The sequence below is a fragment of the Streptomyces sp. BBFR25 genome (assembly GCF_044590125.1).
Lineage (GTDB): Bacteria > Actinomycetota > Actinomycetes > Streptomycetales > Streptomycetaceae > Streptomyces > Streptomyces canus_D.
The window spans coordinates 1089586-1145145 of sequence record NZ_CP172447.1 but is presented as its reverse complement, the minus strand read 5'-3'; the positions used below and the strand labels follow the sequence as shown (position 1 = coordinate 1145145).

General features: G+C 73.5%; 56 protein-coding genes (2 of these 56 cut by a window edge). 27 read left to right on the top strand and 29 right to left on the bottom strand.

From position 1 onward, the window contains the following. Window positions 1-1949, top strand: the 3' portion of a protein-coding gene (locus ACGH52_RS05025) for a tetratricopeptide repeat protein (RefSeq protein WP_399937874.1). Its footprint begins 304 nt before the window's first position; only the last 1949 of its 2253 coding nucleotides appear in the window; its start codon lies beyond the left edge, outside the window; the stop codon is at window positions 1947-1949. A 60-nt stretch (window positions 1950-2009) separates the two neighbouring features. Continuing rightward, on the top strand, window positions 2010-3581 hold the full coding sequence (locus ACGH52_RS05020) for a phytoene desaturase family protein (RefSeq protein ID WP_399937872.1): 1572 nt from the start codon (window positions 2010-2012) through the stop codon (window positions 3579-3581). Between the two features lie 184 nt (window positions 3582-3765). Here ACGH52_RS05020 and ACGH52_RS05015 read toward each other — a convergent pair whose 3' ends face one another. Beyond that, window positions 3766-5541 (bottom strand): serine hydrolase domain-containing protein, encoded by a 1776-nt coding sequence (locus tag ACGH52_RS05015; protein WP_210975473.1) that lies wholly within the window; start codon window positions 5539-5541, stop codon window positions 3766-3768. Window positions 5542-5713: 172 nt separating this feature from the next. On the opposite strand from ACGH52_RS05015, the gene ACGH52_RS05010 reads away from it, so the two are divergent. The 5 genes from ACGH52_RS05010 (at window position 5714) to ACGH52_RS04990 (ending at window position 9805) form a co-directional block, all read left to right on the top strand. After that, window positions 5714-7222 carry an acyl-CoA synthetase gene (locus ACGH52_RS05010; protein ID WP_399937869.1) on the top strand — a complete coding sequence of 503 codons (1509 nt, stop codon included), beginning with the start codon at window positions 5714-5716 and terminating at the stop codon, window positions 7220-7222. Between the two features lie 161 nt (window positions 7223-7383). Next, window positions 7384-7626 (top strand): DUF397 domain-containing protein, encoded by a 243-nt coding sequence (locus ACGH52_RS05005; RefSeq protein ID WP_030182473.1) that lies wholly within the window; start codon window positions 7384-7386, stop codon window positions 7624-7626. 82 nt (window positions 7627-7708) lie between these two features. After that, the gene (locus ACGH52_RS05000; protein ID WP_059297310.1) at window positions 7709-8611 is read left to right on the top strand and encodes a universal stress protein; all 903 of its coding nucleotides are present in this window, start codon (window positions 7709-7711) and stop codon (window positions 8609-8611) included. A gap of 17 nt (window positions 8612-8628) precedes the next feature. Further along, window positions 8629-9249 (top strand): CGNR zinc finger domain-containing protein, encoded by a 621-nt coding sequence (locus tag ACGH52_RS04995; RefSeq protein WP_399937867.1) that lies wholly within the window; start codon window positions 8629-8631, stop codon window positions 9247-9249. 58 nt (window positions 9250-9307) lie between these two features. Further along, entirely contained in the window at window positions 9308-9805 is a 498-nt protein-coding gene (locus ACGH52_RS04990) for a hypothetical protein (protein ID WP_059297308.1), read from the top strand. 22 nt (window positions 9806-9827) lie between these two features. Here ACGH52_RS04990 and ACGH52_RS04985 read toward each other — a convergent pair whose 3' ends face one another. Further along, on the bottom strand, window positions 9828-11765 hold the full coding sequence (locus ACGH52_RS04985) for an N-acetylmuramoyl-L-alanine amidase (protein ID WP_399937865.1): 1938 nt from the start codon (window positions 11763-11765) through the stop codon (window positions 9828-9830). A gap of 305 nt (window positions 11766-12070) precedes the next feature. Continuing rightward, window positions 12071-13213: an aminoglycoside phosphotransferase family protein gene (locus ACGH52_RS04980; protein WP_076973020.1), complete on the bottom strand. Its 1143-nt coding sequence runs from the start codon at window positions 13211-13213 to the stop codon at window positions 12071-12073. Between the two features lie 297 nt (window positions 13214-13510). Between ACGH52_RS04980 and ACGH52_RS04975 the strand changes: the two genes are divergently transcribed. Beyond that, entirely contained in the window at window positions 13511-15019 is a 1509-nt protein-coding gene (locus tag ACGH52_RS04975; protein WP_121702085.1) for a hypothetical protein, read from the top strand. Window positions 15020-15054: 35 nt separating this feature from the next. Here the strand turns inward: ACGH52_RS04975 and ACGH52_RS04970 are convergent, their stop codons facing one another. The 4 genes from ACGH52_RS04970 to ACGH52_RS04955 form a co-directional block, all read right to left on the bottom strand. Then, window positions 15055-16353, bottom strand: coding sequence for a PAS domain-containing protein (locus tag ACGH52_RS04970; RefSeq protein ID WP_399937862.1), 1299 nt, complete (start codon window positions 16351-16353; stop codon window positions 15055-15057). Window positions 16354-16624: 271 nt separating this feature from the next. Continuing rightward, entirely contained in the window at window positions 16625-17644 is a 1020-nt protein-coding gene (locus ACGH52_RS04965) for a Gfo/Idh/MocA family protein (protein ID WP_399937860.1), read from the bottom strand. A 127-nt stretch (window positions 17645-17771) separates the two neighbouring features. Then, window positions 17772-18866, bottom strand: coding sequence for a chemotaxis protein (locus ACGH52_RS04960; RefSeq protein ID WP_399937857.1), 1095 nt, complete (start codon window positions 18864-18866; stop codon window positions 17772-17774). A 52-nt stretch (window positions 18867-18918) separates the two neighbouring features. Continuing rightward, complete coding sequence (locus tag ACGH52_RS04955; protein WP_121702082.1) at window positions 18919-20592, bottom strand: alpha/beta hydrolase; 1674 nt, start codon at window positions 20590-20592, stop codon at window positions 18919-18921. 233 nt (window positions 20593-20825) lie between these two features. Between ACGH52_RS04955 and ACGH52_RS04950 the strand changes: the two genes are divergently transcribed. After that, entirely contained in the window at window positions 20826-21551 is a 726-nt protein-coding gene (locus ACGH52_RS04950) for a chaplin (protein ID WP_399937854.1), read from the top strand. Window positions 21552-21623: 72 nt separating this feature from the next. Here ACGH52_RS04950 and ACGH52_RS04945 read toward each other — a convergent pair whose 3' ends face one another. Next, window positions 21624-22109 carry a nucleoside deaminase gene (locus ACGH52_RS04945; protein ID WP_399937851.1) on the bottom strand — a complete coding sequence of 162 codons (486 nt, stop codon included), beginning with the start codon at window positions 22107-22109 and terminating at the stop codon, window positions 21624-21626. 193 nt (window positions 22110-22302) lie between these two features. Here ACGH52_RS04945 and ACGH52_RS04940 point away from each other — a divergent pair, with 193 nt between their 5' ends. Beyond that, window positions 22303-23262 carry an SDR family oxidoreductase gene (locus tag ACGH52_RS04940; protein WP_210975479.1) on the top strand — a complete coding sequence of 320 codons (960 nt, stop codon included), beginning with the start codon at window positions 22303-22305 and terminating at the stop codon, window positions 23260-23262. Between the two features lie 11 nt (window positions 23263-23273). On the opposite strand, the gene ACGH52_RS04935 is transcribed toward ACGH52_RS04940, so the two are convergent. Together ACGH52_RS04935 and ACGH52_RS04930 are read right to left on the bottom strand one after the other, a co-directional pair. Further along, window positions 23274-23543: a GlsB/YeaQ/YmgE family stress response membrane protein gene (locus tag ACGH52_RS04935; RefSeq protein ID WP_059297755.1), complete on the bottom strand. Its 270-nt coding sequence runs from the start codon at window positions 23541-23543 to the stop codon at window positions 23274-23276. A 187-nt stretch (window positions 23544-23730) separates the two neighbouring features. Then, entirely contained in the window at window positions 23731-24174 is a 444-nt protein-coding gene (locus ACGH52_RS04930) for an SPW repeat protein (protein WP_059297297.1), read from the bottom strand. Between the two features lie 220 nt (window positions 24175-24394). On the opposite strand from ACGH52_RS04930, the gene ACGH52_RS04925 reads away from it, so the two are divergent. The 7 genes from ACGH52_RS04925 (at window position 24395) to ACGH52_RS04895 (ending at window position 30263) form a co-directional block, all read left to right on the top strand. After that, on the top strand, window positions 24395-24478 hold the full coding sequence (locus ACGH52_RS04925; protein WP_356367094.1) for a putative leader peptide: 84 nt from the start codon (window positions 24395-24397) through the stop codon (window positions 24476-24478). A gap of 208 nt (window positions 24479-24686) precedes the next feature. Next, complete coding sequence (gene ssuE, locus ACGH52_RS04920; protein ID WP_210975480.1) at window positions 24687-25265, top strand: NADPH-dependent FMN reductase; 579 nt, start codon at window positions 24687-24689, stop codon at window positions 25263-25265. Between the two features lie 117 nt (window positions 25266-25382). After that, window positions 25383-26531, top strand: a complete 1149-nt coding sequence (locus ACGH52_RS04915; protein ID WP_399937847.1) for an LLM class flavin-dependent oxidoreductase — start codon at window positions 25383-25385, stop codon at window positions 26529-26531. Window positions 26532-26758: 227 nt separating this feature from the next. After that, window positions 26759-27649: a glycoside hydrolase family 19 protein gene (locus ACGH52_RS04910; RefSeq protein ID WP_059297294.1), complete on the top strand. Its 891-nt coding sequence runs from the start codon at window positions 26759-26761 to the stop codon at window positions 27647-27649. Between the two features lie 28 nt (window positions 27650-27677). Then, on the top strand, window positions 27678-28577 hold the full coding sequence (locus ACGH52_RS04905) for an aldo/keto reductase (RefSeq protein WP_399937844.1): 900 nt from the start codon (window positions 27678-27680) through the stop codon (window positions 28575-28577). Between the two features lie 141 nt (window positions 28578-28718). Then, window positions 28719-29114, top strand: coding sequence for a VOC family protein (locus tag ACGH52_RS04900; RefSeq protein ID WP_399937841.1), 396 nt, complete (start codon window positions 28719-28721; stop codon window positions 29112-29114). A 69-nt stretch (window positions 29115-29183) separates the two neighbouring features. Then, window positions 29184-30263: an adenosine deaminase gene (locus ACGH52_RS04895; RefSeq protein WP_210975484.1), complete on the top strand. Its 1080-nt coding sequence runs from the start codon at window positions 29184-29186 to the stop codon at window positions 30261-30263. On the opposite strand, the gene ACGH52_RS04890 is transcribed toward ACGH52_RS04895, so the two are convergent. Further along, window positions 30245-30760, bottom strand: coding sequence for a DinB family protein (locus tag ACGH52_RS04890; RefSeq protein WP_399937838.1), 516 nt, complete (start codon window positions 30758-30760; stop codon window positions 30245-30247). The two genes, ACGH52_RS04895 and ACGH52_RS04890, sit on opposite strands and share 19 nt — an antisense overlap. A 40-nt stretch (window positions 30761-30800) precedes the next feature. Next, a complete protein-coding gene (locus ACGH52_RS04885; RefSeq protein ID WP_399937836.1) occupies window positions 30801-31685 on the bottom strand; it encodes a LysR family transcriptional regulator in 885 nt (294 codons plus the stop codon). Between the two features lie 128 nt (window positions 31686-31813). Here ACGH52_RS04885 and mgrA point away from each other — a divergent pair, with 128 nt between their 5' ends. Then, window positions 31814-32806, top strand: coding sequence for an L-glyceraldehyde 3-phosphate reductase (mgrA, locus tag ACGH52_RS04880; RefSeq protein WP_059297288.1), 993 nt, complete (start codon window positions 31814-31816; stop codon window positions 32804-32806). A gap of 81 nt (window positions 32807-32887) precedes the next feature. Here mgrA and ACGH52_RS04875 read toward each other — a convergent pair whose 3' ends face one another. Then, window positions 32888-33277, bottom strand: a complete 390-nt coding sequence (locus tag ACGH52_RS04875) for a nuclear transport factor 2 family protein (RefSeq protein ID WP_121700666.1) — start codon at window positions 33275-33277, stop codon at window positions 32888-32890. A 330-nt stretch (window positions 33278-33607) separates the two neighbouring features. Between ACGH52_RS04875 and ACGH52_RS04870 the strand changes: the two genes are divergently transcribed. Next, complete coding sequence (locus ACGH52_RS04870) at window positions 33608-34018, top strand: hypothetical protein (RefSeq protein WP_059297286.1); 411 nt, start codon at window positions 33608-33610, stop codon at window positions 34016-34018. 28 nt (window positions 34019-34046) lie between these two features. Here the strand turns inward: ACGH52_RS04870 and ACGH52_RS04865 are convergent, their stop codons facing one another. The 3 genes from ACGH52_RS04865 to ACGH52_RS04855 all read right to left on the bottom strand — a co-directional run bounded on the left by ACGH52_RS04865 (window position 34047) and on the right by ACGH52_RS04855 (window position 36472). Continuing rightward, on the bottom strand, window positions 34047-35330 hold the full coding sequence (locus tag ACGH52_RS04865) for a streptophobe family protein (RefSeq protein WP_399937832.1): 1284 nt from the start codon (window positions 35328-35330) through the stop codon (window positions 34047-34049). Window positions 35331-35462: 132 nt separating this feature from the next. Next, window positions 35463-35891: a hypothetical protein gene (locus ACGH52_RS04860; protein ID WP_399937829.1), complete on the bottom strand. Its 429-nt coding sequence runs from the start codon at window positions 35889-35891 to the stop codon at window positions 35463-35465. Next, window positions 35888-36472: a PRC-barrel domain-containing protein gene (locus tag ACGH52_RS04855; RefSeq protein WP_399937826.1), complete on the bottom strand. Its 585-nt coding sequence runs from the start codon at window positions 36470-36472 to the stop codon at window positions 35888-35890. The genes ACGH52_RS04860 and ACGH52_RS04855 overlap by 4 nt, the downstream gene beginning before the upstream one ends. Window positions 36473-36639: 167 nt before the next feature. Here ACGH52_RS04855 and ACGH52_RS04850 point away from each other — a divergent pair, with 167 nt between their 5' ends. After that, window positions 36640-37095: an ATP-binding protein gene (locus tag ACGH52_RS04850; RefSeq protein WP_121701654.1), complete on the top strand. Its 456-nt coding sequence runs from the start codon at window positions 36640-36642 to the stop codon at window positions 37093-37095. Window positions 37096-37125: 30 nt separating this feature from the next. Here ACGH52_RS04850 and ACGH52_RS04845 read toward each other — a convergent pair whose 3' ends face one another. Next, window positions 37126-37980: an RNA polymerase sigma factor SigF gene (locus ACGH52_RS04845; RefSeq protein WP_059297282.1), complete on the bottom strand. Its 855-nt coding sequence runs from the start codon at window positions 37978-37980 to the stop codon at window positions 37126-37128. Between the two features lie 227 nt (window positions 37981-38207). Here ACGH52_RS04845 and ACGH52_RS04840 point away from each other — a divergent pair, with 227 nt between their 5' ends. Then, window positions 38208-38636: a helix-turn-helix domain-containing protein gene (locus ACGH52_RS04840; protein WP_121701656.1), complete on the top strand. Its 429-nt coding sequence runs from the start codon at window positions 38208-38210 to the stop codon at window positions 38634-38636. A 51-nt stretch (window positions 38637-38687) separates the two neighbouring features. Here the strand turns inward: ACGH52_RS04840 and ACGH52_RS04835 are convergent, their stop codons facing one another. After that, window positions 38688-39290, bottom strand: a complete 603-nt coding sequence (locus tag ACGH52_RS04835; RefSeq protein WP_076972999.1) for a ClpP family protease — start codon at window positions 39288-39290, stop codon at window positions 38688-38690. A 1-nt stretch (window position 39291) separates the two neighbouring features. Then, window positions 39292-39945: an ATP-dependent Clp protease proteolytic subunit gene (locus ACGH52_RS04830; RefSeq protein ID WP_210975491.1), complete on the bottom strand. Its 654-nt coding sequence runs from the start codon at window positions 39943-39945 to the stop codon at window positions 39292-39294. Window positions 39946-40145: 200 nt separating this feature from the next. Between ACGH52_RS04830 and ACGH52_RS04825 the strand changes: the two genes are divergently transcribed. The 5 genes from ACGH52_RS04825 (at window position 40146) to ACGH52_RS04805 (ending at window position 44562) form a co-directional block, all read left to right on the top strand. Beyond that, complete coding sequence (locus tag ACGH52_RS04825; RefSeq protein WP_121701665.1) at window positions 40146-40628, top strand: VOC family protein; 483 nt, start codon at window positions 40146-40148, stop codon at window positions 40626-40628. 33 nt (window positions 40629-40661) lie between these two features. After that, window positions 40662-41459, top strand: a complete 798-nt coding sequence (locus ACGH52_RS04820; RefSeq protein WP_399937820.1) for a VOC family protein — start codon at window positions 40662-40664, stop codon at window positions 41457-41459. Between the two features lie 31 nt (window positions 41460-41490). Next, window positions 41491-42192: a ribonuclease H gene (locus ACGH52_RS04815; protein WP_210975493.1), complete on the top strand. Its 702-nt coding sequence runs from the start codon at window positions 41491-41493 to the stop codon at window positions 42190-42192. A gap of 108 nt (window positions 42193-42300) precedes the next feature. Continuing rightward, window positions 42301-43566 (top strand): FAD-dependent monooxygenase, encoded by a 1266-nt coding sequence (locus ACGH52_RS04810; protein ID WP_399937817.1) that lies wholly within the window; start codon window positions 42301-42303, stop codon window positions 43564-43566. 12 nt (window positions 43567-43578) lie between these two features. Further along, window positions 43579-44562, top strand: a complete 984-nt coding sequence (locus ACGH52_RS04805) for an aldo/keto reductase (RefSeq protein ID WP_076972994.1) — start codon at window positions 43579-43581, stop codon at window positions 44560-44562. A 27-nt stretch (window positions 44563-44589) separates the two neighbouring features. Here ACGH52_RS04805 and ACGH52_RS04800 read toward each other — a convergent pair whose 3' ends face one another. Then, the gene (locus tag ACGH52_RS04800) at window positions 44590-44934 is read right to left on the bottom strand and encodes a hypothetical protein (protein ID WP_121701662.1); all 345 of its coding nucleotides are present in this window, start codon (window positions 44932-44934) and stop codon (window positions 44590-44592) included. A gap of 156 nt (window positions 44935-45090) precedes the next feature. Here ACGH52_RS04800 and ACGH52_RS04795 point away from each other — a divergent pair, with 156 nt between their 5' ends. After that, the gene (locus ACGH52_RS04795) at window positions 45091-45600 is read left to right on the top strand and encodes a DUF6328 family protein (protein ID WP_121701663.1); all 510 of its coding nucleotides are present in this window, start codon (window positions 45091-45093) and stop codon (window positions 45598-45600) included. Between the two features lie 57 nt (window positions 45601-45657). Here the strand turns inward: ACGH52_RS04795 and ACGH52_RS04790 are convergent, their stop codons facing one another. From ACGH52_RS04790 to ACGH52_RS04750, 9 genes are all read right to left on the bottom strand, one after another. After that, window positions 45658-46086, bottom strand: coding sequence for an SsgA family sporulation/cell division regulator (locus ACGH52_RS04790; RefSeq protein ID WP_059297272.1), 429 nt, complete (start codon window positions 46084-46086; stop codon window positions 45658-45660). Window positions 46087-46181: 95 nt separating this feature from the next. Next, window positions 46182-47159, bottom strand: coding sequence for an LLM class F420-dependent oxidoreductase (locus ACGH52_RS04785; RefSeq protein WP_059297271.1), 978 nt, complete (start codon window positions 47157-47159; stop codon window positions 46182-46184). Between the two features lie 57 nt (window positions 47160-47216). Beyond that, window positions 47217-48815, bottom strand: coding sequence for a protein kinase (locus tag ACGH52_RS04780; protein ID WP_399937812.1), 1599 nt, complete (start codon window positions 48813-48815; stop codon window positions 47217-47219). A gap of 140 nt (window positions 48816-48955) precedes the next feature. Beyond that, a complete protein-coding gene (locus ACGH52_RS04775; protein ID WP_399937809.1) occupies window positions 48956-49915 on the bottom strand; it encodes a threonine/serine dehydratase in 960 nt (319 codons plus the stop codon). 109 nt (window positions 49916-50024) lie between these two features. Further along, window positions 50025-50702 carry an AIM24 family protein gene (locus tag ACGH52_RS04770; RefSeq protein WP_059297268.1) on the bottom strand — a complete coding sequence of 226 codons (678 nt, stop codon included), beginning with the start codon at window positions 50700-50702 and terminating at the stop codon, window positions 50025-50027. 11 nt (window positions 50703-50713) lie between these two features. Beyond that, window positions 50714-52018 carry a CAP domain-containing protein gene (locus ACGH52_RS04765; protein ID WP_399937806.1) on the bottom strand — a complete coding sequence of 435 codons (1305 nt, stop codon included), beginning with the start codon at window positions 52016-52018 and terminating at the stop codon, window positions 50714-50716. Between the two features lie 85 nt (window positions 52019-52103). Further along, complete coding sequence (locus tag ACGH52_RS04760; protein ID WP_399937803.1) at window positions 52104-55070, bottom strand: AAA family ATPase; 2967 nt, start codon at window positions 55068-55070, stop codon at window positions 52104-52106. A 66-nt stretch (window positions 55071-55136) separates the two neighbouring features. After that, window positions 55137-55490, bottom strand: a complete 354-nt coding sequence (locus ACGH52_RS04755) for a UBP-type zinc finger domain-containing protein (RefSeq protein WP_121703914.1) — start codon at window positions 55488-55490, stop codon at window positions 55137-55139. After that, on the bottom strand, window positions 55487-55560 hold the final stretch of the coding sequence (locus ACGH52_RS04750; RefSeq protein ID WP_399937800.1) for an ATP-binding protein. Its footprint extends 1420 nt past the window's final position; 74 of the gene's 1494 nt are visible here — the last part of the coding sequence; the start codon falls outside the window, past its right edge; it ends in the stop codon at window positions 55487-55489. Before ACGH52_RS04750 ends, ACGH52_RS04755 begins: the two co-directional genes overlap by 4 nt.

Genomic DNA, 55560 nt, shown 5'->3' with positions numbered 1-55560 from the left:
GCCGTCTCCTGGAGGAGAACAAGGGCCATCCGCTGCCCGTCGCCGACGTCGTCGACATCGCCGAACAGGTCGCCTCCGCGCTCGCCTACACCCACGAGCAGGGCATCGTTCACCGCGACCTCAAGCCCGCGAACATCGTGCGGACCGCCGACGGCACCGTGAAGATCTGCGACTTCGGCATCGCCCGGCTCGGTCACGACGCGGGCTTCACCGCCCGCCTGACCGGCACCGGCATCGCCATGGGCACCCCGCACTACATGTCGCCCGAACAGATCGGCGGCGACGAGGTCGACCGGCGCAGCGACCTGTACTCCCTGGGCTGCGTGCTCTACGAGATCGCCACCGGTGTCCCGCCGTTCGACCTCGACGACGCCTGGGCGATCCTCGTCGGCCACCGCGACACCGAGCCCGCGCCGCCCCGCACCCGCCGCGCCGAACTGCCCGGCTACCTGGACCGGATCATTCTGGACCTGCTGGCCAAGCGGCCCGAGGCGCGCCCGGACGACGCCCGGGAACTGGGCCGCCGGATCACCGCCGGACGCACGGCACCGGCGCCGGTGCCGGTCCTGGTGAGCGCCCGGCCGAGCACGCCCCAGCCGGTCGGGGGCCGCGCCCGGCTGCCGTCGTGGACCCACGGCATGACGACCGGTCACAAGGCGACCGGCACCGGTCCCCGCGCCACGCCCCCGGTCCCCGGGGCGGGCCTGTCCGGCGCGTGGATCCCGCGACCCGCCGGTGACCGGTCCGCCGACGCCGGGACCGCCAGGACCGCCGGGACCGCCGGGACCGCCCCGGCCGAGCGGACGGACCGGGCGTCCGGGACCGTCGCCAGGCTGGCCGCGCGCCACAGAACGGGCCTGGGCCTGGGCCGGCTCGGCCGTTGGGAGGAGGCCGGCGAGGTGCACCGCGCGGTCGCCGCCGAGCGCGAACGCCTGCTCGGTCCCGACCACCCCGACACGCTCGCCAGCCGCTACGAGGCCGCCTTCGCCCTCGGCCGCACCGGTCGTGCCGCCGAGGCGCTGCGCGCGTACAAGGGCGTCGCCGAGGCCAGGATCAGGACGTTGGGAGCCGATCACGCCGACACCCTCGCCGTCCGTCAGGAGATGGCCTACATCCTGGGCCGGCTGGGCCGCCACACCGACGCCCACCAGGTGTACACGTCGGTCCTGACCGCCCGCGAGCGCACCATGGGCGCCGACCATCCCGACACCCTGCGCTGCCGGCACAACCTGGCCTCCAACCTGGGGCGGCTCGGCCGTATCGAGGACGCCCACCGGACGGCCCGCGAGGTGGCGGCGGCCCGGGCCCGCGTGCTCGGCCCCGACCACCCCGACACCCTCGTCACCCGCTACGAGGTGGCCTACGAACTAGGGCGGCTGGACCGCTGGCAGGAGGCCCTGGCGACCTACCGCGACGTCGCCGGTGCCCGTGCCGCAGCCCTCGGCCCCGACCACCCCGACACGCTCGCCGCCCGCTACGAGACGGGCGTCGCCCTGGGCCGTCTCGGCCGCTGCGCCGAAGCGCTGACCGTGTACGAGGAACTGATCGACGACCGCGCCCGCGTCCAGGGGGCCGAGCACCCGGAGACCCTGCGCGCCCGGCACGGCCTGGGCGTCAACCTCGGCAGGCTGGGCCGCTGGGAGGAGGCCCTGGCCGAGGCCCGCGAGGTGTGCGCGGTCCGCGCCCGCGTGCTGGGCCCGGACCACCCGGACACCCTGGTCAGCCACCGCGAGGTCGCCGTCGCCCTGGGCTGGCTCGGCCGCTGGTCCCCCGCCCTCACCGAGTACCGCCTGGTCGCCGCCGCCCGCGAACGGGTCCTGGGCCCCGAGCACCCCGACACCCTCGTCGCCCGCGACGACGAGGCCCACTGCCTGGAACGGCTCGGCCGCGCGGCCGAGGCCGCGGAGCTGTACCGCGGGGTCGCCGCACTGCGCGGGGCGGCACGCTGACCGGGGACGGCGCCCGACGGCGGGCTGGCCGCCCCCGACCGGGCCGTGTTACGAAGAGCCATGACGACCCCGCCCCGCACCTCCCGCACCTTTGACGCCGTCATCGTCGGCGGCGGCCACAACGGCCTGGTCGCCGCCGCCTACCTGGCCCGGGCGGGGCGCTCCGTGCTGGTCCTCGAACGGCTGGACCACACCGGCGGAGCGGCCGTGTCCACCCGGCCGTTCGCCGGGGTCGAGGCACGGCTGTCGCGCTACTCGTACCTGGTCAGCCTGCTGCCCAGAAAGATCGTGCGGGACCTCGGCCTGGACTTCCGGGTGCGTGCGCGCACCGTCTCCTCGTACACGCCCGTGGAACGCGCCGGGCGGCCCACCGGCCTCCTCGTCGGCGGGGGCGAGCGCCGCACCCGCGAGTCCTTCGCCCGGCTCACCGGCTCGGAGCGGGAGTACACCGCCTGGCAGCGCTTCTACGCCATGACCGGCCACGTGGCCCAGCGGGTCTTCCCGACCCTCACCGAACCGCTGCCCACCCGGGACGAACTGCGCCGCCGGGTCGACGACGAGACGGCCTGGCGGGCCCTGTTCGAGGAGCCGGTCGGCGTCGCGATCGAGGAGCACTTCGCCGACGACCTGGTCCGGGGCGTGGCCCTCACCGACGCGCTGATCGGCACCTTCGCCGACGCCCACGACCCCTCGTTGGTCCAGAACCGCTGCTTCCTCTACCACGTGATCGGCGGCGGCACCGGCGCCTGGAACGTGCCGGTCGGCGGCATGGGCGCCCTCACCGACGCGCTGGCCGACGCGGCCCGCGCCGCCGGTGCCGTGCTCGCCACCGGTCACGAGGCGGTGCGGATCGACGCGGACGGGCGCACGGCCGAGGTCACCTACCGCTCGGCCGACGGCGAGCACGTCGCCGCCGCCCGCCACGTCCTGGTCAACGCAGCCCCGAGCGAACTCGCGGCGCTCACGGGCCAGGCGCCGCCCCCGCCCGCCGAGGGTGCCCAGCTCAAGGTCAACATGCTGCTGACCCGGCTCCCGAGGCTGCGCGACCCCGAGGCCGACCCGCGCGAGGCCTTCGCCGGGACCTTCCACATCGCCGAGGGCTACGAGCAACTGGCCGCCGCGTACGCCCGGGCGGCCGCCGGTGAGCTGCCCGACGCGCCGCCCTCCGAGATCTACTGCCACTCGCTGACCGACCCGACGATCCTCGCCCCCGGCCTGGCCGCCGAGGGCATGCACACCTTCACCCTGTTCGGCCTGCACACACCGGCCCGCCTCTTCGCCCGGGACAACGACGCCGTACGCGAGGAGCTGCTCAAGTCGACCCTCGGCCAACTCGACGCGCACCTTGCCGAGCCCCTCGCGGACTGCCTGGCGACCGACGCGGACGGGCGGCCCTGCATCGAGGCCAGGTCGCCGCTCGACCTCGAACGCGACCTGCGCCTGCCCGGCGGGAACATCTTCCACCGCGAGCTGTCCTGGCCCCACGCCCAGGAGGGCACCGGCCACTGGGGAGTGGAGACCGGGCAGGCGAACGTCCTGCTGTGCGGCGCGGGCGCCGTGCGCGGGGGAGGGGTGAGCGGGGTGCCGGGACACAACGCGGCGATGGCGGTGCTGGACGGCACCGGGGGCTGAGCGCGCATGCGCGGGACCAGGCTGGGTGCCGCGACATACCCGTCCGGACAAGGCCGACGACAAGGTCGTCAGCCGACTCGACGGTCTGAAGGAGAACAGCTTCGACGGTCCGAACGAGGTGCAGAAGGCCGTCTTCAATGGCTAGCGCAGCTGCCGGGTCCCCGGACCCGGGAACCCGGCCCGGCTAGTCGGCCGACGCCGTCCACCCCACCGTCTCCACGCGCGCCGCGTCCGCCGGGCGCGCGTCGTGGAACAGGACGTCGTCGGCCGCCGCCACGCGCAGCCCGTCGACGTACGCGCCGCGGCCCACGTACAGCCGGTCGGTCGTGTACCGCCAGCGCAGGGTGAGGCCGCGCACGGCCGGAAGGTCCGCGCTCAGCCGGTGCCAGACGCGCCCCGACCAGCCGGTGGCCGAGCCCTCCGGATGCTCCCGGGCCGCCTCGCCGCGACGTGTGGTGGTGAACGGGACCGGCCGCCATTCGGCGCCGCCGTCGGTCGACGCCTCCAGGACCAGCGTGTCCGACCCGGGCTCGGTGTCCCACCACAGCGCGCAGCGCAGCCCCGCTCGGCCGCCCGACGTGTCCAGGGCGGGCAGCGTGAGCGTGGCCGTGGCGGAACTCGCCGTCCCCGAGAACCACGCCGTGCGCCCGTGCTCCGGACGGACCGGCACCGCCCGCGCCAGATTGGTGCCCGCCGCCACCCGGGGAGCCGACCCGGAACGCCAAGCGCGCACCGGGTGGACGGAGTTGCCGAGGACGACCAGGAACGAGTCGGTCGTCGGGTCCAGCACCAGCGAGGTGCCCGTGAAACCGGTGTGCCCGGCCGTGCGCGGTGTCGCCATTGCGCCCATGTACCAGTGCTGGTACAGCTCGAAGCCCAGGCCGTGCTCGTCGCCGGGGAAGTCGGTGTTGAAGTCGGTGAACATCAGCTCCACCGACTCCGGCCGCAGGATGCGGGCCCGGCCGTAGGAGCCGCCGTTGAGCAGCGTACGGCCGAGGACGGCGAGGTCCCACGCCGAGGAGAACACCCCCGCGTGACCGGCGACGCCGCCGAGGCTGAAGGCGTTCTCGTCGTGCACCTCGCCCCACACCAGACCGCGGTCCAGGCCGGACCAGGGCTTGCGGGCGTCCTCGGTGGCCGCGATCCCCGGCCGCCAGGAGGCGGGCGGGTTGTAGCGGGTGCGGGTGAGACCGAGCGGCTTCGTGATCCCGTCGCGCAGCAGCACGTCCAGGGCGCGGCCCGTGACGCTCTCCAGCACCAGCTGGAGCGAGATCATGTTCAGGTCCGAGTACAGGTACGCCGTGCCGGGCGCGCTCACCGGCGCCTCGTCGTAGACGAGCTGGACCTTCTCCTCGTACGTGGGCGCGGCGTACAGCGGGATCCACGCCCGGAAGCCCGAGGTGTGCGTAAGCAGGTGACGGATCGTCACGCCCTGCTTGCCCGCCCGGGCGAAGTCCGGCAGGTACGAGGCGACCGGCGCCTCCAGCTCCAGCGCGCCCCGCTCCAGCTGCTGCACGGCGAGGATCGAGGTGAACAGCTTGGAGATCGACGCGAGGTCGAACACCGTGTCCCGGGCCATCGGGATCTGCTCGCCCGCCGGGAACTCCACGCCGGTGTCGGTCGCCTCGTCGTAGGACCGGTACCGCACCGCCATGCCGATCGGTTCGTGCAGCGCCACCGTGCCGCCCCGCCCGGCGAGCAGCACGGCGCCCGCGTACCACGGGTGCGCGGGGGACGGGCCGAGGAACGTCTCGGCGTCGGTGACGAGCTGGCGCAGATGGCCCGGGAGCAGTCCGGCGCGTTCGGCGGTGCCGTGCCGCAGGGTGGGGCGGCGGCCGTGGCCGGAGGCGGCCGCGGCCGGACCGGCCGCGAACGGGGCGATGGCCAGGGCACCCCCCAGGGCCAGGGCACCGGCGCCCAGTTGACGCCGTGTGAATCCGTTCGTCGCCTGACCGGCCATCGAAGAGTCTCCCGCCGCCGAAGCTGAAAGTATCTTTCCCGGATCGCCGTGCGGAGTGAAACTTTCCTGTCAGTGACGGGTCGTGTCAATGGGGCGGACGGAGTGGATGCGCGGAGCCGGCGGACCGGCCGCACAGCTTGACCCGTCCCCGCCACCGGCCGAGGATCAGGTCATGACGCCCGGACACGGCAGCACCGGCAGCACCGTTGACGGGGTGCTGCGGCGCAGCGCCCGACGCACCCCGGCACGCGTCGCGGTGGAGTACCGCGACCGCTCCTGGACGTACGAGGAACTGGACACCGCGGTCTCCCGCGCGGCGAGCGTCCTGCTGGCCGAGGGACTCTCCCCCGGCGACCGGGTCGGCGCCTACGGCCACAACTCCGACGCCTACCTGATCGCGTTCCTGGCCTGCGCCCGCGCGGGCCTGGTGCACGTCCCGGTCAACCAGAACCTCACCGGCGACGACCTCGCCTACCTCGTCGGCCAGTCCGGCAGCACCCTGGTCCTCGCCGACCCCGGCCTCGCCGCCCGGCTCCCCGGCGGGACCCGCACCCTGCCGCTGCGCGACACCGCCGACTCGCTCCTGGCCCGCCTCGCCTCGTCGCCCGCGTACGACGGCCCCGAACCGGGCGCCGAGGACCTGGTGCAACTGCTCTACACCTCCGGCACCACCGCGCTGCCCAAGGGCGCGATGATGACCCACCGTGCGCTGGTGCACGAGTACCTGAGCGCCATCACCGCCCTGGACCTCAGTGCCGGAGACCGCCCCGCGCACGCGCTCCCGCTCTACCACTCGGCGCAGACCCACGTCTTCCTGCTGCCCTACCTCGCGGTCGGCGCGACCAACATCCTCCTGGACGCGCCCGACGGCGACCTGCTCTTCGACCTGATCGAAACGGGCCGTGTGGATAGCCTCTTCGCGCCGCCGACCGTGTGGATCGGCCTGGCGAACCGCGCCGACTTCGCCACCCGCGACCTCGACGGCCTGTGCAAGGCCTACTACGGTGCGTCGATCATGCCGGTGCCCGTCCTGGAGCGGCTGCGCGCACGCCTGCCGCACCTCGCCTTCTACAACTGCTTCGGCCAGAGCGAGATCGGCCCCCTCGCCACCGTCCTCGGCCCGGACGAGCACGAGGGCCGCATGGACTCCTGCGGCCGCCCCGTCCTGTTCGTCGACGCCCGCGTGGTCGACGAGGACGGCAAGGACGTGCCCGACGGCACGCCCGGCGAAGTCGTCTACCGTTCCCCGCAGTTGTGCGAGGGCTACTGGGACAAGCCCGAGGAGACCGAGGCCGCCTTCCGCGACGGCTGGTTCCACTCCGGCGACCTCGCCGTACGGGACGCGGACGGCTACTACACGATCGTCGACCGCGTGAAGGACGTCATCAACTCCGGCGGCGTACTGGTGGCCTCCCGCCAGGTCGAGGACGCCCTCTACACCCACGACGCCGTCGCCGAGGCGGCCGTGATCGGCCTGCCCGACGAGCGGTGGATCGAGGCCGTCACGGCCGTCGTCGTCCCGCGCGGCGAGGTCACCGAGGACGAACTCATCGCCCACGCCCGCGAGAAACTCACCGCGTTCAAGGCACCCAAACGGGTGCGATTCGTGGACGCCCTGCCGCGCAACGCCAGCGGCAAGATCCTCAAGAGGGAGCTGCGGGACCGCTTCACCGGTTCCTGACCCCACGACACCGTCGCGCGACCGAGCGGCGGCCCCTGGGCCGGACCTCCTCGCGCACTCGCCCCGACCACTCTTCGCAAAGCACTCCCCACGTGGCCTGTCGGCGGTCCGACCCGATCGCTAGGCTGGCCGCGCACGACGAAACCGGGAGGAGCACGGACGTGGCCGAGAGCACCACCCACCAGCGCCCGCTCATGGGCTGGGACAAGCCCGAGCTGGATCTCAGCAACGCGCAGTGGCAGTCCAGCAGCCGGGGCCTGGGGGATGTCCAGATCGCCTTCGTCGAGGGGTTCATCGCCATGCGGAACAGCGGCAGCCCGCAGAGCCCCTCCCTGATCTTCACCCCGGCGGAATGGGGCGCGTTCGTGTCGGGAGCGCGGGAAGGGGAGTTCGACCTCACGTAGACACCGGGGGTGCGCCGACCGGCCGAACCCTGGTGTTCGGTCCGCCGCCGGGGGGAAGTCCGTACTCCGGAGGTGAGGACCCATGAGCACCCTGCCGGTCATCGCGGCGGTCGACGGTTCCGACGACGGCCTGCGCGCCCTGGACTGGGCGCTCGACGCCGCCCACCGGCGCGAGGCGCCCCTGCGGGTGGTGCACGTCCGCCAGTACGCCGCCTGGGCCCAGACCGACATCCTGGTCGCCGGCCCGCCGGACACCGCCGAGGACCCGGCACTCGACCAGGCACGCGCGCACCTCCAGGGCCGGGCCTTCGCCGTGCCGACGGAGTACGTCGGCATGGAAGGTGTACCGGGCGCCCTGCTGCCGGAACTGGGCGCCGACGCCCAGCTGCTGGTCCTCGGCTCCCGCGGCCGGGGCGGCTTCACCGGCCTGCTGCTCGGCTCCAACGGCATGGCCGCCGCCCGCGACGCCGAGTGCCCCGTCGTCGTGGTGCCCCGCCCCGGACGCGAGGTCCACGGCGAGGCGCCCGCCGAACCCGGCCCGCGGGTGGTGGTCGGCCTGCACGTGGACAGTCCCGACGACGCCACCCTGTCCTTCGCCTTCACCGAGGCCGAGCTGCGCGGCGCCCGCCTCCAGGTGGTCGCCGCCTACCCGTGGCCGGTGCAGACCTGGGCCGCCGCGGGGCAGATGATGCCCCTGGTGATCGACGAGGTCTCCGTCGAGAGCGAGACCCGGGTCCTGGCCGACGGCATGCTCGCGCCCTACCGCGGACGCCACCCCGACGTCCGGGCCGACACCCACGTCCTGCCCGGTGACGCCGCCGGGAACCTGGTCGCGTCCTCCAAGGACGCCGACCTGGTCGTCGTCGGCCGTCACCGTCGGCGCCTGCTGGCCCCCGCCCGCATGATGGGCTCGGTCACCCACGCCGTGCTGCTGCACGCGGCGGCCCCGGTCGCGGTGGTGCCACCGGCTCCCCCGGAGGAGTGACACCCGGCCCGTCCGGGATGCCTATCATCGGCCCCATGCAGGACTCGCCCCGCACGGACACCCGGATCGCGCTCGCCCTCGCGCTGACCGTCCGGCACGACGGGCACGGCTCGGTCGCCGACGACCTGGCCGACCCCGCCGGGCTCACCGCCTGGGTCCGGGCGCACCCCGGCGTCCTGCCCGACGCCGAGGCCTTCGCGGCCGACGCGTCCGCCCTGACCGCCGTACGCGACGTACGGGCCGCCGCCCGCGCCCTCTTCGCCCGCGCCGTGCGCCCCGGCGAGCCGAGCCCCGCCGACGCCGCCCGGCTGCTGCCCGTGCCCCAGGCCCTGCGGCTCCTGAACGAGGCCGCCGCCCGCACCCCCACGGTCCCCGTCCTGGCCTGGGCCGACACCGCCGAGCCCGTCGTGCGCGCCGCGCCCGCGCAGGGCACGAGCGCCGACCTCGCCGCCGTCCTCGCGCAGGCCGTGATCGGCTTCCTCGCGGGGCCCGACCGACAGCGGCTGCGGGCCTGCCACGCCCCGCGCTGCGTGCGCTACTTCCTCAAGGAGCACCCGCGTCAGGAGTGGTGCAAGCCCTCCTGCGGCAACCGGGCCAGGGTGGCCCGCCACCAGGACCGGCACCGGGGGTCCGGGTAGCCCGGCCGGGCGGCCGCCCGCACGCCGCCCGGGGCCCTCGGCCACGTACCATTGCGGCATGTCGTTCCTCCGCCGCCGCAGCGCCACGCCCGCCGGGCCCGACTTCGACGTACTGGCCATGGACCCGGGCGACTGGCCCGGCAATCTCGGCGCCGGTCTGCTGCCCGCGCCCGACGGCAGCTGCCAGGGCGTCTTCCTGCGCTACGACCTGTTCGGCGGCCGCGGCCCCGCGATGATCATCGGCAACCTCCCGGAAGGCTCCCCGGCCCGCGAGGTCCCCGAGGGCGAGATCCCCTTCGAGGTGGCCCAGCTGCTGCTCGCGCTGGAGAACGACGAGGAGATCACGGTCGTCGGCGCCGAGGACGTCCCCGTGATGCAGGGCGACAACCTGCTCATCGTGCGCCGCCTCAAGCTCTCCGAGGGCCGGATCTCCTGCGTGCAGTTCGACCGCAGCGACGGCGTCCTGGTGACCATCGCCGCCTGGGACCGCCCCATCACCGACGACCTGTACGCCCTGCTGAAGCCGCTCCCGGCGGAGCTTTTCCAGCAGGGCTGAGACCCGGCTCCCCGACCCGGTCCTACCGGGCGGCCGAGACCGTCACGTCGGCGGCGCGCACATACGCGACCCGGTGGCCGTACTGGATCTCGTAGTACTGGTCCTTGCCGGTCACCACGCGGTGGGAGGCCTCGTCGAAGGTGACCGCGTAGTAGTACTCGCCGGGCACCTTCTCACCGACCACGTACTTCTGCCCGGCGGGCAGGGTGTACGGCAGCGGCGACACCGCCTGGGCGGGCACGTCCGCCGGGTAGGCGGCCTTCTCCGGGTACGCGCGCCCGTACACCGGCACGCTCGCGAGGCCCTTCCTCGCAGTGAGCACCTGTCCGGAGGCGGGCACCGCCGCCGGACTCTTCGCCGGGTTGTGGAACCACGCCTTCTGTCCGAGGTACCAGATGGCGGTCCACTCGCCCCACCGGTCGGCCACCGCGTACTGCTGGCCCGTGGAGACCCGGGAGGACAGATCGTTCACCCCGGTCGTGGGGGTGGTGCCGAGACCGATGTCCTTGATCAGCGGCGCGTTCACGTCGTGGTCGGAGTACAGCCGCACCTCGCTGGAGCCGTGCGCCGGGCAGGGCTCGCCCGCCTTCTCGCAGCCGGTGTACGCGGGACGGTTGGCGTCGTAGTCGGGGCGGATCGTCACCAGGGCGGACTTCTTGCCCGCGGTCGGCTCGAAGGGGCGGCCGAGCAGCTGGAAGTAGTGCCGCCAGTCCCAGTACGGGCCCGGGTCGGTGTGCATGCCCGGAATCGTCGCCGTGGTGGTGCCGGGCACATTGTCGTGGCCGAGGACGTGCTGCCGGTCCAGCGGGATGTCGTACTTCTTCGCCAGGTACTTCACCAGCCGCGCCGACGACCGGTACATCGCCTCCGTGTACCAGGCGTCCGGCTCCGCCAGGAACCCCTCGTGCTCCAGGCCGATCGACCCCGCGTTGACGTACCAGTTGCCCGCGTGCCAGGCCACATCCTTCGCCTTCACATGCTGGGCGATGTGCCCATCGGTGGAGCGCAAGGTGTAGTTCCAGGACACATAGGTGGGGTCCTGGACCATGTTGAGGACCCCGTTCCAGGTGCCCTCCGTGTCGTGCACGACGATGTAGCGGATGCGCTGGGAGGCCGGGCGGCTGCCCAGGTCGTGGTTGCCGTAGTCGCCGTCCCCGAACTCCTCGTACGGCGCCGGGACCCACTCGCAGGACACCGACGTCGGGCACTCCGTGCCGGCCGCGGACGCGGCACGCAGGCCCGCGTCGCCCAGCTGCGAGACGTCCGGTGCCACCTCGGGGCGGGCGGCCAGAAAGACCCGCTGACCGGCGTCCGTGGTGCGCCGCTCACCCGTGCGGATGACCTCGTACACGTCGTCCGCGTACGCCGCCGCCGTGGCGGAGTCCTCCGCGCCCGAGAAACGGGCCACCGCCGCGTACCAGTCCGCCGGGTCGGCACTGAGCGGCTCGCCCAGTTCCCGCTGCGCGGCGGCGAGCAGCGCGGCACCGCCGGACACGTTCGCGGCCGGGTCCGTGCGCAGCGCCTCGGGGCTCAGCCCGGTCAGCTCGGCGGCCTTCGGCAGCGTGGTCAGCCGCGCCGGAAGGTCGGCGGACGGCGCGGGGGCACCGCCCGTCGGGCGCAGCGCGGCGCGAGCGTCGTCGCCGCGCGGGTCCTCGGCGCCCTCGCCGTGGTGCGAGGCCGCGGCCAGGGCCGTGCGGGCGTCGGTGAGGTGCAGCGGGCCGTAGCCGCCGGTCACACTCGGCGCGCCGCCGTGCGCGTCCCAGCGGGACTGCAGGTAGGAGACGCCGAGCAGGACACTCTGCGGCACGCGGTACTCGGCCGCCGCGGTGGCGAACGCCCGCTGGAGGCGGTCCGGGGCGGGCGGCGCGTCCGGGGGCACGGCGGCGGACGGCGCCGCGCCGAGCAGCGGCAGCAGCAGAGCCGCGGTGGCCAGGGCGGGCACGACGGGGGATCCTCGCAAGGCGGCCTCCTGTGACGGTCGGGCATGACGGGACGTGACGGGGTGCGGGGCCGGGCGTGGGTCAGTGGTACCCGGCGGTCGGACGATCCGTCAATCATGCGGTCATGGCGGCGATTTCCCACGTCAGCGAGGGGTTCGGCGAGTTTCGTGGCGGCGGCCCGCCGGCCTGCGCGGCGTCAGTGGCATACACCAATGGCCCCTGCACACACCCGGATGGCGCACACGCACGGCGCGCATGCGAAAACCGCGGTGCGCCCCACCCGGGGGGCGCACCGCGGACTGTCGTCTTCCTCTCGTCCCTGCCGTCAGCGTGTGCCGACCGCCGCCCGCACGGCCCGCCGGGCCATCTGGCAGTCGTCGTGCAGCCGGCGCAGCAGCAGCCGCTGTTCCTCGCCGGTCGGCGCGGCACCGGGATGGGCCGCCGCCGACGGTGCAGGGACCGTGTCGTGCATCGAACGCTGCACGGCCGTCTCGTACGTACGGATCTCCCTGGTCAGTACGAGCATCAGGTTCACCAGGAAGGCGTCACGTGCCGCCGTGCCCGTCGACTGGGCGATCTGGCTGATCTGACGGCGGGCCGCCGGAGCGTCGCCGAGGACCGTCCACAGCGTCGCCAGGTCGTAGCCCGGCAGGTACCAGCCCGCGTGCTCCCAGTCCACCAGCACCGGACCGGCCGGGGACATGAGGAGGTTGGACAGCAGGGCGTCGCCGTGACAGAACTGGCCCATGCCCTGGCGGCCGCCGGCGTGGGCGATGCCGTGCAGCAGCTTCTGCAGGTCGCCCAGGTCACGGTCGGTGAGCAGCCCCAGCTCGTGGTAGCGGGAGATCCGGGCCGCGTAGTCCAGCGGGGCGTCGAAGGTGCCGGCCGGTGGCCGCCACGCGTTGAGTCGGCAGACCGCGCCGATGGCCGCCCTGATGTCGGCCCGGGGCGGGGCCTCCAGGGGGTGCCGCTGCAGCGCCGCCACCCGCCCGGGCATCCGCTCGATGACCAGCGTGCCGTTGTCCGGGTCCGCCGCGATCAGTCTCGGCACCCGCACCGGGGGGCGCTGCCGGACGAACGAGCGGTATGCCCCTATCTCGTGGCGGCTGCGCTCCGCCCACGCGGGGGAGTGGTCCACTAAGCACTTGGCCACCGCCGTGCTGCGCCCGGTCGTGCCGACCAGGAGCACGGAGCGCCCGCTGCGCCGCAGTACCTGCACGGGGGAGAACTCCGGGCAGATCCGGTGCACGGCGGCGATCGCCGTGCGCAGTTGGGCCCCCTGGGGGCCGGACAGGTCGATTCTTCCGCTGAGCGGCTGGGTGCCGGGCCCCGCGCCGAGCCGCACCCTGCCGGCCCCGAGCACCGGGGCCGCCGGACGCGCGGGGGCGAGATAGGGGCCGCCACCCGCCGTCGGGCGGGGGTGCAGCGAGCGCTGCGGCGCGGACACGGAGGACGATGCTGCGTACATGGGCGAGACAGATCCCTTCGTGTGCCTGCTGTGCCTGCCTGAAGAAGTACCGGTCCGGTCCAGCCCGTTCGCTGCCGGAGGGCACGTCTTCCGAAAGCCGTCGCGCCGCCCGCCCGGCCGCCCGGGGCCACCCTGGGGAGTACCCCCACGGCGACCGGGTCGGGGTGGCGCATTCCTACCTGACACCCGGCCGCCCGTGGCACACCATCTGGCGCACCCTGGCGAACGGTGGCGAATAGTCGCCCGGCAACCCGCACGGGGCTACTGTCAACTCAGCCGAGAACCTGGGGGCTTGACGTGAGCGGAGAACCCAACACCCGTCTTTCGGACCTGTTCGGCCTGGCCGGCTGGTCCAAGGGCGAACTCGCGAGGCTGGTCAACCGGCAGGCGGCGGCCATGGGCCACCCCCAGCTGGCGACCGACACCTCGCGGGTGCGGCGGTGGATCGACATGGGAGAGATCCCGCGCGATCCGGTGCCGCGGGTGCTGGCGGCCCTGTTCACCGAGCGTCTCGGCCGTGTCGTGACCATCGAGGACCTCGGTCTGGTCCGGCACGGGCGTGCGGGGAAACGGCCACACGGCGGGAGCGAAGAGCACCCCGACGGCGTGCCGTGGGCGCCCGAGCGGACTGCGGCGGTCCTCACCGAATTCACGGGAATGGACCTCATGCTCAACCGACGCGGCTTGGTGGGCGCGGGCGCCGCGCTCGCCGCGGGCTCCGCACTCAGCAGCGCCATGCACGACTGGCTGCACGCCGACCCGGCCCTGGCGGCCGATGCCCCCGACCCCCACCGATCCCTGCAGGCCGACCCCGCCGGGTTCGACCGTTACGAGGCCGCCCCCATCGGGTCGCAGGAAGTGGAGGAACTGGAGCGCTCGGTCGAGGTGTTCCGCGCCTGGGACGCCGCCCGCGGCGGCGGTCTCCAGCGCAAGGCCGTGGTGGGCCAGCTCAACGAGGTGGGCGGCATGCTCGCCTACCACCATCCACCCCATCTCCAGCGGCGCCTGTGGGGCGTCGCCGCCAACCTCGCCGTCCTCGCGGGCTGGATGTCGCACGACGTCGGCCTGGAACCCACGGCGCAGAAGTACTTCGTCATCGCCGCGCACGCCGCGCGCGAGGGCGGTGACCGGCCCAGGGCGGGCGAGGCGCTGTCCCGGGCGGCCCGGCAGATGGTGCACCTGGGCAAGCCCGACGAGGCCCTGGACCTCATGAAGCTCGCCCAGTCCGGCTCCGGCGAGCGGGTACTGCCGCGCACCAAGGCCATGCTGTACACCATCGAGGCCTGGGCGCAGGCCTCCATGGGCAAGGGCCAGGCGATGCGCCGCACCCTGGGACGGGCCGAGGACCTCTTCGTCTCCGACAAGGCGGACGTGCCGCCCCCGGACTGGATGCAGACGTTCAAGGAGGAGGACCTGTACGGCATGCAGGCCCTGGCCTACCGGACGCTCGCCGAGTTCGAACCGGGGGCCGCCGCGCACGCCCAGCACTACGCGGACAAGGCCCTGGCCCTGAGGATCGACGGCCGGCAGCGGTCGAAGATCTTCGACTACCTGTCGATGGCCTCTGCCTGCTTCATCGCCGACGACCCCGAACAGGCGGACCGGTACGCGCGGCTGGCCCTGGTGTCGATGGGGTCCAACTCCTCCCAGCGGACGTGGGACCGGCTGCGCCAGATGTACCGGCTCACCGCCGAGTACGCCGGTTACCCGAAGATCCAGGAGCTGCGGGAGGAGATCCAGCTGGCCCTGCCCAAGGGCAGGTCGGCCAAGGGGAAGGGGCCGGGCGGCAGCGTCGCACCGGCGTAGTCGACGACGTCCTCCACGGGGGACTTACCCAGGTGTCACGGCGTCACCCGGGCCATCAGCACGCAGCCGTCCTGACGACCCGGAAGCCCACCTAGCTCCCGTGCCACGATCCGTACGCCGTCCTGCGCGGAACCCGCTCCGGTCAGCCGGGGAGCCAGCGAGAGGAGGAGTTCCACGGCCGCCGGTTCGAGTGCTCCGGTGTGCAGGAGCAGCAGGTCACCCGGTTCCAGGGTCGCCTCGGCCTGCCCGGACGACGCGTCCTGTCCGGTCAGCCCACGCCCCGTTCCGCCGCGGAAGAGCAGCGGGGCGGGGCCTGGGGCGTGCGCCCACGTCAGGGTGCGGGTGTCCGGCCGGAAGCCGCAGTACACGGCGTCGTGCACCGGCGGCAGGGCGGTGGTCCGCAGCAGTTCGGCCAGCCGGTCCCCGAGCCGTGCGGGCCGGGTGCCGGCCAGCGCCAGGCCGCGCAGGGCGCCGATCAGCACCGCCGGGCCGTGCGCCTCGGTCTCCGGGCGGCCGAAGTCGCCGACGGTGAGCAGGGTCTCGTCTCCGGCCCCGAGCGGACACGCGTCGTACCAGCCGTCGTACCGGGACGGCAGGCCCGTCGCGGACGTCGGCGGAAGGTGTGCGGCGGCCAGGTCCAGGCCGGGCCGTCCCGCTTCCGGGAACCGCAGCAGACCGTGCCAGGGCGGCGGCGGGGGAATCCGGAGCGAGTCACAGGTTTCGCTCACCGCACGCTGACTGCGGCGCAGTTCGCTCACGTCCCGCAGCACCGCCCACATCGACGCGGTGCTGCCGTCGGCGTCGAGGACGGGCTCGCCCATCATGTGCACGGTGCGTACGGTTCCGTCGGGGCGCACCACACGGAACTCGCCGTCGATGGGCCGGGCGTCGACGAGGCAGTCCGTGACCATCGCGGTCAGCTTCGGGCGGTCCTCGCTGAGGACCAGGGAGGGGAGTTCGTCGAGGCTGAGCGGGACGGACGCGGGGTCGCGGCCCAGGATGCGGAAGAGTTCCCCGGACCACTCGGCCTCGTCCGTCAGCAGGTTCCACTCCGCGCTGCCGACCCGGCTGAGCAGGGAACCGGCGCGGGCCACCGGTGCGGGACCGTCCCGAAGTTGCGCCAAGTGCGCGTCCAGGTCGGTGAGTTGGTGCAGGGCCAGGTCGTACAGGGCGCGCTGCCAGCGCCCCTGGGGGTCCGTCGCGTCGTCCTGGCTGTCCCGCCGTACCGCGTCCACGTCGCCGCGCAGCCGCCGGGCCTGCGATATGAGCGCCTCGACCGAGCCGGGTCCCGGTGACTGGGCGGCCGGGTGGTCCGCGGAGAGATGGGACGACATGACGCACTCCGATGTGCTGACGGTACGACCAAGGGCAACCGAGGCTGGCGGAAGGACCGTTACGACTGTTGCACAGCCCGCCATGCCCCGTAAGGGATTCGGCAACACACGATACGGTGGTGCTTCCGGCATATGCCACAGTCTTCCCAGGGTGACTCGGCTACGCGCTCGGTGTACCCGTCGGCCGGGGCAAGTCGTAGACGGGCTACGGGACTTGGCGGGGATCGGACCCCGAGGGTGTCGTCGCTCTGACGTTCGTCGGACCTTTGTTCTATGCCGGGTCGTGGAGGGCCGGACGGGGCTCCAGTTCGACGGGCGTGCGCGCGCCCGTCTTCAACGCCCGCACCCCGGCCTCGGCGACCGCCGCCGCCGCGTACCCGTCCCAGGCACCCGGCCCGGTGACCCGGCCCCGGCGGGTGGCGTCCACCCAGCTCTGCACCTCGCGGTCGTAGGCGTCCGCGAACCGCACGAGATAGTCCTGCGCCACCTCCTCGCGCGCGCCGCCCGCGGCCGTCACCACCATGGTGTGCGCCGCGCCGATCCGGGCGCTGCCCGCCTCGCAGACGGCCTCGCAGCGCACCTCGTAGCCGAAGCCGCTGTTGACGAAGATCTCCACGTCCACCACGGCGCCGCCCTCGGTCTCGAAGAGCACGAACTGCGGGTCGAGCAGGCCCTCGGGCGCACCGGCCGACGGCCGCGGACGCACCACGGTGACCGCGCTCAGCTCCTGGCCGAGCAGCCAGCGGGCCGCGTCGATCTCGTGCGAGACGGAGCTGGTGACCAGCATCGCCGAGGTGAAGTGCGGCGGAGAGGAGACGTTGCGGTGCACACAGTGCAGCATCAGCGGCCGGCCCAGCCGCCCGCCGTCCAGCAGGGCCTTCAGCCGCTGGTACTCGGCGTCGTAGCGTCGCATGAACCCGATCTGCGCCAGCCTCCGGCCGAGGCGCGCCTCCGCCTCCATCACCCGCAGCGCACCCGCGGAGTCCGGCACCATGGGCTTCTCGCACAGCACCGGCAGCCCCCGGGCGAAGGCGGCCAGCAGGGCGTCCTCGTGTGCCTCGCCGGGCGAGGCGATCAGGACCGCCTCCACGCCCGGCGCGTCCAGGGCGGCCTCGGCGTCCGTGTGCACGGCCACCCCGCCGATGCCGCCCACGGCCTCCTTCGCCCGCTCGGCGTCGGGGTCCGCCACGGCGGCGACCCGGGCGCCGCTCACCACCCGGTCGAGGCGTCGTATGTGGTCGGCACCCATGTGGCCCGCACCCAGGACCGCCACACCCAGAAGTTCACTCACGCTGTGCCCGCTCCTTCGCCGTCCGCCGCGCACCCGCGAGCAGCGGGTACGTGTACGGCGAACAGGCTTTCACGCGCGTCAAGAGCCACTGAAGGGGAGCGGCCCGGGGGCGCCGCGGTGTCGGGCGTCAGTACCGCAGTACCCCCGCGATGCCGTCCGCGTTCGCGAGCGCGCCGTCCGGAACGAAACGGACGTCGGCGCCGGTCTCCAGGCACTGTTCGACGATCTCGTCCACGATGTCCTCCCGGGCGTCGAGGTCGCCGTCGTCGGCCGGGAGCAGGTGCTCGCCGTCGTCGCGCATCGTCACCTTGAAGTTCTCCTCGACGGCCAGCAGCCGGACGCGGCCCGTGCGGGCGCTCTCCCACAGCTCGTCGACCCCGGCCGCGAAGTCCTTGCGGCCGCGGGCCGCGTCCAGTTCCCTGGCCACCGCCTCGACCGACCCGCGCGCCTCGTTCTCGAGCACGGGCCGCACCGCCTGCCACACCGCCTCGGCGGTGCCGTGCGCGAGCCCGCCGTGCGGGACGAGCACCGCGTCCGCGGCGAGCGCGCCCGCCTCCTCGAACAGGGACAGGGCGGGCTCGGGGCCGGTGATGTACAGCGGCCGGGGGTGGGCGCGCAGCACTTTGCCCATCGCGGCGTCGGCGTCGCGCAGGAACTTGCGGGTGCCCTCGTCCCGGAAGGTGCTCGGCGCGTCACCGATCCGCTCCTGGCGTTCGGGGTCGAAGTCCTCCGCGGGCCGGTCCAGCGGGAAGCCGCCGAGGTGTTCCTCCGCGACCCGGTCCGCGCCGCCGCTCCACAGCTTGACGCGGTCGGCGGCGACCGACAGCACCCAGAACGGCCGCTCGGCCACCTGTGCGGCGACGAGGTTGCGGGTCAGGAAGGTGTCCGAGAGGACCACGCGCTCGGGCACGGAGCGGCTGAGCGTCCAGACCTGGTGCTCACCGGGAGCGGCGAAGATCGCCAGACCGTCCTCGGCGTACGTCAGGTCGATCTCGGCCAGCGCCCGGTCGAGTTCTCGGGACACCTCCGTGCGCCGGTCGCGGGTGACCGCCGGATCCTCCTCCAGCTGTTTCTTGGCCGCGGCGACCGCGTTGCGCAGCCGGACGCGGTCCTGGGCGTTGTCCGGCTCGCGGCGATGCGTCGGCGTCAGGACGGACACGGCCGGATACGGGCGGGGGCGCCGCAGTTCGGCGAGGGTGGCGGGACTCAGATCGTGCTCCATGTCAGCACGATAGGCCCCACGGGCATATCAGGCATTCGGAGCAGATCGCCGCTCAGTCGGACCCGGTGCCGGTGGCGGATTCGGGGCCGCAGGAGCTGCCGTCCGGCGGCAGGGAGCCGTACAGCAGGAAGTCGTCGACCTTGCGGTGCACGCACTCGGAGGACGCGTAGCCGGTGTGTCCCTCGCCCCGGTTGTCCAGCACCACGGCGGAGGGGCCGAGCCGGTCGGCCGTCTCCACGGTCCAGCGGTACGGCGTGGCCGGGTCGCCGCGGGTGCCGACCAGGAGCAACTTCGCGGTGTCGAGGTCCTTCACGTCCTCCCGGATGTAGTCCGTGCCCTTGGGGCGGCCGTAACACATGAGTACCTGGGTGAGCCGGTACCGGCCGAAGACCGGCGAGGCCTCCTCGTAGCGTGCGCGCAGCCGGCCGAGGGACGCGGTGACCTGGGCGGCGGTGGGACGGTCCGGGTCGTCCGCGCAGTTGATCGCCATCAGGGCGGCCGGGAGATTGTCCATGGGGACGTCCTCCTCGTCGGTGAGGCCCGCCCCCTTGTCCCCGCGCACCTGCGCACGGCCCGGCTCCGAGACCGGCGCACGGCCCGGTGCGCGGACCGGGAAGGTGACGCCGCCCGAGGAGAAGCCCTCCAGGCCGCGGGTGTCACCGTCATCGAGCAGTTGCGCGAGCGCCCGCTCCAGCGACGGCCACAACTCCCGGCTGTACAGCGCCTGGCCGATCGCGCCGACCATGTCCTGTCCGGTGAAGGGTTCGCCGAAGGCCGACGGCACCGGGTCGGAGTCGAGCGAGGCGACCAGGCGCTCGACCTGCTCGCGGGCGTTGCGGGCGTCCTGGCCGAACGGGCAGGCGACGTCCTCGACGCACCAGTCGAGGAAGTTCTCCAACGCGGTCTGCTGCCCCCGGGCCCCGGCCAGCCCCTGCTCGGTCAGCGGTTCCGTCAGTGTGTCCACCCCGTCGAGGACCATCCGGCCGACCTTCTCCGGGAACCGGGCCGCGTACACCGCCCCGAGCCGGGTGCCGTAGGAGAAGCCCAGGTAGTTGAGCCGGTCGTCGCCGAGCGCCCGGCGCATCACCTCCATGTCGCGGGCGGCGTCGACGGTGCCTATGTGGGCCAGCACGGGGCCGGAGTACTTGGCGCACTCGGCAGCCGCGTCCCGCAGCCGCTTCAGCACGTCCGCGGGGTCGTTCATCCCTCCGTCCGCGTCCGTCGCCTCCATGATCTTCAGCGTGGCCGGTCCGCAGGACACGGGGGAGGAGCGGCCGACACCGCGGGGATCGAAGGTCACCACGTCGTAGCCGTTGGTGAGATGCATGAACTCCTTGCCGCCCACGGCGAGTTCATTGATGCCCGAGCCGCCGGGGCCGCCGAAGTTCAGCAGGACCGAGCCCCGCGAGTCACCGGTCGCCCGGTACCGGGCCAGGGCCACGTCCAGGGTTCGCCCCTTGGGCCGCGCGTAGTCGAGGGGGACGGTGACCTTGCCGCACTGCAGGTCCTTCGGCATGTCCATGCCCTCGCACGCCGACCACTTGACCTTCTGGTCGTAGAACCGGGCCATGCCGGGTCCGGGGTCCCGTGTGTCCCGCGTGGCCGCGGTGGTCACCGCGGTCGCGGCGTCGGCCGCGGGCAGTCCCGCACCCAGCAGGGTCAAGCCGAGTGCTCCGGTGACCGCGCGGCGCCGGACCGAGGGCCGAGTCTCCTGCTTGGCCTGCATCGATGCCTCCCGGGCGCCCCGTCGCGGACCGGTGGTCGGCGCCCTCGCTCACCTTAAGCGGGCTTCCCGGTCGGCGCCTCCGGGCGGCAGCACACCGGGCGGCGCGCCGCTTGTTCGATGAAAGGCCCACTCGATGGGGTGAAAGGCCGATAAGCCATAACTCGGATGGTGCGCCCGCGTTTTAACCGGTGCGGGCGAGTGCCCGTGACCATGTCTGGAAGGCAGGGAACCTCATGAGAAGGGTTACCCGAAACGGTGTGCTCGCCGTCGCCGCCTCAGGCGCGCTGGCCGTGACGATGCCGGCGTACGCGGCGTTCGCGTCCGACGGTGCCGGCGCCGACGGGTCCGCGGCCGGTTCGCCCGGGCTGATCTCCGGCAACACCGTCCAGCTCCCGGTGGACGTGCCGGTCAACGTGTGCGGCAACACCGTGAACGTGGCGGGACTCCTCAACCCGGCCGCGGGCAACAGTTGCGCCAACACCGGAGAGACGGGCGCATCCCACACAGGGGCGACGCACACAGGGGCGCCTCACCAGGAGGCGGGCGCCTCGGGCGGTACGTCCGGCGGCGCGGTCGCCGAGGGGAGCGGAAAGGATTCGCCCGGCGTGCTCTCCGGCAACGGGGTGCAGCTGCCGGTACACCTCCCGGTGAACGTCACCGGCAACAGCGTCAACGTGGTCGGCATCGGCAACCCGGCCGTCGGCAACGAGTCGACGAACGACTCCGGTGACCGGCCGGACCCCGCACGGCCCCCGGCGGAACCGGAGCCGGAGCCGTCCGCCCCCGAGGAGGAGCGCGCCGACCCCGCACCGTCCCCGCACGCCGCCCCGCCCCGGGAGGAGGTGTCTCTCGCCCACACAGGGGCGGACCACACTGTGCCCGCCCTCGCCGGTGGTGCCGCACTCGTGCTGGGCGGCGCCGCCCTCTACCGGCGCTTCCGGCCGGGCGCCGATAGCTGATCGCACCGATAGCTGATCGAGGCCGGGGCGCCCTCCCGTCTGCCCTCCGGACGGGCGGGAGGGCGCCCCGGCTCAGCCGCGTCCCGTGTGGAAGCGCCGGTGCAACGTGTGGATCTCCGCCGTGAGTTGCGGTACCGGGCCCTCGACGGTCACGCCGGGCGCCACCTCCCGCACCGGGAGCGGCCGCACCGGCGGTGCCGGGACGTCCCACTCCGTCAGCCAGGCCACCAGTTGGTCCGACGAGGCGACGTACACGATGCGCCCCAGGCCCACCCACGCGTGGGCGGCGGCGCACATCGGGCAGTGCTCGCCCGAGGTGTACACCGTGGCCGCGGCCCGTTCCTCGGGGGTCAACCGGGCGGCGGCCCAGCGCGCCAGCTCGAACTCGGGGTGACGCGTCCGGTCGCCGGAGGCCACTCGGTTGTGGTCCTCGGCGAGCACCGTGCCGTCCCCGCCCACCAGCACCGACCCGAACGGCTCGTCGCCGGCCTCCAGTGCCTCGGCGGCCAGCTCCACGCAACGGCGCAGGTGCGGCAGTTCGTCGTCCTTCACGGCCATGGCGCACCGTCCTCCTCGTGCATTGATCATTTCCGGCCAGCCTATGTCTGTCTCCGAGTCTTCGAGTCTCCGAGATGCCAAGTCTCTAGGTCTCCAGGTCTCCCTGGCCCGACATCCTTGCTATCGGCAATCGCGCGAGTTAGAGTCTCTAACGAAAGAGAGTATCAATAGCGATCGAGACAAGAGGAGCATCATGTCAACCGCCACTTCGCAGCCGCCCGCCCCGCACGTCGTCCTGGGATCCGGCCCCGCCGGTACCGCGCTCGCCCGTGAGCTGGTGCGCAGGGGCCACCCCGTCCGGCTGGTGGACCGCACGGCCACCGGCCCCGCGATCGAGGGCGTGGAGCGGGTCGCCGCCGACGTCGGCACGGCCGACGGTGCCCGCGCCGCCATACGGGAAGCCGCCGTCGTGTACCACTGCGTCAACGTCGCCTATCACCTCCAGGTCGAGGTGATGCCCCGGGTCCAGGAGGCCGTCCTGGCCGCCGTCGAGGCGAGCGGCGCCCGGCTGGTGGTGCTCGACACGCTCTACCCGTACGGCGAGACCGGGGGAGCGGTGATGACCGAGGACAGCCCCTGGAAGGCGACCAGCCGCAAGGGGCGGATGCGTGCCGAACTGGACGAGCGGTACCTCGCCACCCACCGGTCCGGCCGGGCCCGCGTGGTCCTCGGCCGCAGCGCCGACTTCGTCGGGCCCGGCGTCCTCAACTCGTCCCTGGCCGCTGCCGTCTTCCCCGGGGCGCTCACCGGCGGGGAGGTCGTGGCGATGGGCGACATCGACCTGCCGCACAGCTACACCGGCATCGACGACGTGGCGGCCGGTCTCGCGACCCTCGGCGAGCGTCCCGACGGCGACGGACGCGTCTGGCACCTGCCGACCGCGCCGGCCGTCAGCACGCGCGAGATCCACGCGCTGATCGAGAAGCGGGTGGGCAGGCCGCTGAACGTCGTCGTACTGGAACGGCCCCGCCCCTACGGCGCCTTCGACGCGCAGCTGATGGCCGAGTACGAGGAGATGTTCTACCAGCACACGGAGCCGCAGATCATGGACTCCAGTGCCTTCGAGCGCTTCTTCGCGGCGGCTCCGACGCCGCTCGCGGACACCCTGGACGCGACCGTCACCTGGTACGAGGCGTGGCTCCGCAGCCGGTGACGGTCAGTCCCTCATCGGCCCGGACGCGACCGGGACCGGTCCAGCGCGGCCACGCCGACCGCGGCCAGGCCGATCTGGATGAGCCACTCCACCCAGTCGACGCCGTCGGTGTCGGCCACGTCGAACGCCGAGGCGATCGCCGAGCCGACGAGTGCCGCCGCGATGCCCACGAGGATCGTCCACAGGACGCCGATGCGCTGCCGGCCCGGAACGACCAGCCGGCCCAGCACGCCGATGACGACACCGATGACGATGGCGCTGATTATGCCGTCGATTTCCATCTCCACCCCTTCTCGTCAGGACCCCCGCTGCAGTGCGTCTGCCCGCTGCGGACGGGTGCAGTCCGCAGCGGACAGAGGGAGGCACGAGCGCCGGAGACACGGGCGACGGAGACACGGGCAGACGGCGGCACGGACAGACGGGCCGGCCCGCGGGTGCGCGGTCGGCCCGTGCCGTTTCCTTCCGTGTCTAGGGCCTGCGTGGCGCGCTCCGCGCCGCCGTACCGGCGCAGACCATGCCCAGAATCAGGGCCAGGGCGCCGATGACGATGTTGTTCCAGATGACACCGGCGTCCGGGCTCGTGCCGACGATCCAGGGCGAGATGATCATCCAGACTCCGATCGCGCACATGGCCCAGCTGAGGCCGTACATGCGCTCCGGGGCGCGGGTGAATCCGAGGGCCAGCAGACCGATGGCGATGCCCACGATCAGGTTGTGGGCCACGAGCGAGGGCTGGCTGGTGGTGAAGTGGAGGATCCACGGGGACACGGCACAGTAGAGGCCGAGCAGGAACACCGGCCCGTCCACGAGTGCCACGTCGCGACCACCGAGCACGCGCGCGTAGCGCTCCTGCATTTCCGGTGCGTCCGGGTGGCTGGTGATGTCACCTCGGGAGTGCGAGACGTTGGCCATGAGTCGTCTCCTTTGACTTGCAGGCCGACCGCTTCTGGTGCGGTGTGCGGTAGCGCCGCATAAGAGCATTCTGCTCTTATTTCTCCCTTATGTGTAGTGGTGGGCGGATCGGGATCGTGGCGGCCCGCTTGTCACACCCGTGTGAATTCCGGGGCCGGGACGTGAGACCCGTCCCGGTTCTCCTTGACCGTCCTCGACGGCGGCTGCCACGATCGTCGGCATGCCCACGCGACCGGATCTCACGCGGCGACGCCACGTCGACCTCGCGCGCGTCTCCAGCGCCTCCTGTCGCACCGCGGCCTGATCCCGCCGATCCGCCGCCTCGTCCCTCCCACGCCGCACCGGCCCGGCACCGCCCTGCGCGCGACTCCCCGCACCGCCTGAACCCGGTCGCACCGCGGCCCCGGTCGGGCCCGCCGTCCGCCCATGTCCCGGTCGACCCGCCCCCGCAGCGGGCTCCGCCCGGGCATGCCGCCGCGCCCGCCCTCCCCGGACCCCCGAAAAGAGGACCCATGGCCACCGTCCTGTCCGTCTCCGGCAGTCCCTCCGCCTCCTCCCGCACCAACCGGCTGCTGCGCCACCTCGACGAGCGCCTCACCGCGCGGGGGCACGAGGTGATACCGCTCGACGTCCGCACCGTCCCCGCCGAGGCCCTGCTCGGCGCGGACTTCGGTCATCCCGCGATCGCCGGGGCCGCCGAACTGTTCGCCCGTGCCGAGGGAGTCGTCGTCGGCACGCCCGTCTACAAGGCTTCGTACTCCGGGGTGTTGAAGGCCCTGCTCGACCTCCTCCCGCAGTACGCCCTCACCGGCAAGACGGTGCTGCCGCTCGCCACCGGGGGCTCCACCGCCCACGTCCTGGCGATCGACTACGCGCTCCGCCCGGTGCTCACCTCCATGGGCGCGGCCCACGTCGTGCAGGGCTGGTTCACCCTGGACCGGGACATCACGGCCCACGAGGACGGCACGGTCACCGTCGCCCCGGGCGCCGCTGAGGCCCTCGCCCACGTGGTCGACCAGTTCTCGGCGGCCCTGGCCACCCGTCCGGCCGCCCCCGTCCCGACGGTCCCCGCGCTGGCCGCGGCGAGTTGAACGACCCGCGACGCTCCCCGCGGGCAGGGCCATGACCTCCGAGGGCCCGCCCCCCGCACCTCGCCGCACCCGCGGGGCCGTTCCGCCCCGCCGCGACCACACCCCGAACGGAGACCCGTGTCGAGCCTCACCTTCCACTGGTTCCTGCCCACCAGCGGCGACAGCCGCGACGTCGTCGGGGGCGGCCACGGCGCCCCGGCCACCGGCTCCGGGCGCGACCGGCCGCCGACCGTGGCCTATCTGACCCAGATCGCCCGCGCCGCCGAGGACCTCGGCTTCGTCGCCGCGCTCACCCCCACCGGCGCCTGGTGCGAGGACGCGTGGCTGACCACCGCGATGGTCTCCCAGGCGACCGAACGCCTGAAGTTCCTGGTCGCCTTCCGCCCCGGCTTCGTCTCGCCCACGCTGGCCGCGCAGATGGCGTCCACCTTCCAGCGGCAGACCGGCGGACGGCTCCTGCTCAACGTCGTCACGGGCGGCGAGAGCAGTGAGCAGCGGGCCTACGGGGACTTCCTGGACAAGGACGCCCGTTACCGCCGTACCGGTGAATTCCTGCACGTCGTCAAGGAGTTGTGGGCGGGCCGGACGGTGGACCTGCGCGGCGAGCACCTCCAGGTGGAGGACGCGAGGCTCGTGCGGGTGCCGGATCCCGTGCCCGAGGTCTACTTCGGCGGCTCCTCCGGCGCCGCCGGGGCGGTCGCCGCGCGCTACGTCGACGTGTACCTCACCTGGGGCGAGCCGCCCGAGCAGGTGGCCGCCAAGATCGCCCGGCTGCGGACCCTGGCCGCGAAGGAGGGCCGTACCCTGCGCTTCGGCATCCGGCTGCACGTCATCACCCGGGACACCGCGGAGCAGGCCTGGGCCGAGGCGCACCGGCTGCTCGACGGCTTCGACCCGGAGACCGTACGGGCCGTGCAGGACGGCCTCGCCCGCAGCGAGTCCGAGGGGCAGCGCCGCATGCTCGCCCTGCACGGCGGGTCCCGCGACGCCCTGGAGATCCACCCCAACCTGTGGGCCGGTATCGGCCTGGTCCGCGGCGGCGCGGGCACCGCCCTGGTGGGCAGCCACGACGAGGTCGCGGACCGGATCGCCGAGTACCACGCCCTGGGCATCGACGAGTTCGTCCTCTCCGGCTACCCGCACCTGGAGGAGGCCTACTGGTTCGGCGAGGGCGTCCTGCCGCGCCTCGCCAGCCGGGGACTGTGGCGCCACCCGGCCCGGGTACCGGCCGCCCGCGACGCGGTGTCCTTGCCGGTCGCCGTCTGAGACGGGACCGATCGGCCGGCCCCGCGTCTGTCAATTCCGGGGCCGGTCGGCCGGATTGGATTGGTCTACACCCTTGACTGGTACAGACCAACGCGGTTGAGTGTGCCTCACACCCCCCTCCACGGCCGCCCCCACGCCGTGGCCGGTCCGACCGGCACGTGCGCACAAGGTTCCGCTCCACCCCGCCTTGTACGGGAGCGGCCGTGCTCCGCAGAAGGAGACGACCTGTGTCGAGGCGCCGTATATCCGCCGTGGTGACCGCACTCGCCCTCGCGGGCTCCGTGCCCTTGTTCATGCCCGCCAACGAGGCCTCCGCCGCCTCGTGTTCGAGCTACCCCGCCTGGTCGGCCGACGCGAACTACAACACCGGCGACATCGTCCGCTACACGGACGGCAAGGCCTACATCGCCGAGCACGCCAACCCGGGCTACGACCCGCTCATCAGCACCTGGTACTGGGAGCCGTACGCCTGTGACGGCGGTTCGCAGACGCCGGTCGGCAACTTCGTGGTCAGCGAGGCCCAGTTCAACCAGATGTTCCCGGGCCGGAACTCCTTCTACACCTACAGCGGCCTCACCGCCGCGCTCAGCGCCTACCCCGGCTTCGCCAACACCGGCAGCGACACCACCAAGAAGCAGGAGGCCGCGGCCTTCCTCGCCAACGTCAGCCACGAGACCGGCGGCCTGGTGCACATCGTCGAGCAGAACACCGCCAACTACCCGCACTACTGCGACTGGAGCCAGCCCTACGGCTGCCCGGCCGGCCAGGCCGCCTACTACGGGCGCGGACCGATCCAGCTCAGCTGGAACTTCAACTACAAGGCCGCGGGCGACGCGCTCGGCATCGACCTGCTGGGCAACCCCTGGCTGGTGCAGAACGACGCGGCCGTGGCCTGGAAGACCGGCCTGTGGTACTGGAACACCCAGTCCGGGCCCGGCACCATGACCCCCCACAACGCGATGGTCAACGGCGCCGGTTTCGGCCAGACCATCCGCTCCATCAACGGCTCGCTGGAGTGCGACGGCAAGAACCCCGCCCAGGTCCAGAGCCGCGTCACCAAGTACCAGCAGTTCAGCCAGATCCTCGGGGTCTCCCCGGGCGGAAACCTGTACTGCTGACGCTTCCCGGGTGTGCGAAACTCCGCCGATGACCTCCGAAACGATCACCGCGGAGTCCGCGGGCACCTGGCACCTCGGCGACCTGCCCGTCCGTCGCGTCGGCTTCGGCGCGATGCGGCTGACGGGCAGCGCCGCCTTCCACCTCGGCACCCCGAGCGACCGCGAGCGCTCCCTCGCCGTGCTGCGCCGGGCGGTCGAACTCGGCGTCAATCACATCGACACCGCCGCCTTCTACTTCTCCTCCCTGCGCTCGGCCAACGAACTGATCAACAGCGCGCTGGCCCCCTACGCCGACGACCTGGTCGTCGCCACCAAGGTCGGCCCGTACCGCGACTGGTCGGGGGAGTGGGGCACCTCCGCCCGCCCCGAGGACCTGCGCGGTCATGTCGAGGAGAACCTGCGCCAGCTGGGCCGGGACCACCTCGACGTCGTCTACCTGCGCCGCATGCGCCAGGACTCGATCGCCGAGCACTTCGGCGCCCTGGCCGAGCTGCGCGGGGCGGGGCTGATCCGCCACCTTGCCCTGTCCGACGTGGAGCCCCGGCACCTGGCCGAGGCCCAGGCCATCGCGCCCGTGGTGAGCGTCCAGAACCGGTACGGCCTCGGCTTCCACGACCCCGCCACCGACGCGCTCCTCGCCCAGTGCCGCGCCCAGGGCATCGCCTTCGTGCCGTTCTACGCCATCGCCGGAGAGGCCGGACCGCGGGGCGCCGGCACCGCCCACGAGGAGGAGGTGCGCGCGGTGGCCCGGGCACACGGAGCGACCCCCGCCCAGGTGCGGATCGCCTGGACCCTGCACCAGGGCCCGAACGTCCTGGCCATCCCCGGCACCGGCAACCCGGACCACCTCGCCGAGAACGTCGCCGCGGGCGCGCTGCGCCTCACCGACGCGGACCTGGCGCGGCTCGACGGAGCCCGCAGGAGCTGACGCCCGCCGCACGCCCGCCGCACGCCCGCCGCACGCTCGCCGGGCCACCGGCCGCCGGTCCGCCGGTGCGGGGCGGGACTTGGCGTCCGGGGAGTTTTACGTATAACCTCTCCCGTCAATCGCCCGTCCCGGAAGGTGCCGATGACACGCATCGCCCTGGTCGCCCTCGTCGTCGACGACTACGACGAGGCGATCCGCTTCTACACCGAGGCCCTCGGCTTCCGCCTCGCCGAGGACACGCCCCGGCCCGACGGCTCCCGCTGGGTCGTCGTCGAGCCCGGCGACCCGGGCGCGGGTACCGCCCTGCTGCTGGCCCGCGCGAAGGGGGAGGCCCAGCGCGCCAGGGTCGGCGACCAGACCGGCGGGCGCGTCGGGTTCTTCCTGTACACCGACGACTTCGCCCGTGATCACGCCCGCATGGCCGCCGCAGGCGTGACCTTCCTGGAGGAGCCCCGGCACGAGCCCTACGGCTCGGTCGCCGTCTTCCAGGACCTGTACGGCAACCGCTGGGACCTGCTCCAGCCCGCCGCCCTCTGACCGTCCCCCCCCGACCTTCATCCACCCGTCCCCACCTTCATGCCGAGAACCGCCGAGGAACCGCCGCACATGTCATCTACGCGCATAGACACCGAGACCCTCCGCCGCCTCCCCAAGGCGGTTCTCCACGACCACCTCGACGGCGGCCTGCGCCCGGCGACCGTCGTCGAGCTGGCCGGGAGCGTCGGCCACACGCTGCCCACCACCGACCCCGACGAGCTGGCCGCCTGGTACTACGAGGCCGCCAACTCCGGTGACCTGGTGCGCTACATCGCCACCTTCGAGCACACCCTCGCCGTGATGCAGAACCGCGAGGGCCTGCTGCGCACCGCCGAGGAGTACGTCCTGGACCTCGCCGCCGACGGCGTCGTCTACGGCGAGGTCCGCTACGCGCCCGAGCTGAACACCAGGGGCGGGCTGTCGATGAGGGAGGTCGTGGAGACCGTCCAGGAGGGGCTCGCCGCGGGCATGGCCAAGGCGGCCGCCGCCGGGACGCCGGTCCGGGTCGGCACGCTGCTCTGCGGCATGCGGATGTTCGACCGGGTCCGCGAGGCCGCCGACCTCGCCGTCGCCTTCCGGGACGCCGGCGTCGTCGGCTTCGACATCGCGGGCGCCGAGGACGGCTTCCCGCCCGCCGACCACCTCGACGCCTTCGCGCACCTGCGGCGCGAGAACGTGCCCTTCACCATCCACGCCGGCGAGGCGCACGGACTGCCCAGCATCCACCAGGCCCTCCAGGTGTGCGGCGCCCAGCGCATCGGCCACGGGGTCCGCATCACCGACGACATCCCCGACCTCGCGGCGGGCAAGCTCGGCCGGCTCGCGGCCTGGGTGCGCGACCGCCGCGTCGCGCTGGAGATGTGCCCGACCTCCAACCTCCAGACCGGCGCCGCCACCTCCATCGCCGAGCACCCGATCACGGCGCTCAAGGACCTCGGCTTCCGCGTCACCCTCAACACCGACAACCGCCTCGTGTCGGGTACGACGATGACGCGCGAGATGTCGCTGCTGGTCGAAGAGGCGGGCTGGAGCGTCGAGGACCTGCGCACGGTCACGGTGAACGCCCTCAAGAGCGCCTTCATCCCCTTCGACGAGCGCGTGGCCCTCATCGAGGACGTGGTCCTGCCGGGCTACGCGTCCGCGCTCTGAACGAGCCCGCGCACATAGGCGGCCTGTCCGACGTGCTGGAGATCGTCGGACAGGACGCTGACCAGCCGCACGGCGAGCGTGACCGGCGGATCCCAGGCGTCGTCCACGACCCGCTCCAGGTCCTTGGCGGTCATTGAGGCGAGGGCCGTGCGGGTCTGCTCGTGCACGGCGTCGTAGTAGCCGGTCAGCAGGTCGCCCGAGTCGACCCGCACCTTCGCGACCTCGGCCGGGCTGTGGCCGTACCCGGTGTCGCGGCGGGGCAGCCCCAGGCCGAAACGCTTCTCCCACTCCCCGGTGAGCCACACCTGGTCCAGCCCGAAGGCGTCCGCGACGTGGTCGTCCTGGACCCGGGTGAGGTGCCAGACCAGCCAGGCGACGGAGTTGGCGTCGGCGGCCGGACGTGCGTTCAGGCCGTCGGGGTCCAGGCCCTCGACGGCGGCGTGGACTTCTTCCTGGATACGGCCGTAGCCCTCGATGAGGATGTCCTTCGCATGCATACGTCCACCATCGCGCAGTCCGGCCGCGCGCGCTCCCCGTTCACGCGCTTCCCGTCTCCAGCAGCCCCATCAGCGCCCGCGCCGCCGGACTGGTGGCCTGGGCGGGCGGGAGCAGCGCGATGGTCTCGTACTCCGTCCCGCCCGCGTCCTTGAGGGGCAGCGAGGTCAGAGCGGCGCGCTTGTGCCGGAAGTGCCGCGGCACGACCGCGATGCCGAGGTTCTCGTCGATCAGGTCCAGCAGTCCGTGCACGTCGTTGACCTCCAGCGGCACGGTCCGCCGGACGCCCGCCGCGGCGAAGACGGCGTCGGTCACGCGCCGCGGGCCCCAGTCCGGGTGGAAGTCGACGAAGACCTCGTCGGCGAGGTCGTGCGGGGTGAGCACCGCGCCGTCCGCCGCGAGCCGGTGGTCCGGGTGGCACAGCACCGTCATCGGCTCGCCGGCCAGCGAGACCGAGCGCAGCTGGTCCGTGTCCGCCTGGGTGCGGTAGGCGAAGGCCAGGTCAAGACGCCCCGCCGCGACCTCCTCCGCCAGCTCCCCCGAGCCCGCCTGACGCAGCCGGATCTCCACGTCCGGGTGGCGCCGCCGGAACGCCGCCAGCAGCCCGGCCACCGGCACCCCGGCGATGCACTGCTCGGCGCCCAGCGACAGCGTCCCGCGCAGCACCCCCTGCACCGCGGCGACCGCCTCGTGCGCCGACCGCACCTGGGCCAGGATGCGCCGCGCCTCGCCCAGCAGCGCCCGCCCCGCCTCCGTCAGCGTCACCCGGCGGGTCGTCCGCACGAACAGCGGCGCCCGCAGCTCCCGCTCCAGCGCCCGGATCGACGCCGACAGGCCGGACTGGGACACCAGCAGCCGTTCCGCCGCGCGGGTGAAGTGCTGGTCCTCGGCGACCGCCACGAAATGCTGGAGATGACGCAGTTCCATGATTGAGAAGGGTAACCGCGCAATCCCATCGGATTCTTCTGTTGGACCACTGCCCGCAGGTCACGGGAGAGTGGAGGACGGTTCCGCCCAAGCCCCGTACCTCGGGGGCCAACCCCTCTGGAGTCGCGTTGTACACCGCACACCCCGACCGCTACGCGGAGATGCCCTACCGGCGCACCGGACGCAGCGGCCTGAAGCTCCCCGCGCTCTCGCTCGGCCTGTGGCACAACTTCGGCCCGGACCGCCCCGTCGAGACCCAGCGCGCCATCCTGCGCCGCGCCTTCGACCTCGGCGTCACCCACTTCGACCTCGCCAACAACTACGGCCCGCCGCCCGGCTCGGCCGAGTCCGCCCTCGGTGAGGCGCTCAAGGCCGACTTCGGGCCGTACCGCGACGAGCTGGTCATCTCGACCAAGGCCGGCTACCTGATGTGGCCCGGCCCGTACGGCGAGTGGGGCTCGCGCAAGTACCTGCTGTCTTCGCTGGACCAGAGCCTGTCCCGGATGGGCCTGGACCACGTCGACATCTTCTACTCGCACCGCCCCGACCCGGAGACTCCGCTGGAGGAGACGATGGGCGCGCTGCACACGGCGGTGCAGCAGGGCAAGGCGCTGTACGTCGGCGTCTCCAACTACTCGCCGGAGCAGACCCGCGAGGCCGCCCGCATCCTCGCCGAGCTGGGCACCCCGCTGCTGATCCACCAGCCGCGCTACTCCATGCTCGACCGCCGCCCCGAGACCAGCGGCCTGCTGGACGCCCTCGACGAGCTGGAGGTCGGCTCCATCGCCTACTCCCCGCTGGAGCAGGGCCTGCTGACCGGCCGCTACCTCAACGGCATCCCCGAGGACTCCCGGGCCGCGAGCGACAGCCCCTTCCTGAACTCCGACGCCCTCACCGAGGAACTGGTCGGCAAGCTGCGCACCCTGAACGAGATCGCCGGGTCCCGTGGCCAGTCACTGGCCCAGCTGGCCCTGGCCTGGGTGCTGCGGCAGGGCAGGGTGACCTCCGCCCTGGTCGGCGCGAGCAGCCCGCGGCAGCTGGAGGACAGTGTCGCGGCCATCGGCAACCTCGACTTCGACGCCGACGAACTGGCCCGCATCGACAAGGTGGTCAAGGGCTAGGCAGTCGCTCGAACGATGCGAGCCGGGTCCGGACGCGGTACACCGCGTCCGGACCCGGCTCGCGTACGTGCCCCGGCCTCCTCACGCCCCCGCGGGCACCCGGTCCAGGAAGCCGAACACCGACCGGATGCGGTCCTCGCCGTCCAGGGTGATCACGTCGAACCCGGCCACCGGCGCCGATCCTCCCCCAGCCCCAGCGTCGCTCACCAGCTCCCAGGAGAAACGCGCCGTGTCGTGGTGCCCGTCGACCGCACCGGAGAGCCGGAAGGAGAAGCCGGGGAACTGCTCGTGCGCCGCCGTCACCACGGCCGCGATCTGCTCGTGGCCGCGCACGTCGGCCAGCGGGTCGGTGTAGCCGCCGTCCTCCGTCCAGGCCGCGGCGACCGCCTTGGCCACCGCGTCCGGGCCCGCGTTCCAGGCCTCGAAGTAGCGGGCGACGGCGTCCTCGTAACGGCGGGTGGGTGCGGACATGGCGATCAGCCTCCAATGAGGTGGGTGCGCTGGTCAGGGGCCGGATCCCGGTCTCGGTGACCCGGTAGGACCACCCTGCCCGCGGCGGCCGTCACCGTCGATTACCCGTGGGGTCATGGCACGTGGCGCGGCGGCGGCGCGGCATTTCGGCCAACCGGTGCCGCGAATATGCCAGGAGACTGGCCGGAAATTCATGGTGACAGTGGTTAAGGAGTGAACATACTCACCACTAGGGCCTCTCACACCATGCGACAGCGCCCTCACGCACAGCACACGAGCCGCACGGACGCGCCGCCCGACCGGCAGGCGGGCGTGACGGGGAGGGCAGCAGTGCACGACGAGTTCCTGTGCCATGTCACCGCCTACGGTGTCTGTGACGGCCGGCGCATCGGTGTTCCCCTGGGCACCTACCGGGCTCCCACTCTCGCCCTGGCCCTGTGGTGGCTGCGGGACCGGGCGTCGTGGATCGCCGAGCGACTGGATCCGCAGCCCGACACCCCCCACTTACCGCGCGGCGCCCTGACTCCCGTCGCCGACGACGCGCCCGACGTACCGCGCATGCTGCGCACCTGGTGTGCCGACGACGTACAACAGGAGCTGGTCGCCGACGAGTTGGCCGCGGGGCACCTGGTGCGCGTCGCGACCAGTGACGAGACCACCGAGTACGAGCTGATGGCCGAGTCCGTGGACGCGCTGCGCATGCAGCGGGCCGCGCCGCTCCTGGTCGTCCCCGTCGCCTGAGAATCCCGGTGCGCCACGCCCACCCGCTTCAGGACCGGACCCGCCCGGACCGCCCGCCCACCCACCGTACGAGCAGCGCGCCCAGGAACCCGGCGACCAGGCCCCACAGCAGCGCGAGACCCACCGCACCCCACAGCCGCGGCCGCAGGAACACCTGCCCGGACAGCCCGCCTCCCAGGTCGCCGATGCCGAGCACCGACAGCCCGTAGTGGGCGGAGATCCGGCCGACCAGTCCGACCGTGAGGACCGTGAGGGCCAGGGCGACGGCCATGCGCACGGCGTGCAGCCAGGCCGGCAGTCCGGCCGGGGAGCGGGACACCATGAGGAACCCGGCCGCCAGGACCAGGACCGCCGCGGCGACCAGGAGCCACCACATCCGCCCGTCGCGCTCGGCGAGCGTGCCCAGGTTCACGGTCGAGACGTCCGGCGTGCGCAGCACGTCGTCGAGCACCCGCGGCATCGGGAGCCCGAAGGGGCCCTCCACACGTCCGTTCCAGGTCGCCCCGAGGCCGATCGTGAGGGCCGGCCAGGCCAGGTTCGGCAGTCCGAGCAGCAGCACGGCGAAGGTGTCCGCCGGACGGCCCCGCGTCCCGGCGACGACCAGGGCGACGACGACGCCGACGGCCACGTACGCGAGCAGCAGCGCGACCATCGCGTAAGCGGCCGGCCGCACCGACGTCCGCAGTCGCGGCAGCCGCCCGGGCAGCGGCGCCCGGTGCGAGACCAGCAGGGCGAGGACGAGCACCCCCGCCAGCCACAGCAGCCCGAACAGGACGGTCAGCGGCACGTCCGCGGTGAAACCGACGGTCGGGCTGACACCGAACAGGTCGCCCAGATCCTCCAGCAGGCCCTCACCGAGCGAGACCTCGAAGGTCTGCCGCGCGGCGAACGCCGTCCCGAGGAGGGCGAGCAGCCACAGGACGGCGATCCGCCCGGCCCAGCCCGCCAGTTCCGGGACGCCGGTCACGGCCCGGTGGCGCAGTGGCCGCAGGAAGCCCCGGGCGATCACCAGCGCACCGGTCAGGGTGACGGACAGCGGCATCACGGTCAGCCCCGCGTCGGTGGCCGCCAGCTCGCCCGCGTCACCGGACATCTCCAGGGCGCCGCCCACGGCGGTGACGACGGTCGCCACCACGACCCGGGGGAAGGCGTTGTCGGGCAGGTCCGCCGCGCCGGCCGCCCACAGCCCGAGCGCGGCCACGGCCCCCATCGCCACCAGCCCGGTCAGCACCGTGCCCAGCGCCTGCGCCCAGCCGTGCCGGGCGAGGGCCCGGCCGGAGGTCCCCGGAAGCCCGGGAGGTACAGGGGGCATGGGAGGCACGGGAGGTTCTGCGGGGGTTCGCGGACTCACGGTGCCACGCTAAGCAGCCCCCGCCGGGCACGCCCGCCGACAGGGCCGTCCGCGTCGGGCGGCCGGGTGGGCCCCGCCCGCAGCGGCCGGTGTTCAGCCCGCCCGCACCACCAGGGCGTAGTCGCCGAGGCCCAGCAGACGGTCGGCCGGCAGTTCGCCGCGGGTGGTGAAGAGCGCGAGGAGACGGGCGGTGCGGGTGTCGAACGCGACGTCCAGCACCGTGCCCCGCCCGGTGCCCGTGTCGGTGAGGATCCGGCGGCCCAGCAGGTCGTGGTGGGACGGCGCCGACGCGGAAGCGCCCCCGGACCCGGACCCGGACCGTACCCGGAGGGCGCCCGGCCCGACCGCGCCCACCGTGTCCCAGGGCAGCGCCGTCTCCCGGCCGAACCGGCCACCGCGCCACCACACATGGCTGACGGACCCGGCGACGACGTCGACGGTCAGGCACGTCACGGTGCCCAGCGGCCCGGCCCCGTCCGGCGGTACCACCGGCAGGCCGCGCACCTCGGTGAACAGCATCACGGCAGAGACCCCTTCCACCGGCCCGGCACACCACCGACCAGGGCGGTGAAGCCGGGCAGGTCGTCCGCGACGTGCCGGACGGCGTCCTCGGGAAGCACCAGCGCCCGGCCGGTGACCGCGAGCGTCCCGCCGCGCGGCACGTACACCCGGCGCCGGTGCCGGGCGTGTCCGGGCACGAACCGCCGGCTCGCCGCCACCCGGAAGCCGACGACCCGCCCACCGGTGCCGCCCTCCACCACGACGTCCAGCACCGTGCCGATCTCCGCCCCCGCCTCGGTCAGCACCCTCGCCCCCAGCAGACGGGCCCGCAGGTTCGTGCCGCGCTCCGTCATCGCCGCCGCGGCCACCAGGCCCCGCCGGTCCCGGATCATCACCGCGTCGTGCCCCAGCGCGTACACGGCCGACCACGGCAGGCCCTCCTTCAACGGGCCGGACAGCAGGCCCCGCCCCGTCAACGTGAAACCGGTGATCCGGGCCGCGGCGGCGTCGCATACGGTGTCCTTGATCTGGGCGACGGCATCGCCGCCGAGCGTGACCACCGGCCGGGTGGTGAGGCTTCGCGCGGCCATCAGTTCGCTCATCGCACACCCTTCCCCACCCGCTCGCACACCCCTGACGCACCCACGGGTTCCCCGCACGACTGTGACGATGCCCGCACTGCGAAGAGACGGGGACTGCGATGCGCGACTCGGGGTAGGGGGACAGATGCAGCAGCGTCCGGCCAGTCCGGCTTCCGAGAGAGAAACGCATGACCGAGTACCTGGACGGGGCAGTGATACCGACTGGTTTCGACGTACCCGTTGAACCGCTGAGGCGGGCGGCGCACTACTCCGGTGAGCCGGGATGCATAGCGCAGGCGCGCTCCTTCGCCTCGCTCTTCCTCGACCAGCTGAGGACCGAGTGGTGCGCCACGATCGGCCCCCGCGCCGACGGTGCGGTGCTCCTGGTGGTCAGCGAGCTGGTCACCAACGCCGACCGGCACAGCAGGGGGCCGTACATCCTGGAGCTGGAGGGCACCGGCGGCTCAGTGGTGGTGACCGTGTACGACAGCAGCGGCGCCGTCCCGGAGCGCTTCCCCCGGGACCCCGAGCGGGTCGGCCGGCACGGCCTGGAGATCGTGCACGCCCTGGCCGAGACGGTCGTCGTCGAGCACGTCCCGGTCGGCAAGCGCGTACGCGCCGTGGTGCCCCTCACCGAGGGGTGAAGGGCACCGTCGTCACCGCGGGGGCCGGGCTCAGGCGCAGCCGAGTTCGCCGAGCATGCCCTCGCGCAGCCGGGTGATGATCCGCTTGATCAGCCGGGACACGTGCATCTGCGAGCAGCCGAGCCGTTCGCCGATCTCCGCCTGGGTGGCCTCCTCCACGAACCGCAGGTGGATGATCTGCCGGTCCCGCTCGCTCAGCTCGGCCATCAGCGGGGCCAGCGAGTGGAAGTCCTCGACGAGCCGCAGCCCGTCCTCCTCCACGCCGATGAAGTCGGCCAGGACCGACTCGCCGTTGTCGGGGCCGTCGCCGGTCAGGGCGGCGTCCAGCGAGGAGGAGTTGTAGCCGTTGGACGCGATCTGACCCTCGATCACCTCGCCCTGGCTGATGTTCATCAGCGTGGCGAGTTCGGCGACGGTGGGCTCGCGGTCCAGGCGGGAGGACAGCTCCTCACGGGCCTTGGCCAGCTCCACGCGCAGCTCCTGGAGCCGCCGCGGCACATGCACCGCCCAGGTGGTGTCCCGGAAGAAGCGCTTGATCTCGCCGACGATGTACGGCAGCGCGAACGACGTGAACTCCACCTCGCGCGACAGCTCGAAGCGGTCGATGGCCTTGATCAGGCCGATCATGCCGGTCTGGACGATGTCCTCCATGTCGTCCCCGCGACCGCGGAAGCGGCCCGCCGCGAACCGCACGAGCGACATGTTCATCTCGATCAGCGTGTTGCGCGCGTACTGGTACTCGTGCGTGCCCTCTTCGAGTTCCGTCAGGCGCCGGAAGAACTGGCGGGACAACTGCCGCGCGTCGCGCGGAGCCACGGCGCGGGGATCCACGGTGCGGGTGTCCACGGCGTCCTGCGTTTCCGGCCGGACCACAGCGGTCTCCATTGCCTCTCCCACGAAAGTCACGGTTCGTCGTCTCCCTAGGTTTTTCGCGCTTGCGTGTACCCGGGTCGCGACGGCTCATGCCCCCGTTTCTGCTCAGCGTAGTCCGGCGGGCGGTCTCCGGCATCCGGAGCGCTTCCGAGGGCCCCCGATGCCCGAGGTCCCGGGATTCTCCTGAGGGCAGAACGCCGCCCCCTTCCGCGGCGCGGCCGTGACCCTAGGCTGAGGAGGTGACCAGCCACGTGTCGAACGAAGCCCGCGTCATCGCGCTGCGCCCACGGGCCCAGCGCCCGCCAGCGCGTCCCGCCGCCTCGCCGGTTTCCCCGGAGCGAAGTTCGCCCACCGTACGAGAGCCGCTGTGGCGCGATCTGGTCGGCGACGTCCTGCGGCGCGAACGCCTGGAGCAGGAGCGCACGCTGAAGGAGGTCGCGGAGGCCGCCCGGATCTCCATGCCCTACCTGTCGGAGGTGGAGCGCGGCCGCAAGGAGGCGTCCTCGGAAGTGCTCGCCGCCGCCGCGGGCGCCCTCGGACTGGGCCTCGGCGACCTGCTGGCCCGCGCGCAGGGCGAGTTGGTCCGCCTCACCTCCCGGCACACCGGCGCGGGCGCGGGCCGTGGCCCCTCCGGCGCACGGTTCGACGGAATGTGCCTGGCCGCCTGAGGCCGCGCACGGGCCGGCGCCCCGCACGTGGCGGGACGCCGGCCCGTCCGCTCACACCCGCGCCCGGCGCCGGGCCAGCACCTCGTCGGCCAGCCCGTACGCCACCGCCTCCTGGGCGGTGAACACCTTGTCGCGGTCCATGTCCGCGCGCAGCGTCGCCACGTCGTGGCGGGTGTGGCGGGCCAGCACCTCCTCCACCTGGGAGCGGATCCGCACCATCTCCTTGGCCTGCAGCGCCAGGTCGGAGACCGTCCCCTGCCGGCCGCCGCTGGCCGGCTGCCCCAGCAGGACCCGCGCGTGTTCGAGCACGAACCGCCGCCCGGGGTCCCCGCCCGCCAGCAGCACGGCCGCCGTGGACGCCGCCTGCCCGACACAGAACGTCGAGATCGGCGCCTGCACGAAGGTCATCGTGTCGTAGATCGCCATCAGCGAGGTGAACGAGCCGCCGGGGGAGTTGATGTAGACGGCGATCTCGCTCTCCGGTGCCGACGACTCCAGGTGCAGCAGCTGCGCGATCACGACGTTGGCCACGCCGTCGTCGATCTCGGTCCCCAGGAAGATGATCCGCTCCGACAGCAGCCGGCTGAACACGTCGTAGGACCGCTCGCCCTGCGGGGTCCGCTCGACGACGTTCGGAATCGTGTAGCTCCCCATGTCACAGCCCCATCCGTCGCTTGGCGGCGGCCGGGCGCACATCCGCGAGGGACTGCACGACCTGGTCCACCATTCCGTACTCCCTGGCCTCCTCGGCCGTGAACCAGCGGTCGCGGTCGCCGTCCCGGGAGACGGTCTCCGGGCTCTGACCGGTGTGCTCGGCGGTGATCCGCTCGATGGTCCGCTTGGTGAACTCCAGGTTGTCCGCCTGGATCTCGATGTCCGCGGTGGTGCCGCCGATGCCCGCGGACGGCTGGTGCATCATGATCCGCGCGTTCGGCAGCGCGTAGCGCTTGCCCGCCGTGCCGACGCTCAGCAGGAACTGCCCCATGCTGGCGGCGAACCCCATGGCGAGCGTCGAGACGTCGTTGGGGATCAGCCGCATCGTGTCGTAGATGGCGAGCCCGGCGTGCACCGAGCCGCCGGGGCTGTTGATGTACAGGCTGATGTCGGTGCGCGGGTCCTGCGCGGACAGGATCAGCAGCTGGGCGCAGACCCGGTTCGCGGAGACCTCGTCGACCTGGGTGCCCAGCAGCACGATCCGCTGGTCGAGCAACTGCTCGGCGAGCCGGTCGTCGAACCGGGTCGCGGGGGTGTCGCTCTCCTCGGCCCTGGGCTGTCGGGCCGGGGCCGATCCGGCGATGAGTGGAGACATCGGCGCTCCTTGTCGAGTCGTGGTCGGTGGGGGAGTGGCGGGCCGCGGCCGATGGCGCCGCGGCCCCTCCACTCTCCGCCCGCGACGGCCCCCACCAAGGACTTCTCTGCCCGCGGCAGATTCGCCACCGGCAGAGCGATGAGTTCCGCGGACCGCGCCGGTCGACAGTGGTGACCGTGTTCCGCTCCCTGGAGGCACCCATGAGCACCGATGGATTCACCACCTGCCTGTGGTTCGACGGCGACGCCGAGGACGCCGCACACTTCTACGTCTCCGTCTTCAAGAACTCCGGCATCGGCGCCGTCACCCGCTACCCCGAGGGAGCACCGCAGCCCGCCGGCTCGGTGCTCACCGTCGAGTTCACGGCCAACGGCCAGAAGTTCGTGGGCCTCAACGGCGGGCCGCAGTTCACGTTCAACGAGGCGATCTCCTTCCAAATCACCTGCGACGACCAGGACGAGGTCGACCACTACTGGACCAGGCTCACCGAGGGCGGCGGCGAGGACGGCCCCTGCGGCTGGCTCAAGGACCGGTTCGGCGTGTCCTGGCAGGTCGTCCCGCGCCGACTGGAGGAGATGTTCCGCGACCCCGATCCCGCCAGGGTGGCGCGCGCCAACCAGGCCATGATGTCGATGCGCAAGCTGGACATCGCCGAGCTGGAGCGGGCCTACGCCGGGCAGTGACCCACACCCACGTACACGCAGGAGGCGGCAGTCATGGCCGTGCAACCCGAAGGGGCCCCTTGCTGGGCCGACGCGATGTTCACCGACGTCGAGGGAGCCAAGAGCTTCTACGGCGACGTCCTCGGCTGGACCTTCGGCGAGTCGTCGTCGGAGTTCGGCAACTACACCCAGTGCTACGCGGACGGCAAGGCGGTGGCCGCCGTGGTCCCGCCCCCGCCGGGTCACGAGGACCGGTCCCAGTGGTGCCTCTACTTCGCCTCCCCGGACGCGGAGGCGACCGCCGGACGGATCCGCGAGGCCGGCGGCGAGCTGCTCCTCGAGCCGATGCCGGTCGACGACTTCGGCACCATGTGCCTGGCCCGGGAGCCCGGCGGGGTCGTCTTCGGGATCTGGCAGGGCGGCACCCACGAGGGCTTCGAGGCGACGGCCGTGCCCGGCGCCTACTGCTGGGCCGAGGTCGTCACCCGCGAGCCCGCCAAGTCGGACGCCTTCTTCCCCGCGGTCTTCTCCTACCGGGCCCAGCAGATGCAGGACGACCAGGTGGACTTCCGCCTCTTCGACCTCGGCGACGACCCCGTCCTGGGCCGCGTGGCCATGACGGACGACTTCCCGCCCGAGGTCCCGCCCTACATCAACGTCTACTTCACCGTCGGCGACTGCGACGACGCCGTGGCCCGCGCCACCCGGCTCGGCGGCGTCCTGCGGTTCGGTCCGACGACGACCCCGTTCGGCCGGTTCGCGACGCTGAGCGACCCGCAGGGCGCGGACTTCTCGGTGATCGACGTCACGACCACCGAGGGGGAGATGCCCAAGGTCACGGACGTCTCATAGACCCTGTCCGGACACCCCGCCGGGCCATGGCATGATCGGACGCATGCGTGAACGTGCAGTGGCCGCGTGCGACGGGGCTTCGAAGGGAAACCCGGGCCCGGCCGGCTGGGCCTGGGTGCTGGCCGACGCGTCGGAGACCCCGGTCCGCTGGGAGGCCGGCCCGCTCGGCAGGACCACCAACAACGTCGCCGAACTCACGGCGTTGGAGCGACTGCTGGCGTCGACCGACCCCGCGGTACCGCTCGAGGTCCGCATGGACTCGCAGTACGCCATGAAGGCCGTCACCACCTGGCTGCCCGGCTGGAAGCGCAACGGCTGGAAGACCGCCGCGGGCAAGCCGGTCGCCAACCAGGAGCTGGTCGTGCGCATCGACGAGCTGCTCGACGGCCGCTCGGTCGAGTTCCGTTACGTACCCGCCCACCAGGTCGACGGCGACCGGCTCAACGACTTCGCCGACCGCGCGGCCAGTCAGGCGGCCGTGGTCCAGGAGGCCGCGGGCAGCGGTCTGGGTTCGCCGGAGCCGCCACCCGCACCGGACGTTCCGGCGGCCCGCAAGGCGCCGCGCCGGGCGCCGGGCGCGGCCCGCAAGAGCGGTGGCTCCTCGGCGCGCACCATCAAGGCGAAGTTCGCCGGGCGCTGCCTGTGCGGCCGCTCGTACGCGGCCGGCGAGCCCATCGCCAAGAACGACCAGGGCTGGGGCCACCCGGAGTGCCGCACGGCGGCCGCCGGGTAAACGCGCCGCCCGACACACCGCGCCCGCCCACGGCCGCGCGGCACCGGCCCACGGCTCCTCCCTTGTTACTCTGCGGTCCCGAATGACCGTTTTGAGTGCATACCAGGGGTGTGTGTGAAGGTCGCCTGCGTCGGCGGTGGGCCCGCCGGACTGTATCTGTCGATCCTGCTGAAGCGGCGGGACCCGACCCACGACGTCACCGTCCACGAGCGCGACCCGGAGGGCTCCACCTACGGCTGGGGCGTCACCTACTGGCGCGGACTGCTCGACCGGCTCCAGGAGCACGACCCCGAGTCCGCGCGCGCCGTCGAGGAGCACTCCGTGCGCTGGCGGGACGGCGTCGCCCATGTCGGCGACCGGGCCGCCCGCCACCACGGTGACGAGGGCTTCGGCATCGGCCGCCACCGGCTCCTCGCGATCCTCGCGGCCCGCGCCCGCGAGCTGGGCGTACGCCTGGAGTACGAGCACCCGGTCACCGGCGCCAACCCGCCCGCCGCCGACCTGGTGGTGGCGGCCGACGGGGCGGGCAGCGCCCTGCGCAACCGGCACGCCGACCACTTCGGCACCGAGATCACCGGCGGCCGCAACCACTATGTGTGGCTCGGCACCACCAAGGTCTTCGACGCCTTCACCTTCGCCTTCGTCGAGACCGGCCACGGCTGGATCTGGGCGTACGGCTACGGCTTCGGCCCCGAGGGCAGCACCTGTGTCGTCGAGTGCGCGCCCGAGACCTGGACCGGACTCGGCCTGGACCGGGCCGGCGAGGCCGAGGGCCTGGCCCTGCTGGAGAAGCTCTTCGCCGACGTGCTGGACGGACACCCGCTCGCCGCGCGGTCCTCCGGCCGGGCCGGGGCCCCGTGGCGCACCTTCCGCACCCTCACCAACCGCACCTGGTCCCGGGGCAACCTCGTGCTGCTCGGCGACGCCGCCCACACCACGCACTACTCCGTCGGCGCGGGCACCACGCTCGCCCTGGAGGACGCCATGACCCTGTCGGCGGCGCTGCACGAGCGGTCCACCCTCCCGGACGCCCTCGCCCACTACGAACGCGCACGCCGGGCGGCCCTGCTGCCGGTGCAGAGCGCGGCCCGGTTCAGCGCCCAGTGGTACGAGAACCTGCCCCGCTACATCCATCTGCCACCGCAGGAGATGTTCGCCCTGCTCGGCCAGCGCCACTCGCCGCTGCTGCCGTACCTCCCGCCCCGCCTGTACTACCGGGTCGACCGGGCGGCCGGGCGGCTGGAGACGCTGCGCCGGCTCAAACGCCGACTGGGGCCCACGATCGCGCGCACCGCCCAGGCGCGCAGGCTCGCCACCCAAGAGGAACCGGGCCGCTCCCGGCGTCCCGACGCGGTGCCCGCGCACCGCGGATGACACACTGACGCCATGGACGAGCGCACTTTCGGCAGGTCGGATCAGCACGCCTCGGTCGTCGGCCTCGGCACCTGGCAACTGGGCGCCGACTGGGGAGACGTGGACGACAAGGAGGCCCTCGCGGTACTGGAGGCGGCGGCCGAGTCGGGGGTGACCTTCTTCGACACGGCGGACGTCTACGGCGACGGCCGCAGCGAGCAGACCATCGCGACCTTCCTCGCGAGCAGGCCCGACCTGCACGTGCTGGTCGCCACCAAGATGGGGCGCCGGGTCGACCAGATCCCGCAGAACTACGTCCTGGACAACTTCCGCGAGTGGAACGACCGCTCCCGCCGCAACCTCGGCGTCGACCGCCTGGACCTGGTGCAGCTGCACTGCCCGCCGACGCCCGTCTACTCCAGCGACGAGGTGTACGACGCCCTGGACACCCTGGTCGAGGAGGAGCGCGTCGCCGCGTACGGCGTCAGCGTGGAGACCTGCGAGGAGGCGCTCACCGCGATCGCCCGGCCGAACGTGGCCAGCGTCCAGATCATCCTCAACCCGTTCCGCATGAAGCCCCTGCGCGAGGTGCTCCCCGCGGCCCGGGAGGCGGGCGTCGGCGTCATCGCCCGGGTGCCGCTGGCGTCCGGCCTGCTGACCGGCAAGTACACGAAGGACACGGTCTTCGCCGCCAACGACCACCGGAACTTCAACCGGCACGGCGAGGCCTTCGACCAGGGCGAGACCTTCTCCGGCGTCGACTTCGCCACCGGGGTCGCGGCCGCCGCCGAGTTCGCCGCGCTCGCCCCCGAGGGGTACACCCCGGCCCAGCTGGCGCTGCGCTGGATCGTCCAGCAGCCCGGCGTGACGACCGTGATCCCGGGCGCGCGTTCGCCCGAGCAGGCCCGCGCCAACACGGACGCCGCCCGGTTGCCGGAACTGTCCGAGGACACCCTCGCCGCGATCCGCGACCTCTACGACCGCCGCGTCAAGGACCAGGTCGAGGGCCGCTGGTAGGCGGCCGACGGGTGACGGACCCCGGCCTCAGGGCACCAGGAGCAACTGCCTCTCCCGCTCCTGGTCGCCCGAGGCCGCTCCGTCGTCCCGCGCGGTGAAGGCGCGGGCCAGCGTCTCGCTCGCCGCCTCCACGGCCTGCGGTGTGCCCTGCACGGTGACCGTCACCGGCGCCGACAGCGTCGCGCCCGCTGCCGGAGCGGAGGCCGCCCGCGGGGCGCCCGGGGAGTCGAAGGTCGCGGTACGCACCGTCGCCCCCTCGTCCGCGGGCAGATCGCCGGGAGCCCCGAAGACGCCCTCCAGTGCGCGGACGATCGCCCGCGCGTCGTCGATACCGCCGCCGTCGAACGTCACGGTGAGCTGAGTGTCGGACATCCTTCGCACTTCCTTTGCCGCGCCTCGGTCGGTCCCGGCCCGTGTAACCGTCCACCGATCACCCAAACCGGGCGTCGCCCTCGCGGACCCGCGCCTGAGGACGGGGATCGCGGGAAGAGGGAAGGGGACGCAGACGACGGTCAACGGGAGGAAGACGTGACGCACTCGGACTCGGAAGCGGCTGAGGGACAGGTCCGGCGCAGGGGCCGCAACGAGACCGAGGAGGAGCGGGCGGACCGGATGTGGACGGAGCTGATCCAAGAGGTCCGCGTCGCGCAGATGGGCGTGCAGATCCTGTTCGGCTTCCTGCTGACGGTGGTGTTCCAGCCGAAGTACGACAGCCTCTCGGACACCGACCAGACGATCTACCTGATCACGGTGGTCCTCGGCGCCGTGACGACCGGCGCCCTGATCGGCCCGGTGTCCCTGCACCGCCTGGTCTCCGGACGGCGGGTGAAGCCCCAGGCCGTGCGGTGGGCGTCCCGGCTGACCGTGCTCGGCCTGGTGCTGCTGCTCGCCACCACGGCCTGCTCGCTGCTGCTGATCCTGCGGGTCGCGACCCACGACGGCTGGGTGCCCTACATCGTCACCGGCGTGGTGCTCTGGTACCTGCTGTGCTGGTTCGGGATCCCGCTGTGGACCCGGCACCGCCACACGGCCCGCTGAGCGTCCGCGGTCCGTCGTTCCGCGGGTGCTCGGCGGGCCGCCGTCAGCCCCGCGCCGTCAGCCCTCCGCCGTCAGCGCGGCGAGGAAGTCGTCGACGCACACGCGTTCCCGGCCCGGCCGGACCACCGTGTGCGTCTCGCGCAGGAAGGCCTCCACGGCCGCGGCCCACACGAACACCACGGCGCGGTGGCGGCCCCCGTCGCCCCGGTCGTCGCCCAGCAGCTCGATGCGCAGCTCGTCCCACATGCCCCGGGACTCCGGCCGCAGCCGCACGTCTCCCACGCCCACCGGACGGGTGAGCCCCTCGGCGACCATCTCCCGGTCCAGCGCCCAGCGGGCGAGCACCCGGCCGTCGTGGCTGAAGACCACGGTCAGGGCGAACGGGTCGGCCGCTTCATACCCTAGGTGGGCGAGCACGGGGAACCGTTCGGCGGTGTCGCCCGCCTGGAGCTGCACGACCAGGGTCTTGTGCACGGCGGTGTTCACGGGGGCCTCCAGGAGGACGGACGTAGAGCCACCGAGTACCCCGCGCACAGCGGCAAGATGCTCGGTCATCCGGGTGATTCGCCCGTCCCGGCGCCTCAGTCGCGGCCGAACTCCTCGCGGAGCACAGGCAGCAGGGTCTTCTCCGACCAGTCCAGGAAGGCGGATTGCGACTCGCCGCCGATCTGCACCAGGGCGATCTCGGTGAACCCGGCCTCGACATAGGGGCGGACGGCCGCCACGAAGGCGTCCGGGTCGTCGCCGCAGGGGATGGACTCGGCGACGTCGTCGGGCGTCACGAACTGGGTGGCCGCCTCGAAGGAGTCCGGATGCGGGAGTTCGGAGTTGACCTTCCAGCCGCTGCCGAACCACCGGAACTGCGCGTGGGCCCGCTTGATCGCCGTGTCCCGGTCGGGGTCGTAGGAGACGGGGAGTTGGCCCACACGCGGCTTGCCCGATCCGCCGTGCCGGTCGAAGGACTCCAGCAGACCCGCCTTCGGCTCGGTGGCGATCACCAGGTCGGCGGACTCGCCCGCCAGCTTGCAGGAACGCTCGCCGGAGACGGCGATGCCGATGGGCGGCGCGCTCTCCGGCAGGTCCCACAGCCGGGCCGACTCCACGTCGAAGTGCGTGCCGCGGTGGTTGACGTGGCCGCCCGCGAACAGTCCCCGGATGATCTCCACGGCCTCCTGGAGCATCTCATGCCGTACGTCGACGGACGGCCAGCCGCCGCCCACCACGTGCTCGTTGAGGTTCTCGCCCGAGCCGAGCCCCAGCCGGAACCGGCCCTCGGACAGCAACTGCAGCGTCGCCGCCTTCTGGGCGACCACCGCCGGGTGGTACCGGAACGTCGGGCACGTCACGTACGTCATCAGCGGGATGCGGGAGGTCGCCTGCGCCGCGGCGCCCAGCACGCTCCACGCGTACGGCGCGTGGCCCTGGGAGCGCAGCCAGGGGAAGTAGTGGTCCGAGGTCACCGAGAAGTCGAACCCCACCTCCTCGGCCCGCACCAGATGGCCGACGAGTTCCCGCGGGCCGGCCTGCTCGGTCATCATCGTGTATCCGATGTGTGCCATGGCGGCCGAGTCCCCGTCCGGCCCGAGGGAAAACAGGTGGAAACGGGGCGGAAGGGTTCAGGGCGCCTCCTCCCGGAAGGTTCTGAGGAAGGCGGCGAGCGCCCGCTCGTTCGCGGTGTCGTCCCAGTCGCCCGCCGGAGTCGTCCAGCGCAGCGAGAAGCTGCGCCCTCCGCCGAGCAGGAAGCCGCGTCCGAAGGTGCGGACCCGGGAGCCGTCGTCCCCGGCCACCCACTCCATGTCGGCCGCCGCACGCCCCCGGTAGGTGGTCGCGCGGATCTCGCCGATCCGCCGGTAGCCGTCCGAGCGTGCGAGGCCCGGTTCGACGTCGTCGCGCCAGACGGCCACCGGATCCGCGCCCGCGCTCCTGCCGTGGGTGACGGCCAGGGTGCGCGGGTCGCCGGACGCGCCGAAGACCACCCGGTACGCGCCCCCCGGCACCCGGGAGGTGTCCAGTCGCCGCCAGTCGCCGGGAAGGGCGACGGAGAAGCCCTCCGGCGCCTCGTAGCGGCGGAACCCGGCCGGAACGGGGACATCCGGCCGTGACGGTGAGGCGCTGGGGCCCGGACCGTCGGCGGGGGAGGACGGCGGGGCGGAGCCGGTGGGCGGGGCGGCGGGCGACGAGGGGCGCTGCCGGGCGCCCGTGGCGTCGTCGCGCGTGCCCGGGGGCCCGTCGGTGACGGTGAGGACGGCGAGGACGGCGACCGTGACCGTCACCAGGGCCAGGGCCGTCCCGGCCGTCCTGGCCCGCCGCGACCGGCCGCGGCCCGCCTGGCGGGCCGCGGTGTACACACCGCGCAGCCCGGGCCGGGTGGTCACCTCGGGCACGGTGGGGCCGGGTTCCTCCGTCAGGGCCCGGGTGAGGGCCGCGCGCACCACCGGACGGGTCAGCCGCTCCCGGCAGTCCTTGCGCAGCAGCCCCTGCACGGCCCGGGTCAGCGGACCGGCACGCACCGGCGTGCGCAGCGGCAGCCGGTCCACGCCCTTCAGCGTGGCCTCGGGACGGCCCCGGTCCCGGAACGGCGGACGGCCCTCGACCATCGTGTAGAGGATCGCGCCCAGCGTCCACAGGTCGGCCGCGGGCCCGATCCGCTCGTCGCGGGCCTGCTCGGGAGAGGCGTACGCGGGCGCGGTCAGCCGCGGGGCGAGGGTGGCGCCGGCCAGCCCGAAGCCGGTGACGACGACGGAGCCCCCCTCGCGCACGAACACCTGCCCGGGGCTCAGCTCGCCGTGCGTCACGCCGTGCGTGTGCGCCGCCTCCAGCACCGCCAGCAGCTCCAGCCCGACACGCGCGGCCCGGGCGTAGCTGAACGCGCCCCGGCGGTCGAGGAGGTCACCGAGCGGAACACCGGCGACCCATTCGGTCACCGTCCACAGCATGCCGTCCGCGACCACCGCGTCGAGCACCGCGGCGATCCGCCCGGGGCACAGCGAGGCCATGGTCTCGCCGGTGCGGATCACCCGGCCCGGAGCCCGGCGGACAGCCTCACCGGCCTGTGCCTGTGGCAGCGCGATCCGGGTGACCAGGCACGGGCGGCCCGTCGTGGCGTCCTCCCCTGACCAGCAGACCCGGTTCGTCTCGCGCTGGACGACCTCGAACAGGCGGTAGCGCCCGGCGACCAGCCCGGGTGGGGAGACGTGCGCCCTGACCATGGCCATCCCTCGTTCGCACCGCCGGTTCTCTGCTCGACCAGAGGTACGTCGAAGGGACGGGGGTGCGTTCAGCGAACGCGCCCGGCGGCCCCGTTTCTGACCCTTCTTCAAGAGCGGGGCGCGCCGGGGCCGCATCCGGCCCGGCGTCAGCGCAGTCCGAAACGGTCCGCCCACGCCGCCATGTCGGCCACCGTGGCATTGCCCCCGCACACCACGAGCCCGATCCGGGCGTCACCGCCCACCCGCTCCACCACCTGCCGGGCCGCCGGGAGCAGACAGCCGGCGGCGGGCTCGGTCCACACCTTGGCGTGCTCGGCGAGCGCCAGCGAACCCCGCACCGCCTCCCGGTCCGGCACCACGAGCACCTCGGTGACCAGCTCCGACACATGGTCGTACGTCAGCTGGGAGACGGCCGGCGCGCTGAGCGTGGTGACGACCGAGGACAGGGGCACCGCGAGCGGCCCGCCGGCGGCGAGAGCCTGGGACATGGCCTCGGCGCCCTCGGTCTCCACGCCCCAGACCCGCACCCCGGGCCGCAGCGCCCGCAGTGCCGCCGCCACGCCCGCGATCAGCCCGCCGCCGCCGATGCTCACCAGCACGTCGGTGAGTTCCGGGGCGTCCTCGGCGAACTCCAGTCCCACGGTGCCCTGCCCCGCGATCACCACGGGGTCGTCGAAGGGGTGGACCAGGGTCAGCCCCTCCTCACGGAGCCGGGCGACGAGCGCGAAGGCGCTGTCCATGCCGTCGGTGAGCCGCACCACCGCGCCCGCCTCCTCCGCGATCTCCACGGAACGGGCCGGTGCCGTACGCGGCATGACCACCGTGGCCTTCACGTCGAGGGCGGCGGCCATCACCGCCACCGCGATGCCGTGGTTGCCGCCGCTGACCGCGACGACACCGGCGGCCCGCTCGGCCTCGGTCAGCGACAGCAGCTTCGCCGTGGCACCGCGCGCCTTGAACGAGCCGGTGCGCTGGAGCAGTTCCAGCTTCGCGGTGACCGGGACGCCGAGCAGCGCGGACAGCCCCGGGCTGGGCACGGTCGGGGTGCGTACGACATGTCCGGCGATCCGCTCGGCCGCGGCTTCGATCTCCGTGATCCCGATCAAGGCAGTCTTCCTTCCGGCGCGGGCGGTGATCCGCGGCCCTTCGCACCCTTTCGCGCGACGCCTCCAAGGTCAACACGGATTCCGGGGTCCGGAGGAAGGCAGGAGAGGGTCAGTGCTGCTGCGTCTTCTGCGGCGTCGCCTCACTCGGCCGTACGACGACGAAGCCCTCGCCCTGGAGCAGCAGCTGGACCGCCTCGCCCGAACCGCCGCGCAGCATCGAGCCGATCGACTGCGAACGGTGCAGGGAGGTAGAGAGTCCCGCGGACCAGCCGACGATCGCGTCCGTGTCGACGTAGACCGGGTACTGGTGCGACACCGGGATGACCAGCGGATTGCCCTCGCACACCAGGCCCAGCCTGCCCTGCCCGGTGAAGACGCTGTTGAACAGGCCGCCACCGGCGATGCCCGAGCCCTTGACGGTGGCGATGCGGTAGGACAACGACGCGTCGAAGCACAGGACGTTGCGGCCGTTGACGGTGAACTCGTCACCCGGCTCCACCTCGACGATGAAACAGTTCTGCGCCTCGTTCGCGAACCAGGCCTCGCCCTGTCCGCGCACCGCCATCAGCGGCAGCCCCTCGCCGGTGACCGCGCGCTTGAGCATGCCGCCCACGCCCTGGCCCTTGCGCTCGAACTGGAGGTCGCCCCGGTAGGCGATCATCGCGCCCTGCCGGGCGAGCATCTCGCCGTTCACCGCGTATCGGATGCATTTGGAGTTCTCGACGGTCATGCCCGGCGCGGTGGCGGGCTGCACCATGTGCTCGCTGGAAAAGAGGTCACCCTTCATGCCCTCATCCTTCAGCCGCCGAGGAGTTGCGTCCAGTAGGTGCCCGCCCGGCCGCCGCCGGCCAGGCCCACACCGATGTGGGTGAAGTCGGCCTTGAGGATGTTGGCCCGGTGCCCCGGGCTGTTCATCCAGCCCTCGACCACGTCGGCGGGGGAGCGCTGGCCGCAGGCGATGTTCTCGCCGACCGTGCGCCGGGCGGCGCCCGCGGCGGCGGCCCGGTCCCAGGGCTTGCCGCCGTCCGGATCGGTGTGGGAGTAGAAGTCGCGGGCCACCATGTCCGCGCTGTGCGCCTGCGCCGCGACGGTCAGCCGGGCGTCGACGGCCAGGGCGGGCAGTCCCGCCCCGGCCCGCTCCCGGTTGGTGAGGTCGACGACCTCCGCCGTCGTACGGACCAGGCCGTCCGGGGTGAGCGGCACCGCCCACACCGCCGTCCAGTACGTGTCGCCCGAGGGCCCGCCGGTGACGTGCGCCCACCCGGCGTGTGTGAAGCGGCCGTCGTGCAGCGTGCGCCGGGTGCGCTCGGTGCCGAGGCAGTACGCGACGAACTCGGCGGGCGTGCGCGGGCCCGAGACCAGGTGCTCGCCGACGGTGAGGTACGCGAACCCGGCCGAGACGACGCGCTGGTGGACCGAGACGCCGTCCCGCGTCTCGACGCTCAGGGTGCCCGCGGCGGCCATGGCGGCGGCGTGCGCCCGGGCCGCGCCGAGCAGCCGGGAGTCGGCCCGCACGGAGGGCGAACCAGCCGCACCGCGAGCGGAGTTGACCAGCTCCAGGAAACCGTCGGACTCGGCACCGGACGTGGCCGGTCCCGGCCCCGCGGCGGACGTCGGCGGCGCCTCGTCGGTCACCTCCACGCCGAAGTCCCGGGCGAGTCCGGCGAGTCCGTCCGCGTACCCCTGGCCCAGGGCGCGCACCTTCCAGTCCTCGCCGCGCCGGTAGAACTCCACGAGCAGCAGCACGGTCTCCCGTCCGGGACGCGCCGGGGTGAACCGGGCGACGGCCCGGCCGCGGGCGTCGGTGACGAGGACGGTGGGGGAGGGGAGCGCGCTCAGGGCGGTGCCGGGGTCCGAGGGGCTGACCGCCACCGTCACCCGGGTGGCGCCCGGCCGCAGCCGCGCCGGATCGACGGTGAGTGTGTCCTCCCGCAGCCGTGCGCCGGGTGCCTGCGGCTGGTTGTAGAAGACGAAGTCCTCGTCGCCCGCGACCTTGCCGCCGTCGTCCGTGACGAGCGCCGACACGTCGAAGCCGCCGGGCACCCGTACGCTCACGGGGCCGCCCGGCAGAGGGACGTTGCCCCCGGGGACCAAGTCGCTCATCGTGCCGCCCTGTGTCGTGGTGCGCGCTCCGGGTACCGGTGCCGGGTCAACGTCCGCCCGGCGGCGGGGGTTCCCGGCGCCCGCCTCAGCGCGGCGACGACGGCTCCGGGGCGACCAGGCCCTGCCGGTGGGCGACCGCGACCGCCTCCGTGCGGCTCGCCGCGTTCAGCTTGGCGAGGATGTTGGACACGTGGACGCTCGCCGTCTTGGCGCTGATGAACAGCTCCTCCCCGATCCGGCGGTTGCTGTGCCCCAGGGCCAGCAGCCGCAGGACGTCCTGTTCGCGGGCGGTCAGCGCCGCGGCGCCCGCGGCGGCCGCCGCCGGGCCTCCCGTGAGCCGGCCGCGGCGGGCCAGGTCGTCGAGCCGCTCGCGCAGCACCGTCGCGCCGAGCCGGTCGGCCTCCCGGCGTACGGCGTCGGCCTCGGCGGCCGCCTCCTCGCGGCGGTCGGCGGCCAGCAGGGCCTCGGCCAGCCGCAGCCTGCACCGCGCGCGTTCATAGGAGTCGCCGTACGTGAAGGCGGCCACCGCCTTCTCCCACGCCGCCGGGTCCGGCGCGGCGTCGGCGATCCGGGACCACTCGGCCTCCGCGCGCGCCAGCCACGCCTGGCCCTCCGGACCCTGCGGGACGTCGTCGTAGCCGTGTCCGGCGGACCAGCGGGCGTCGGCCAGCAGTTCGGCCGCCGTGTCCGACCAGCGGGCCACCCCGGCGTCGTCCCCGGCCCGGCGCAGCTCGGTCACGGTGTCGGCGACGGCGGACAGCGCGAGGGTGGCGAGGCGGAGGGTCACGGTGGGCCGCGTGCCCGCTTCGGTGAGCGTCTCGACGCTGGACCGCATCCACCGCACGGCGTCCTCCGCGTCCCCGCGCAGTGCCGCCGCGTCGGTCAGCACGATCCCCGCGACCATCCGCGCCATCCAGTCGAACGGCCCGCTCAACAGGGCGCGGGCCCGGTCGGCCACCCCCGAGTCACCGCGCGCCAGCGCCACGTACAGCCCCGGCCCGAGGGCATGACCGTCCACGGCCGACCGCTCCCCGGCGTCCTCGGCGGACTCGCGCAGCACCTCGTCCCAGTGGCCCAGGGTGTAGCGCACCAGCAGCCGCAGATACCGCATCTCCCGCGGGTACGGCGAGGACAGCAGCCCGGAGCGGCGGGCCCGCTCCAGTCCCTCCGACGCCCAGGGCAGGCACTCCTCCAGGTCGCCGGCCTCGAAGCAGCCGATGGCGAGGTTGAACAGCGCCCGCAGCTCCACCGGCGCGTTGCCCGCCCGGCGCGCCAGCGCGCGTGCCTCCAGGAGCCGCTCCCGGCCCGCGGGGGTGGCGCGGTTGTGGCCCTCCAGGCTCGTCAGGGAGATCAGCAGATCGGCGCGGGCGTCGATGACCTCCAGCTCCTCGGCGGCCTCCAGCGCCCGGCGGGCCACCCGCAGCGCCGTCTCGTTCTCACCGACCTGGCGGGCCGCCGTCACATGCGTGGCCGCCGCCCACACCCACGTCGAGGAGGGCGGCTCGGCGGGTATCAGACCGAGCGCCTCGCTGCTGTAGGCGTACGCGGACTCCAGGTTGTCGACGCTCAGCAGATTGCCGGCCAGGGTGTAGCGGACGCGTGCGGCCAGCTCCAGGTCCGCGTCCTGGCCGAGGCCGGCCAGCGCGGAGCGGGTGAGGGAGACCGCGCGGTGCAGTTCACCGGCGTGCACGGCGGCCGCCGAGGCGCGCAGCGTGAGCGTCACCGCGTCGGGCCCGGCGGGACGCGCGGCGGCGTCGACCGCCGTCCACAGGTCGAGCGCCGCCTCGACGTGCCGCAGCTCCTCGGCCGGCGCGCCGACCCGCTGGGCGTGGTCGGCGGCCTCCAGGGACGCGGCGAGCGCCTCGGGCAGGTCGTGGCTCTCGCGGTAGTGGTGCGCGCGTTCGGCCGCGTGGTCCGACCGGCGGTCGGGACCGGCGAGCAGCCGGGCGAACGCGCCGTGCAGGCGGGCTCGTTCACCGGGCAGCAGATCGGCGTAGACCGCCTCCCGGGCGAGGGCGTGCCGGAAGGAGTAGGTGCCCCCGTCGCCGGAGACCAGCAACTGCCGCTCCACCGCCTCGCGCAGCGCCGATTCCAGCTCCTCCTCGGGCAGCCCGACGGCGTCCCGCAGCAGGTCGTGCCCCACCCGGCGGCCCGCCACGGCGGCGGTGCGCAGCACCTGCTGGGCGGTCTCGGACAGCTGCTCGAACCGGATGAGCAGGACGTCGGCCAGCCCGCTGGGGACGCCCCCGGCCGGCGCGTCCGTCGCGGCGACCAGCTCCTCGGCGTAGAAGGCGTTGCCCTCGGCCCGTTCCACGATCCGGCGCACGGTGGTGTCCGGCAGCCGCCGCTGCCGCAGCGAGCGCACCAGCCGGGCCACGTCGGCGTCCGGCAGCGGACGCAGCTCCAGCCGCTCCACGCCGGGCAGGCGCACCAGCTCAGCCAGCAGCGGGCGCAGCGGATGGCGGCGGTGCAGGTCGTCCGCCCGGTAGGAGGCGAACAGCGCGAGCCGGTGGCCGGGCGCCCCGCCCGCCGGGCGCTGCAGGACGCCCCGGCCGAGCAGGAACCTCAGCAGGTCCCGGGAGGACTGGTCGGCCCAGTGCAGGTCCTCCAGGACCAGCAGCAGCGGTGCGACGTCCGCCAGGTCGGTCAGCAGGGCGGCCACGCCCTCGAAGAGCCTGAGCCGCGAGGGCGCGGCGTCGGTCCCGTCGTCCGGGCCGCCGCCGAGCAGCCGGTCGGCCACCGGATGCCCGGCCAGCACGGCGGCGAACCGCTCGTCGGCGGCGAGCAGGCCCAGGATCTCGGTGAACGGCAGATACGGCAGACCCACGTCGCCCAGGTCCACGCAGTGACCGGTGAGCACGGTCGTCCCGGCCGCCGCGGCCCGCCCGGCTACCTCGTCCAGGGTCCGGGTCTTGCCGACTCCGGCGTCCCCGGCGACGAGGACCGCGCGGGCCTCACCGGCGCGGGCGCGCTCCAGCACGCCGGTGAGACGCGCGAGTTCGTCCTCGCGGCCGACGAGTGGGCTGGTGAGTGAGGTCTGCACGCCGCCCATCCTGACACGCGGGTCCGACAGCGGGCCTCCCCGTTTCCCGGCCCGGCCGCCGCTCCCGCGGCCGGGTCAGCGGTGCAGCGTGCCGGCCCAGTCCGCCGGGACCCGGCCCGCCGGGCCGGGCGACGGCTGGCCGGCCGGGTGGCTGCCGGGCGGGGCGAGCTCGGGGCCCGCCTCGCGCACCTCGTTGGTCGCGTAGTCCCAGTACCAGTCCTCGCCCGGCTCGAAGCTCTGCACCACCGGATGCCCGGTGGACCGGTAGTGGGCGGTCGCGTGCTGTCCCGGTGAGCTGTCGCAGCAGCCGACGTGGCCGCAGCTCGCGCACCGCCGCAGGTGGAACCACCAGCCGCCGGCCGCGTCGCAATCGGCGCAGCCGGTGCCGCTCGGCGGGACGGTGGGGTCGATTCCGGTGTCGCTGGTCATACCGGCTCCTCGGTCGGATCGGCTGGCTCGGTCGGATCGGTCTGATCGGTCGGATCGGTTTCCGTGGCGG

Coding starts and splice junctions, on each gene's coding strand:
- ACGH52_RS05020 (WP_399937872.1), top strand. CDS start 2,010: ATGACGACCCCGCCCCGCACCTCCCGCACCTTTGACGCCGTCATCGTC.
- ACGH52_RS05015 (WP_210975473.1), bottom strand. CDS start 5,541: ATGGCCGGTCAGGCGACGAACGGATTCACACGGCGTCAACTGGGCGCC.
- ACGH52_RS05010 (WP_399937869.1), top strand. CDS start 5,714: ATGACGCCCGGACACGGCAGCACCGGCAGCACCGTTGACGGGGTGCTG.
- ACGH52_RS05000 (WP_059297310.1), top strand. CDS start 7,709: ATGAGCACCCTGCCGGTCATCGCGGCGGTCGACGGTTCCGACGACGGC.
- ACGH52_RS04995 (WP_399937867.1), top strand. CDS start 8,629: ATGCCTATCATCGGCCCCATGCAGGACTCGCCCCGCACGGACACCCGG.
- ACGH52_RS04990 (WP_059297308.1), top strand. CDS start 9,308: ATGTCGTTCCTCCGCCGCCGCAGCGCCACGCCCGCCGGGCCCGACTTC.
- ACGH52_RS04980 (WP_076973020.1), bottom strand. CDS start 13,213: ATGTACGCAGCATCGTCCTCCGTGTCCGCGCCGCAGCGCTCGCTGCAC.
- ACGH52_RS04970 (WP_399937862.1), bottom strand. CDS start 16,353: ATGTCGTCCCATCTCTCCGCGGACCACCCGGCCGCCCAGTCACCGGGA.
- ACGH52_RS04960 (WP_399937857.1), bottom strand. CDS start 18,866: ATGGAGCACGATCTGAGTCCCGCCACCCTCGCCGAACTGCGGCGCCCC.
- ACGH52_RS04955 (WP_121702082.1), bottom strand. CDS start 20,592: ATGCAGGCCAAGCAGGAGACTCGGCCCTCGGTCCGGCGCCGCGCGGTC.
- ACGH52_RS04950 (WP_399937854.1), top strand. CDS start 20,826: ATGAGAAGGGTTACCCGAAACGGTGTGCTCGCCGTCGCCGCCTCAGGC.
- ACGH52_RS04945 (WP_399937851.1), bottom strand. CDS start 22,109: ATGGCCGTGAAGGACGACGAACTGCCGCACCTGCGCCGTTGCGTGGAG.
- ACGH52_RS04940 (WP_210975479.1), top strand. CDS start 22,303: ATGTCAACCGCCACTTCGCAGCCGCCCGCCCCGCACGTCGTCCTGGGA.
- ACGH52_RS04935 (WP_059297755.1), bottom strand. CDS start 23,543: ATGGAAATCGACGGCATAATCAGCGCCATCGTCATCGGTGTCGTCATC.
- ACGH52_RS04930 (WP_059297297.1), bottom strand. CDS start 24,174: ATGGCCAACGTCTCGCACTCCCGAGGTGACATCACCAGCCACCCGGAC.
- ACGH52_RS04925 (WP_356367094.1), top strand. CDS start 24,395: ATGCCCACGCGACCGGATCTCACGCGGCGACGCCACGTCGACCTCGCG.
- ssuE (WP_210975480.1), top strand. CDS start 24,687: ATGGCCACCGTCCTGTCCGTCTCCGGCAGTCCCTCCGCCTCCTCCCGC.
- ACGH52_RS04905 (WP_399937844.1), top strand. CDS start 27,678: ATGACCTCCGAAACGATCACCGCGGAGTCCGCGGGCACCTGGCACCTC.
- ACGH52_RS04900 (WP_399937841.1), top strand. CDS start 28,719: ATGACACGCATCGCCCTGGTCGCCCTCGTCGTCGACGACTACGACGAG.
- ACGH52_RS04895 (WP_210975484.1), top strand. CDS start 29,184: ATGTCATCTACGCGCATAGACACCGAGACCCTCCGCCGCCTCCCCAAG.
- ACGH52_RS04890 (WP_399937838.1), bottom strand. CDS start 30,760: ATGCATGCGAAGGACATCCTCATCGAGGGCTACGGCCGTATCCAGGAA.
- ACGH52_RS04885 (WP_399937836.1), bottom strand. CDS start 31,685: ATGGAACTGCGTCATCTCCAGCATTTCGTGGCGGTCGCCGAGGACCAG.
- ACGH52_RS04875 (WP_121700666.1), bottom strand. CDS start 33,277: ATGTCCGCACCCACCCGCCGTTACGAGGACGCCGTCGCCCGCTACTTC.
- ACGH52_RS04865 (WP_399937832.1), bottom strand. CDS start 35,330: ATGCCCCCTGTACCTCCCGGGCTTCCGGGGACCTCCGGCCGGGCCCTC.
- ACGH52_RS04855 (WP_399937826.1), bottom strand. CDS start 36,472: ATGAGCGAACTGATGGCCGCGCGAAGCCTCACCACCCGGCCGGTGGTC.
- ACGH52_RS04850 (WP_121701654.1), top strand. CDS start 36,640: ATGACCGAGTACCTGGACGGGGCAGTGATACCGACTGGTTTCGACGTA.
- ACGH52_RS04845 (WP_059297282.1), bottom strand. CDS start 37,980: ATGGAGACCGCTGTGGTCCGGCCGGAAACGCAGGACGCCGTGGACACC.
- ACGH52_RS04835 (WP_076972999.1), bottom strand. CDS start 39,290: ATGGGGAGCTACACGATTCCGAACGTCGTCGAGCGGACCCCGCAGGGC.
- ACGH52_RS04830 (WP_210975491.1), bottom strand. CDS start 39,945: ATGTCTCCACTCATCGCCGGATCGGCCCCGGCCCGACAGCCCAGGGCC.
- ACGH52_RS04825 (WP_121701665.1), top strand. CDS start 40,146: ATGAGCACCGATGGATTCACCACCTGCCTGTGGTTCGACGGCGACGCC.
- ACGH52_RS04820 (WP_399937820.1), top strand. CDS start 40,662: ATGGCCGTGCAACCCGAAGGGGCCCCTTGCTGGGCCGACGCGATGTTC.
- ACGH52_RS04815 (WP_210975493.1), top strand. CDS start 41,491: ATGATCGGACGCATGCGTGAACGTGCAGTGGCCGCGTGCGACGGGGCT.
- ACGH52_RS04805 (WP_076972994.1), top strand. CDS start 43,579: ATGGACGAGCGCACTTTCGGCAGGTCGGATCAGCACGCCTCGGTCGTC.
- ACGH52_RS04800 (WP_121701662.1), bottom strand. CDS start 44,934: ATGTCCGACACTCAGCTCACCGTGACGTTCGACGGCGGCGGTATCGAC.
- ACGH52_RS04785 (WP_059297271.1), bottom strand. CDS start 47,159: ATGGCACACATCGGATACACGATGATGACCGAGCAGGCCGGCCCGCGG.
- ACGH52_RS04780 (WP_399937812.1), bottom strand. CDS start 48,815: ATGGCCATGGTCAGGGCGCACGTCTCCCCACCCGGGCTGGTCGCCGGG.
- ACGH52_RS04770 (WP_059297268.1), bottom strand. CDS start 50,702: ATGAAGGGTGACCTCTTTTCCAGCGAGCACATGGTGCAGCCCGCCACC.
- ACGH52_RS04765 (WP_399937806.1), bottom strand. CDS start 52,018: ATGAGCGACTTGGTCCCCGGGGGCAACGTCCCTCTGCCGGGCGGCCCC.
- ACGH52_RS04760 (WP_399937803.1), bottom strand. CDS start 55,070: ATGGGCGGCGTGCAGACCTCACTCACCAGCCCACTCGTCGGCCGCGAG.
- ACGH52_RS04755 (WP_121703914.1), bottom strand. CDS start 55,490: ATGACCAGCGACACCGGAATCGACCCCACCGTCCCGCCGAGCGGCACC.